This is a genomic window from Aquimarina ulvae (genome assembly GCF_053613295.3).
The window spans coordinates 346,028-403,698 of the sequence record NZ_JBSIBP030000005.1; the positions used below are offsets into that span (position 1 = coordinate 346,028).

Here is a 57,671-nt window from a genome sequence, read left to right on the forward strand (position 1 = left end):
AGATAACGAATGGATTAAGCCTGGTTTTGGTAACTCTTTATATATCCGACCTTTTGTGATCGCTACGCAACCCAGTGTTTCTGCTTCAGAGGCTGATCAGTATCGTTTTATGATCATTTGTTCTCCGGCACAATCTTATTATAGTGGTGATGTAAGTGTATTGGTTGCAGAAAAATTTAGCCGTTCGGCTAGTGGAGGTTTCGGATACGCCAAAGCGGCTGGTAATTATGCCGGTCAATTTTACCCAACCAAGCTTGCCAAAGAACAAGGATATCAGCAGATTATCTGGACAGATGCTAAATCCCACGAATATATAGAAGAAGCTGGAACCATGAACGTTTTCTTTAGAGTAAATAACACCTTATTGACTGCACCTGTTAGTGATCGTATATTAGATGGGATTACTCGTAAGAGTCTTATTGCACTAGCAGAAAGACAAGGATATACAGTAGAAGTAAGACCTATAAAAGTAAGTGAGATTGTAGAAGCTCATAAAAATGGTAGTTTAAAAGAGGTGTTTGGAGCAGGGACAGCAGCTGTAGTAAGTCCTGTAAAAGCTTTTGGATATCAGGGAGAGCATTATGAACTAGAGAAACAAGAGAATTCTTACGCTTCTCATTTCAAGAAAGAACTTATGAATATCCAGTACAACAAAGCGGATGATCCTTTTAGCTGGAGAGTAAAGGTGTAATTGCTAAAATTTAGAATCAGGAATTATAAGCACAAAAAAATCCGGAAAGTATATTCCGGATTTTTTGTTATAACTATCGATCTAAGATTTCCTTTATGTTAGGTTTGAAATAATTTGGGCCTTTTAATACCTTACCATCTTCCCTGTAAATTGGTTTGCCATTTTCTCCTAGCTTACTCATATTACTGCGTTGAATCTCTGTAAATACCTCTTCTATTTTATGTTGCATGCCGTGTTCTATAATCGTACCACACAGAATATATAACATATCTCCAAGCGCATCTGCTACTTCGACCAGGTCATTGTTCTGAGCTGCCTCCAGATACTCTTCATTTTCTTCTTTCATTAAATTAAAACGAAGCGTGTTTTTAGCCGCTCCTAAATCCGCAATTGGCTTGTTTTTGTACCCAATCTCAAAAGCCGTATGAAATTCTTGTACAGCCGCAATTTTATCTTTCATTTATTTAATTAATTAGATGTTCTTCATTATTAAAAAATACAATTTATAAAAACATCACCTTGTCAATCTGAGCTTGTCAAAGATTTTTTTAACCTGATACCTAAATTCCACTTCGACAAGCTCAGTATGACAAAATTATATGTGGTTTTTATAATTAACTTTTATCTTTGCCGTAAAAATAACAAAATATGTTTAGTACAGGTCAGTGGATATTTGCAGGATTTTTTGTAGTAGCTTTTGTCATATTGATGGTATTTAGCTATCGAAAAGATCTTACACTACATCGCAAATATTACAAAGGCAGTATTTTTATTCTCTTCGGTTTTATTATCTTTATTTTGTTGCTTTTTGCATTAAAAATGTATTTAAGACCAGAATAAACAAACTATACCCCTAGTTTTCAATTAAATAGTAATTTCTATTACCTAGGATCATTTGATCGCTGGTAAGGTGTTTTGTTGGTGTTTTTTAGACGCCCTTGAAAAAATACCTTGTACTGGGTATGGAAAATTTTTATTTTTTTGAAGAGATTTGGAGTAACTAAATAATCTAAAATAAAGTAACCATGCACGAAAATCTACGTACCACTTTTAGCTTAAATGAGTTCCTAAATCGAAAAAAAGATACTGAAGAAACTATAATAGAAAAGTGTTCTAAAGAACTTAGTCCTGAAGAATGTTTGAAAAAAATCGTTTATAGTAATAGCAATTGGCAGACACTTGGAGGAGGATATAGATACAATACCTTTTTTACTTTATATGGGAATATTAGAGGATATTTCAAAAAAAATGAAAATGATGAATTGACTTTCTTTCCAGAAAATTGTGATCTCTTTATACAAAATTATAATGGAGATGTTACTCTTGGCTTAGCTGGCCCTCCAACAATTCAACTAGTCTACCACGCCTTAATAGATGATTTTGTTTACAATCTTAATATAAATTTAAAACCACTTTATTCAAATGAATTTCTTCTAAACCAAGAACTTTTTATTTCCCCTAGAGGAGATAATTACTTTTTAAGGCTTTCCGATAAAAATCAAGAAAAGCTAAAAAAAATTGAAGGAATTTCTGATGGTTCTTTAATAAATCTAAATATTACTTTTGATGATTTAAGACAAGTTCAAGTTCAGAATGGTGGAATATCCAGGCAAATTTTTGACAAAGATAATTTAGAAGAATCTGCATTTATAGATGGACATAGATATATAAGAGATGGAGATCAATTATTATTAAAAAAATATAACACTCCAATCAATTGGGATCTTAGTAGAATTAACAAATCTTCTTTTCAACCCCAATATTATCAAGATATTATGGAAGATTTTAATTTTGACGACAAAAATCTACCTCTATTTTGGACATTTAGTCACTTAGATAAAGAAGGCACCTTTCTTGACTTAGGTTGTCATCCAGGAACCATTAGAGTTACATTTTGAGAAGAAGTATTTTTTTGATGATCATCATATCCTTATTTAGTTACATGGACTTGTTTTCTAAGGATGAAGCTATGGCCTATATTGAAGAAATATTATTATCTATAAAATCAATAAAATATGATGAATCGAGTGAATTATTAGAAAAATATAAAGAAAAAATACCTCAAGAATTGCACAAGGAACTTTGCAACTTACATACATTTATTTCACAAGTTGGAATTCTTAAAAAAAATGAAGAGTTCACATCCTATAAGCCCGCTATTATTTCTTCCAATAATTTATTAAACTCCATTAAATACTTAAATCACGGTTTATATAAATACTATTATAAAGAAAATGAAGATTCTGAAGCTATTTCTTATTTCGAAGTAGCTTTAGAGTTTTCCAAAAAGATTGAACTCAAAAGTATTCAAAATGAAATTTATAAAGCTATTCTTGAATACCATACAAGATATTTTAGTATTTATGATACCGTTTATCAAGAAACACTAAACAGTCTAAGAAACAACACTCAGGATAATGTAGATATATTAATCAGTGACTACTATGATTTGTTTTTTATTAGAAGAAATAATAATCAACAGTTCGAAAATGTAACTGATTTAAAACGGTGTATCAAGCTTCTGAATACCGAAATTCCAAACTTCTATAAAGGTAATTTAAGTAAACATATCGCAATACACTATGAGTATGTAAAAGATTTCGAAAAATCGCTATATTATTACAAAAAAGCAAAAGAATATTACGGAGATAATTCATTAGGTAAATTCATAGAAAAGAAAATCGCTCTCGATATCAGTATTGCTATTTTAAAAAATAAAATGGGACTTCATATGGAGTCAAATAATCTTTTAAATATAATTGACAAAACCAATCTGAAAGGAAAACTAATTAAATGGAATTTGACTTATTTAGATTATTGGAAAGCCAAAAATTTTGAAAAACTAAACATTTCTGATAGTGCGTACTACTTCTTAAGTAAAAGTTTTTTTTCTAATATGGAGTTTAATCAAAAAAAACACATTAATAATATAACGCAACTAAATGTAAAATTTAGAACAGCTGAAAAGGAAAAACAGATTCTAATTGAACAACAAAAAAAGAAGAAAAATCAAAATATTGCTGCAACTTTAGGTGGCTCTCTTTTTTTAGGAATCATAATCGCAATCCTTATATACAGAAACACCAAACGTAAACAACACATCGCCGAACAAGAACGAGAAATCGAAATTCAAAAAACCGAGAAATTACTGAAAGAGCAAGAACTCACAGCTATAGACGCTATGATTTCTGGGCAGGAAAAAGAACGCCAACGATTGGCCAATGATCTACATGATAATATAGGGAGCACACTGGCAACGGTAAAACTACATTTTGATCACTTAAAAAACAACCACAATAATCCTAATGTAGAAAATATTGAAGAACTATATATAAAAACAAACAACCTACTCGATGAAGCGTACCAAAAAGTAAGAACCATTGCCCACGAAAAAAACAGCGGAGTCATGGCAAAAAAAGGATTGTTACCTGCTGTCAGAAACCTTGCAAAAAAAGCTTCTAATGGCAATAGATTACAAATCGAAGTGCAGGATTACGGATTAGATGAACGATTAGACAATGCTTTGGAAATTTCTATTTTCAGAATTATTCAGGAATTGATTACCAATACGATCAAACATGCCAATGCATCTGAAATCAATATTTCACTAACCAATCATGATTCTCTACTCAATATTATTGTAGAGGATAACGGAAAAGGATTTAATGCCAAGATACTACCTGAAAAAGACGGAATGGGGTTAAAAAGTATAGAGAAACGTATCGAACACCTAGAGGGAACTTTTGAGATTGACTCTACCATAGGAAAAGGAACTAATATCATCATAAATATACCTATATGATTACAGTAGCTATCGCAGAAGATCATCAGTCATTAATTGACGGTATCGATTTATTACTTAAATATGAAAAAGAAATAAGCATTGTCGGTAAGGCAAATGATGGTGAAGAATTATTAACCATCGTAAGAAGAAAACAACCCAAAGTAGTTTTGATGGATATCCGTATGCCAAAAATAGATGGGATTGCTGCTACAAAAATCATCAAAAAAGAAGCACCCCATATCAAAATCATTGCTTTCTCTATGTTTGATCAGGAAGATGCTGTAAGACAAATGGTGGCTGCCGGAGCTACTGGATATTTACTAAAAAACTCCCCGTTAGAAGAAGTTCTGACCTCAATACGGGAAGTGATGAAAGGAAACACCTATTTTGATGCCACAATCGATCCTTCCTTTTTTTCTGAAGATATAACACAACAATCAAAGAAACAGGTCTTATCCAAAAGTGAGCGAGAAATACTAACACTTATTGGACAAGGAAAAACCTCTTCAGAAATTGCAGCCATCCGTTTCAACTCTGTGTCCACGGTAGAAACGCATCGCAAAAATATCATTCGTAAATTAGGGCTTCACGGAAAAGGAGAATTACTGCGGTATGCTATTGAAAAAAAATACGATTTTTGAAAATTAAATCTTCAGCATTATGCCGATTCTTGTTTAATTCCTGAAGAAAGTGATGTATCAATTGCAATTACTTTTGGAAAGCTTAGCTCAAACTTTGTTCCAATTCTCATTTCAGATGATACCCGAATGGTACCTTTATTCATTTCTACAAATCGATATACCAGGTTAAGACCTATTCCTGTGCCTTTTTCACCTCTTGTTCCGGCAGTCTTATTCTTTTTTAATTTAAAAATATCATTTAATTGTTCTTCTGACATTCCAATTCCCGTATCTGAAACTTCATAGATCAGTTTATCTACTTTTTCAAAAAAATTGATACTAATAGTTCCATTTTCAGTATATTTTAGAGCATTTCCGATAAGGTTTCGAAAAATTATATGAAAAGCTCCTTTATCAAATAAAGTCTCTAATTCTAATTTCCCTTTTATATTAATCGTTATATTTTTTTCTAGGGTATAAGGCATAAAAGCACTTTTTATATCTTCTAATTCACTGGACACTATTATTCTTTCTGCCTTAAATGAATATCCATTCATCTGTTCTAAGGACCAATTTAACAAGTTGTCCAATAGATGCGAAAGGTTTAATGAATTTTCTTGTAGTTTTTGCGATAACTCCTTTACCTTCTCATAATCACCCTTGTCTATATAGTTTTTTAATATTTTACCTCCTCTTTGAAAAGGAATAAGCATATTACGCATATCATGAGATATGATAGAAAATAAGCGGTCTTTTACAGTATTTATGGAGGCCACTTCTTGATGACTTTCTTTGAGTTTCTGGTGAGTGAGGTTGAGTGCTTCCTGTTGTTTTTTTGTTTTCATATACACCCAAAATCCCATTAGTAACAGTAGTATCGCAAACAACGCTATTGCAGAAAAAACATATTGATTGGTTTGAGCTTTTTGAGTTTTAATTTTTTGTTTTTGAGATTGCTCGTTTAGTTTTAATATTTCTATTTCCTTTTTTTGAGTTTCGTATTTTTTCTCTAAATCTGCTACATCAACCCTCACCTCTTTATTTGTTATAGAATCTCTAATATCTTCATATTCTCTATAGTATCGAAGCGCTTGTTTGTAATTATTTACTCCTTCATAATAGGTAGTATAAAAATCAGCTAGATTTAATTTTGCTATAAGTGATTTTGTTTTTTCACTTTCAACTTCGTACTCTTTTATAAAAGCATACATTTTTTCATAATCTTTCTTCTTCTTTTTTGTAATTATCAGACCTGATAAGTTTGTAAGCAATGTAATCTCTTTAGCTCTCTTTGTAACGCTTTCTGTATCTAAAATCTCGTTAGACTTTAAAAATGCATGCTCTGCAAGGTCATAATCTTCAATTATATTAAGAGCTGCGTTTCCTTTGTCTGAATATCCAATTGCCAAAGTAGAGAAGTCTGAAGTTTTTTGGGAAATTGAAATCACAGAATCGATTACTTCCAAAGCTCTTTTATCTTTTAATTTTATCAGGGATATACTCATTCTAGAATACGCTCTAGCTAACGACTTGGTATCGTTTGTATTTCGAGCATTTTCTACTGCAAGTTTTAATGTCTCAATAGCCTTTTCATACTCTTCCAAACGTTCATAGCAAACTCCTTTTGTAAAATAAGCAAAAGATAGTTCTGTTTTGTTTTCTAGGGTGTCCAAAATTGAAATAGCGCTTTGTAATGCTTCAATCCCTTTGTTATACTGAAATAAGGTAATATGAGATACTGCTTTATCCAAGTATCCGTGGTGTAATGAATTTGTTTTATTTACTTTTTTTGCCATTGCAATACCACTATCACCATACGTAAGTGCTTTTTCATACTCTCCATTATTTCTACTAATATTTGCTTTGGTATTATAATATCCTACCCATTCGTGACTGTTAGGATTCGCTTCTAATTTTCTTTTACATAAATTAAGTATTTTTAGAGATTCTTCTATTTTATTCTGATCAACTAAAAAGCTAGCTTTTTTTAATGTCGAGCGTAGATAAAACTCTGAGTTTTCTAACTCATTAGCAACTTCTATCGCATGATCCAAAGAACCGACAATCGAATCAAGAAGAAACTTTTCCTGAAACATTTGCGCTCTCCTTGTCCATAAATTATATTTACATTCTAAATCTGTATTTTGGATATATACCAGAGATTCTCTTAGTCTATCATCTATTGTAGGAAGTTCATTAATATGTTTTTCTATTTCCTCACAATCTTTTTTTTCCTGTGTGTAAGAAGTAGAAAAAAACAGCAAAAAGTAAAAAACCGGCACAAAAAATACTTTAAGCATAATCAGAAAATTCGTTAGAAAACGAAAATAGGTTTAAACTTATCGAATCCGCTTCTTGGTTTGAGGGTTTTTTCTTACTAATATTTATCTTGTATTATTAAAACAAAGATGATTAGGGAATTATTAAACATCACATTTTTCCATAAAAAACCAGGATTCTATTTCTAAGATCCTGGTTATACGATTTCCTAATATTGTTTAATTCATTTCTGGCAAAAACCCATATGTCTTGCTATATTCTAGCATTTGAGTTACAAAATCTTTAGGTTGCGTTACATTGATTTTCGTTATTTCTCCATTTTCGTCCATCTCAGGAACTAAAACGGGATTCACAAATCCACTATAAGGAGCAGATGTAAATTGTTCGTTTCTTTTTAAAACTTCTGCATGAGTTGCCTGATCAACTTTTACTCCATATCCTTCTACCAATGCTTCTGCAGCATTAAAATCACCTTCAGATTTGATACGCTGTGTTTCACGCAATAACCGACCAAAAATCTCTCGTAGCTTTGCATAGTCGTTAATATTGTAATAGGTTTTTCCATCTCTAGTTACCTTTTGGATTACATTATCTTTAGCTCCTTGTTCAAAAGCCCAGGCACTTACCCATTGACGATTACGCATATGCGATTCTTCTACATCATCACCAAGATTAAGACGTATTAATTGTGTCATCAATCCATTTCTGACGTACCCATCATAAGCTGCTTTTCCTACCTTTTCCCAGTCTTCTACCAATCCCAGTTCTTGTAACTTTGGATCCATCAAGTAGTATAATCCTACCAGATCAGCACGTCCTTCTTCCATTGTAGAAGCATAATTCTTTAGTGTTTCTTTTGTCTCTCCTACTCCTGGATTTAATTGACCTGATGCATGACCTACTACTTCGTGTAAGGCAGTATGTAACTTATCTGCTAATTTTCCGTATGTTTCCTCCAATTCATAATCTTCATCGTCATGCACGAATTCTTTTAGTCGACCTGATCCTCCTGCATTATTATACGCATCTATGATATTTCCTAAAGACACTGATTTAGATCCAACCGCAGCTCTAATCCAATTTGCATTTGGTAGATTTACACCTATTGGGGTACTCGGTGAAGCATCACCTGCTTCTCCTGCTACCGTAACCACCTTATAAGTAACTCCTACAACACTATCTTTTTTATGGACGTCCATTAATGGAGAATTATCCTCAAACCACTGGGCGTTTTCTGATAAAACTGCCATCTTCTTGGACATATCAAAATCCTTAATCTGAACAATGGTTTCATAAGAGCCTCTATATCCTAATGGATCATTGTACACTTCGATAAAACTATTAATGTAATCAATATTACCCTCTGTAGCCTTGGTCCAAGCAACATTGTAATCATCCCAAGTTTTTAAATCTCCCGTTTTATAATATTCGATTAATAGTCCAATAGCTTCACCCTGTGCTTTGTTTTCAGCAACCCCTTTTGCTTTTTCTAACCATTTGATGATTTCGTCTATTGCAGCACCGTACAAACCTCCTGATTTATACACTCTTTCTTTTAACACTCCATTTTCCTTAACTAATTGAGAATTCAAACCAAAGGATAACGGTTTTTCCGGATCAGGAGACTTCATATTACTGTAAAACGATTCTACATCTTTATTAGTTACTCCAGGTCCATAAAAATTAACTGCAGATAAGGCCACATTATCCACTCCTTTTGCCTGATTTACCTTTTTAATATCTTGCTCATTAAAAATAACATTGATAGCCTCATCTGCCAATTCAATTTTTGTTTCTGCTAAAAGAGAAGTAAGGTATTCCTTGTCGAATTCAGGTTTGATTTTATCATTACTATAATGATGATGAATCCCATTAGAGAACCATACCCTTTTCAGATACGTCTCAAAAGCTTTCCAATCAGCTGTTTTCTTATCTCCTGTATACTTAGTATATACTTTTTCTAGTGCTTTACGTATTTTTAAGTTATGACGATAGTTTTGATCCCACATAATATCTCTACCGCTTAAACCTGCTTGTGTAAGAAAGTATACAAGCTGCTGTTCCTTTAATGAGAGCTTATCCCATCCAGGAATCTTATATCTAAGCACTTTGATATCTGCAAACTGCTCAACCAAATAGTCAAATTTTTCTTCAACTTTTTCCTGAGCTTTTTCTTGCTGGTTGATCTGATCCTGTATACTGCGATCCTTTTTACACGCTAGTAGAATTACACTAAAAGCCATAAAAAATATTATCCGGTTAAGTTTCATTTGTTTATGTTTATATTGTTCTTGACAAATGTAGCGAAATAAAAAAAAATAATATTTTTAACTTCTTTTCATTAGTATTTAACTTTAATTTTTTAAAAATGAAAAGCATTTAACTCTCTAAAAGTCTATGAACTAAAAGCATCTTAAAAATTGATTATATTAGCTACAGAAAAAATCTAAACTAACTAACATGAAAATCATAAAATATCTATTCTTTCTTTTATTATTAGTTGTCATTGGAGGTGGCGTGTATATAGCTATGACAAATGGTAATTTCCAGATAGAAGAAAGTAAGGTAATCGATGCTCCAGATGAATTACTCTTTAATACTATCAATGAATATAAAACATGGGAAGAATGGGGTCCTTGGATGGATGATTCTGATGACATGATCGTGGAATATGCAAACCAAACGAGTGGTAATGGTGCCTCTTATAGCTGGAAAAGTGAAACTCAGGGCGATGGAAGCATGAAAACTATAAAAGTAGCTCCGTTTACCAGTATTAATCAAAAGATCACTTTTATTACTCCTATGGGAGAAAGCAATAGTGATGTTTACTGGAAATTTGAAAAATTAGAAGATAAAAAAACAAAGGTGACGTGGGGTATGAAAGGTGAGCAATCTTTTATGGAAAAAGCATTTTGGATGACACAAGATAGCACACTATCTCAAAGTTTAAGACCAATGTATCAAGAAGGGTTAGAGAATTTACAAGCATTCGTAAATAAAAAAATGAAAGAATACTCAGTACACGTTGATGGAGTGACAGAGCACAGAGGTGGTTACTATATGTACATTGCTACTGCTTCTCCAATTGCAGATGTTTCTGAGAAAATGGCTCAAATGCTTCCTGCAGTAATGTCATATATAAGACAAAACAATCTGCCTCAGACTGGAATGCCTTTTACTATATATAACGAATTTAATGAAGAACAAGGAACTGCTATCTATTCTACAGGAATCCCTGTTAGGGAGGAAGTAGTGACTCCAGCCGATAGTAATATTTTATGCGGTTCGCTACCGCAACAAAAAGTCGTTAAGACCACATTAAAAGGTGATTACACAAACTTAAAAGAAGCTTGGGACGCAGGATATAAGTATATTGAAGATAATGGTTTAGAACCCAATGCAGAATCACCTGCTTTTGAAGTTTATAGAACAGATCCTAGTATACAACCCAATCCCGCAGAATGGATTACAGAAATATACATCCCAATAAAATAAACTGTTATAATAGTCGTATGAAACAGTGTTCAAATATCTAAAAGCCTAACGATAAGGTGTAATTACAAAGTTCGTTAAGTATGACATCAAAATACGATATTTTTAGGCACCGTTCTAAATAACAGAAATACTTTTTTTAATATTTTCTTATCATATAAATCAATGAAACAAATCCTACTTGTTTTTATAGGTGGTGGAACAGGCAGTGTAGCCAGGTTTCTTATTAGTAAATACTTAAACAGCGATACTAATGGAATTCCATATGGAACATTTACCGTTAATATTCTAGGAAGTTTTCTGATAGGAATTATTCTGGGGCTAGCGCTAAAAAATAATGTTCTATCCCAAAACACAGTATTACTTCTTGCTACTGGTTTTTGCGGTGGATTTACCACTTTCTCTACCTTTGCATATGAAAACCATATACTCTTACGATCAGGTGACTTTATGAGCTTTACTATTTATACAGTTAGTTCTTTTGTTATAGGATTTCTTTTAGTATTTTTAGGAATGTGGATAATAAAATAAAGAGCTATCATCCTTGTATTTCATTACTAAATAATCCACATTGGGATCTTAAAGCCAACACCATAAGATGAAAAAGATTGAAGCTGTTATACGTAAGTCAAGATTTAAAGAAGTTAAAGATGCTTTACACGAAATTGAAGTAAACTTCTTTACGCATTGGGATGTAACTGGTGTTGGTAATGAAAAAAAAGGACACGTTTATAGAGGAATTAGCTATAGCACGTCTGATATACAACGTAGATATCTTTCTGTAGTGGTATCTGATGAATTAGAAGAAAAAACCGTACAGACAATCATTGAGGCTGCTAAAACGGGCGAAGTTGGGGATGGTAAAATATTCGTCTCAGAGATACAGAACACGTATAGAATACGAACCGGTGAACAAGGTAAACAGGCATTAAGTTAATTTTGATTTGTACACTACCACAACCTTTAGTTTAAATGTAAAAAGTCTCTCTACGTTAAACCAGCGTTACCCAGTCTGTTCTTTATAAAGTAAGAAGCATAAAATCTTTCTTAAAAATTCATCTGCTACGTAACAAAAAGGTTTTAAAACAGATATATGTCATCTTAGTAAGATATTTTTTACTAGCCATTTACTTCTCCAAAACTCAGATCAAGTTTTTACAATTCGATTTAAAAAAGAGGTTTATTCATTCTCAGATATAGATCTTTCATAGTTGCAACCCTTGATTTTTTTTAATGCATATCACAAAAATTACATCCAAAATCATAAAATTTAAAATAGTCACTTTCAAATTCTTAAAAAACATTTAAATAAACATTAATGTCTAATTTTTTAGGGGTATAAAATTAAAAATGCTTAAAAATAAGTCTACTTACCCCTTTTTTTATTGGGGTAAAATAGTTTTAAACTAGTTTTACAGCTCCAATTAAAAACAAATTAACACCAATTAATGTTTATTATGAAAACAAAAAACGTAACAAAACTTTTTAAAAAAGTGTGCCTTTTTTCTTTAGCACTCATTAGCTTTACGTCAATCGCACAAGAAGAAGAAGAAAAAAAGTGGTTCGATAATTTTTCTGTTAATGGATCTGTAGATGGATATTTCAGATATAATTTTGGAGCTCAAAATGATAACTCTACAGCTCCCGCTACTTCATTTGCAAATCAATCCGGTTTTGCCTTAGGTATGGCGAATGTAATTCTTGGCTACGAAGGAGAAAAAGTAGGATTCGTAGCGGATCTTGTTTTTGGGCCAAGAGGAGAAGATGCCGTGTTCTTATCTGATGGTTCTTCGCAAATCGTCAACCAATTGTATGCGTACTGGAATGTAACAGAAACGTTCAAGCTTACTTTTGGTAATTTCAATACATTTTTGGGGTATGAAGTAATTTCTCCTACAGGAAATTTTAACTACTCTACTTCTTATATGTTCTCTTATGGTCCGTTCTCTCACACGGGGCTAAAAGCTGATTTTGCAATTAATGACAATTGGTCTGCTATGGTAGCCATAATGAATCCAACAGATTATACAGAAAACAACCCTTTTGACACTTATATTTTTGGTGCTCAGGTAGGGTATGCTGCTGATAATGGCAGTGCTTACCTTAATTTTAGATATGGAAATGAAGGAGAACCTGGAGCTGTCGGACCTACATTTCAAGTTGATTTAACCACAGGATGGGATCTTTCTGAAAAATTCTATTTAGGAGTTAATACTACATATTTAACCACAGAAGATCAAGGAGATGCTGATGCATCTGGATTTTATGGTGTGGCGTTGTATCCACAATTTAAAACTACAGAAAAGTTCACTTTAGGAATAAGAGGAGAATACTTCTCTGTATTTAATGGGGGATTAGTAGATGTAGTTGGTCTTGATGGCGAAGGAGATGGTAGTGTAATTGCCGCGACGCTTACAGGAAGTTATGATATCGGTAATCTTACTTTGAAACCAGAATTAAGATTAGATTCGACGTCTGAGGATTTCTTCGCGGATAATGATGGTGACCTAACAAAAAGCCTTTCGTCTTTTGTATTTGGTGCCATCTATAAGTTTTAATATATTATAGTTTAATATATTGTTTGTTTATGCTAAAAGCGCTCTGAAATTATCAGAGCGCTTTTTTTATCTATTTGCTTCGTGTTTACTGTATTTTTTTACACCAACCAGTATCTCCAACTCTAAATGATTTTCGTCCGGAGGAATTGGACAGGAATACCTGGCACTATAGGCGCAATATGGATTGTATGCTGTATTAAAATCGATTAAAATCATATCGTCTTCAGGAATTTTCAGATCTATAAAACGTCCTCCACCATAACTGGTTTCTCCATTAGTAAGGTCTGTAAAAGGAAGAAAAAGATAATCTTCATATTCAGGTTGGGTTTTTAGTCCCTGACTCTGATATATATTTAATATCCATTCTTTTTCCTGAAGTACAAAATGAGCTTCACCATATTTTACATATACCGGTTCTCTATCCGTTGTTGTTTTCATTATAAAAGGAGTTTCATATGGTGTTCGAACAAATTTTGCTGAAACACTATATGTAGTATCAATATCAAAAAAATCCAATTCTTTAAAGGTTTTAAAATCCTTTGGTGTTAACGGTGATTTTTCTTCAGAGGCAAATTCTTTATTGAGTTGTTCCTGAAATACCAATATTTTTTTAATGGTTGTAGAATCCTGAGCCACTATATGGCTAAAGAATAGCATTAGTAAAAAAGATAATCTGTACACTGTCCCCTTATTTTTTTGCAAAAGTACAAAGCATTAGTAATAAACCAGTTAATATTCTCTAAAATTGTATCTGTTTTTTCGATAAAAAGTTAATTTTATCGATTCTAAACGAGCTAATCATCAACAATGTGAAAAAACTCTTCCTAAATTATATTGATACTTTTTCGGGTTTATCAAAAGAAGTTTGGTGGTTAGCACTTATCACATTGATTAACAGAATGGGAGCGATGGTGATTCCTTTTTTATCTTTGTATTTATCAGATGATTTATGCTTTTCATTTGGCCAAATTGGTTGGGTAATGACCAGTTATGGATTAGGTTCTTTATTGGGAGCTTGGATAGGTGGAAAGTTAAGCGATCATATTGGTTATTACAAAGTAATTTTAGGATCTCTTTTATTAACCGGTATTTCATTTTTTATCGTACAATACTTCACTAGTTTTTGGAGTATTTGCATCAGTTTTTTTGTTCTTATTACTGTGGCAGATGCTGCCCGTCCAGCATTTTTTGTTGCATTAAGTGCATACAGCAAACCAGAAAATAAAACCAGATCCTTAACGTTTATCAGACTAGCGATCAACTTAGGATTCTCTATGGGGCCTGCTTTAGGGGGATTGATCATAGCAACTATTGGCTACTACGGATTGTTTTGGATAGATGGGATTACTTGTGTTATTGCGGGTTTGATTATGATTAAAACATTACATCCTAAAAAGGCCAGAATCATTGATAAAGAAGTTGTGATAGATAGCCCCACTCCTGCCCATATGGATAAAATTTATATTTTATTCTTAATTGCATTGGCCTTATTTGGGTTTGTTTTTGTTCAGTACTTCTCTACTATACCTCTGTATTATAAAGAGGTCCATTTTTTATCAGAACAGCATATAGGACTGATATTGGCATTGAATGGAGCGTTAATTTTTGTCTTTGAAATGCCCCTCATTGCATATTTAGAATCTTCATCATTGTCTAAAATTGGAAATGTAATCAGTGGATTTATTTTAACCGGAATTAGTTTTATACTGCTGGTGTTAACGCCGTGGGCAGGAATCGTAGTTATCGGCATGGTAATTGCAACGGTTGGAGAAATGATTTCCTTTCCTTTCGGGAATGCTTTTGCACTGGGTCGATCAAAAAAAGGTAGACAAGGCAATTATATGGGTTTATATAGCATGTCTTTTTCTGCAGCACACATCTTAGGACATAATTCGGGTATGCAATTTATAGATCAATATGGCTATAATAACGCATGGCTATTGATGGCTGTAATTTCTGTAATAGGAATTTTTTTGTTGCTCATTGTTAAACAAAAAGTCCGTAAAGAAAAAAGATTTCCTACATTAAAACCTGTTTAAAAATTACCATGAAATACTTATTATTTATCTTGTTAACTACAGTAATTATTAGTTGTTCTGAAGAAAAGAGAGAAAAACTATTAACGAATCACGGAGAACGTACCGTAATACCCAAAAGAGAAAAAACATTTCCTACATTAGTGTCTAACCGTTTTAATGTAGCGTTCTTACTTATGAATGGTACATACAATACAGAATTTACGGCACCTTTTGATATTTTTCAACATACTCAATATCGTAAAAATATTAAACAAATGAATGTTTTTACCGTAGCCAATACTGATGATCCTATCACTACTTTTGAAGGAGTGAAAATAATTCCTGACTATAATTATACGAAAGATTTATTACCAAAAATTGATATTTTGGTAGTACCAAGTGCAGAACATCATCTCGATACCGACCTGGAAGACACAGCGATGATCAATTTTATTAAAAAAGTGGATCAAACTGCCTCATATATCACCTCTCATTGTGATGGTGCTTTTGTGCTAGCCAAAGCTGGGTTGCTAAACAATGTGGTTTCGACTACTTTTCCTAGTGATATTGATACGATGCGTATAATGTTTCCTGATTTAGATATAAGAAAAGAGGTATTATTCGTACATGACGGAAAATACATTACCTCTGCCGGTGGAGCCAAAAGTTTTGAAGCCTCATTATATCTATGTGAGCACCTATATGGGGAAGAAATTGCACGGTCCTTAGCGAAAGGACTTGTCATTGACTGGAAATTGGAAAATATACCTCATCTAGTCATATCAAAATAGCAGAAAGTTATACAATATAAAAGCGCTCCTTTTACAGAACGCTTTCATCAATTTTAGGGCAAATTACGTACTCTCTTTAGCTTCCGGATTTGGGGTCTTTCAGACTAATGTCCTCACACCTAATGAGCCCTGACGTATTCCAAACTAAAATTTTAAATCCATATCGTCATACAGTTTAAAATCTTAATTCTGGTTATACACCAGTATTTTTAAGTTGAAGTAAATATATTGTAAAAAAATCGTTAATACAAACTTTTAAACGACAAAAAACAAAAATAATCGATGAAATACACATAAATAATCTTTTACACTCCATTTTAAGATACTAAAGAAATTCAAAAATTTCACTTTAGTCTATTAATTCCCAATGAAATCGAAAGTAAACTTCAAAAAAAAACATAAAAAAAGCGATCTTTAATACGACCGCTTTTTTTATTGGGCAAACTATGTACTCTCTTTAGTTATTAGATCTGGGTTCTTTAGACTAATGTCCTCACACTTAACTTATCCCAATGTGTATTCCAAATTAAAATTTCAAATCTATATCGTCATATTTCTTGATATGCTAACTTGTGTAATACACATCTTAGATTTTTCGTGTTATAAAGATAAATTAAATCTAATACTAAAACCATGCCTATTTAAAAAGTTATCAATAGAATAATGCTTAAAAGAATTGAAATACCGATGAAATACACAATTACATGCTTTTCATATCAGTCTAACGAGAAGTATTTTGATGTTCCTAAGTACTTTTTGATAATATTGTTATATTCCTTGGAAATCCTTAATGGCAATGTGCCTTCGATTGTATAAAGCGCTTCTAATTCTCTAAATCCGTTTTGAAGCATTTTCTCCAGATAAAAAAGTGCCGTTCCGCTATCCTGATCCATAACGCTAAGTGAAATAATATTTTTGTATGATTCAAAATCATTCTTATCCACTATAGTTCCTAAAATATTCAAAAATATTTTGCTATCTATATTGTCTTTTTCTTTGGCTATTGCTTTTTTATACATCGTAATCATATTCTTTAGATAACCTTTAATTCTAATCACCATGTCGCTTGCATACTTTTCATTAGTTTTACGTAGTATATCAAGTTCACTCATTCTATACTGCCACCATCCCAGGTTATCATATTGACTCAGTTCAACGTCTTCATCGAGAGACAGTATAAAGGTCTGTCTTAAGAATATTTCTTGATTATGATACTTTGACCTAAGCCGTTTCTCTTTTTTATATCCTTTAATCTTTCTTATCGTCTTTTGTTCTTCTTTGAGTTCATCTACATCTAAAAAAAATGAATACTTATCGCGCATTCTAACCAATTGGTCATAAGCCTCAAGATATTTACTTTTTGCTGTGAGCAATTGAACATCTTTAAGATCTTTTTTATAGATATGGCTAATCCATACAGAATCTTTTGGTATGTTATCTTTTGCTATTGCCTCTAATGTAAAATATGAGAAAGCCTTGTCTATAATTCGTTCTGATGGCCATTCTTCATTCCCTCTATGTGTATAGACTTCTGATGAGATTCCTTTCTTTCGTAAATATGTACGTGTGTCTAAAAAGTCTACGTATCTAAAATTTTGATCTCCTACTATTCCAATATAAGAAAAATCTCTATTTCTATTTAACTTCAATGAATAGTCGTAACCATCCCCTATTGCGATTACTCCGTTAAACTGTTTATAGAGTATTGGTAGTGAAGAATTAAGAGGTGCGTCTTTTCCAATACCAAAAACGTACATTCTTTTATTTTGAATTGGAAACAGAGAAACAATGTGTTTCATAAAAAGTGCCACGTAATTTGATTTATCATTTACACTTAAGTTTTCTCCGTAATTAGAAACTACAACAATATACCCGTGTCTCTCTGCGGATTTACTAAAAAGATGCGTTAAAGAACTCATACTTTTGGTGCTATCAAAACCAAAAAAGATAGGCCATGCTTTCTGTAAATCAAAAGATTTAGGCAAGTAGACACTAAACACTCCTTCACTCGAAGGCACTGTAAGAGAATCGACTACTACTCCTTTTTTTAGTGTTAATGTGCTTTGACTATAGCTGTATGAAATTGAGCACATAAGCGTACAAATCATAATAAATTTCATAAAATTCGATTTCATACTAAAATTGGTTAGAATACAGAGAAAGCTGCAAAAAAAATGCCAGTTAGTCTATTCAATATAAAAAAATGTTCTAAATCTTAGGCTCCAATACTTCCCAGTTCCACTCCTTCAGAATATGCAACTTTAATATGATGCTCACTAAATGCTCTTTTAATTTCTTGATGCGCTATAAAGATTACATCCCAGAAATCATCTGGTTCCACATAAGGCCTTACTGCTATTGACACACTATGCGAATCAAAGTTTTCAATTCCAATTTCTGGAACCGGTGTGCCTAATATTTTATCTATAGGAGCTAACGCTTCTTCTATAATCTTTTTTACTTTAGGAAAATCTTCACTATAGGGCATTGTTACCGTTATTTCCAGTCTAATTACGCCTTCTTTAGAATAATTAGTAACAACACCATCTGTTATTTTCGAATTAGGAATAATTAAAATTTTGTTGCCTGGTGTTTTTACTGTCGTATTAAAAATACCAATTTCCAGCACGTTCCCAAACTTATCATCCACCTCTATCCAATCCTTTACCTGATAAGGTTTTAGAAACATAATCAGTATGCCTGATGCAAAGTTACCCAAACTACCTTGAAGCGAAAGACCAATTGCAAAACTGATGGCTGCCAAAATAGCTACAAAACCTGAAAGATCCGCTCCTAAAATAGAGATGACAATAAAGAGAATAGCGATCTTTAGTAATACTGAAATAATTGAGGTTAGAAATGGGCGCATGGTAACAGAGATATTCATGCGCTTTAAGGCAGCTTCTATCAGAATTAGTATTTTTTTGATGATTTTGAACCCTATCCAAAGTACCAATGCAGCACCAATAATTCTTGGTGCAAAAAACACAATTTTGTCAATAGCAATCTCCAAATACTCTTGTATTCTATCCATATTCAGATATTTATTTACCTAAAAATAAAAAAAGAAATGTATTCTTGATGACAATTCATAAAAAAACGCTCAGTGTTTTCTCTGAGCGTTTTTTCTATCCTTTCCTGTACTATCTTCAGCTCTTTGAACCAATGTCCTCACACAAGATTTTGATAAATTCTATATACTTAAAAAGATGCAAATCTTATGCCAAAATCTTCAAAAAGGAACATTTAAAACAATTTAATCACCCGATATAGCATGTTTGTACCGCTTCAGTTCTTTTGCTACTCTAGGTGTTAGAATAAATAATCCTATCATATTCGGAACAAGCATAGAAAAAATCATAGCATCTGAAAAATCGGTGACCGCGGTTAAACTGGCTGCCGAACCAATAATTACACAGATGCAAAATATTGTTTTATAGATATACTCCACATATTTTTTTCTTCCAAATAAATAAGACCATGCCTGATATCCATAATATGACCAAGAAATCATGGATGAAAAAGCAAAAAGAATTACCGCTAAACTTAAGATATATGGGAACCAAGAAATACCACTTTTTAGTGCGTTGGCAGTAAGCAATACACCTTGTTCATCAGAGATTTGAGTACCTACCTGAATCTGTCCTGTTATGATCAAAACAATGGCGGTCATTGTGCAAATCACTACGGTATCGATAAAAGGCTCTAGTAATGCTACCAACCCCTCACTGGCAGCATATTTTGTTTTAACAGCTGAATGAGCAATGGAAGCCGATCCAATTCCTGCCTCATTAGAAAAAGCCGCTCGTCTAAATCCCTGAATCATAACTCCTACCACTCCTCCGGTTATTCCTTCTGCACTAAAAGCGCCAGTAATAATAGCATTTATTGCTTCGGGAATCAGCTTATAATTTATAGATATTACAGTGATTACCGCCAATACATACACTACCACCATAGAAGGCACGACTTTATCCGTAACCTTGGCTATTTTTTTTATACCTCCTACGATTACAATAGCCACAAAAATTGCCATCACTAAACCAAATATCCATCCTTTTCCGTAAATAAAACTATTTTCTGCACCCGTTACGTGTTCAAAAAGCTTAAACGCCTGATTAGCCTGAAACATATTTCCTCCTCCAAAAGACCCTCCTACACACATGATTGCAAAAATTACGGCTAGGACTTTTCCCAAATTGGTTAAACCTCTCTCTCTTAGCCCTTTACTTAAATAATACATCGGTCCACCGTAAACAGTACCATTTTCATCAATCTCTCTGTAAGCAACTCCAAGTGTACACTCCACAAACTTAGACGCCATCCCTAAAAAGCCAACCAGAATCATCCAAAATGTTGCTCCAGCACCTCCAATGGATAATGCAATCGCAACACCTGCGACATTTCCCAATCCCACCGTCGCCGATAACGCAGCAGTTAATGCCTGAAAATGACTTACTTCTCCATCTTTGCCTTCTACTCTAGCAGTATCCGGCTGATCTCCTTCTATCGTATGAACAGCTGTCGAAACCTCTAAAATATCTGACATTTCAAGATCGTCATATTTCCCCCTAACAATATTTATTGAGGTCCAAAAATTTCTAAAATTAATTCCTTTAAAATACACTGTAAAATAGGAAGCTCCTAACAACAGAACAAGCAAGACCCAAGGGACTCCGATTTGAGAAGTTATTGGAATTTCAGCAAAAATTGCATCTACAAACCAATCCGTTGCATTTTTAAACCCATTATTAATTTTTTGGTCAATAGACCCCGAATCTATTTCTTGAGCCGTAGTAGATATATACGCAAAAAACGAAACACATATCGCTATAATTTTCTTCATCTGACTTGCTATTAAAATTTTAGACGAAGATTACGTAAAGCAGCTAAAGACAAAAGGTTACGTACTAATGAATTTAAAAATAATAATGGTTAAGCATATGCTTAATCAGAGTCCGTATTCTGAATGCTCGCATGTTTTAAGAGTTGGTTTGCTCTAGCAAAAGTTATAAGCTGTTCTTTTCCATCCGGTCCACTAATTTTAAGTACTTTTTTTATCTGATAAATGTGTGTTTGAAGACCATCTAAACTAATATTCATTTCCTCAGCAATTTTCGTATAGGATTTACTGGTTCCACAAACACCCAAATTACCCAGGACTTCTTTTTGACGATCAGACAATTCAATTTTTGTAGACTCCAACAATGAGCTAATCTTTAAATCACTTTCTTTCAGACGCTTTTGTAAAGAAGAAATAGTATCCAAATGACTCTCATTAGTCAATGAGAGTTTTTCCTGATTCCTTAATAACTGTTCTTTTTCTTTGGTAAGAACCTCCAATTCTGTTTGTTTCAATTCTTTTTCAGAAAGGAACTTCCAACTATATAACAAAATAGAGAATAACAGAATAAATAAAAATTTAAATGACAATCCTGTAATTACACCAAACAAACTCCAAAAATCCTGGTCAATGAATTCTATAGCTTTGTCCTGAGGTATAATTCTATAGGTGACTGCAATGACTATTAATACAAATAACATGAAGCAGGGAAACACCATAAACTTCATATTCCGATTGGCAAAAGCTTTATTGAGTTCGTTTAATAGTGCAAATGCAACGATTAACGAAATTGGAATATCTATCAACCAAATAAAATTATTGCTGATTCTGGAATTATCATAAGAAGTAACGATAAACACAAACGCAATCATTAAAAGAACTCCACTAAAAAGAGTTGTGAATTCTTTCTCAGAAAACCGTTGTACCAAACTCACTACTATATTACGTTCTTTCTGATGCTCAATGGATGGTAAAGAAAGTAGTATACTTAGTGAATTTGATAAAGACACGAAGACTCCCAAATAAATCACCACTTTATGAGTTGATTTAATTTCAAATAATTCCAAGAGGAAGATGTTGATCATGGCTCCTAAACCCCATAAAAAAATCGCCAAACCGAACCATTTAATTCCATTAATGGATGCTGAAGGTTGATTTTTGACCCGTTCTTTATAGTAAATTCTCTGAATCACAAATGCCGTAATCAAACACACTATGGCAGTAACGTAATGTTCTAAAGTGACGTACATAACAGTTTTAAAGATACTATATATTGGATTAATTAATCTTTTCTGTTCAGTATGGGGTTATTTTCTATCACATTAGATAAAATAATGTGGGTTTTAGCTTCTCCGTAAGTTATTAACCTATCTATAAATCCTTGAAGATGAACCTGATCCTTTAGCACTACTTCCATAATTATATTTTCATTACCTGTTATCCTATAACAGTTAAGCACTTCGTTAAACTCCGCTATTTTTGACAAAAAAGGTTGTAAACGTCCCATAAAAGCACGCAAAGTAATAATCGCTTTTAATTGGTAACCAGTCTTAGCATAAGAAACTTTTGTGGTATATCCTTCTATGATACCAAAATCCTCCATTTTTTTTATTCTCTCAGCAACCGCAGGAGAGCTCAGCCCCACTTTTCTACCGATTTCTGTATTGGACAGTCTTGCATTTTCCTGTAATAGTTGTAGAATTTTCCAGTTTGTTGGATCCATTATAATTTTAAGCCATAGATGTATAATACATCGTTTTCTAAAGCAAATTAACAATAATACTTTAAAATCAAAAGCAATATCCCCCTTAATACTGTTAATTTTGACTTGACCATGGAATCAAGCCCTAAAAATATAAGACTTTATAAAAAAGCTTTGGAAATACTGATATTGTCTAAAAGTGTTTCCAAATATCTTTTGCATGATTTAGCAGCACTAGAAAAAAATGGAACTGAAAATCCATTTATCTATTTTACTGGCGATATTATTAAGGATTCTGACTCCTTAGTTCCTGAAATTATTAAAGCAGAAAATCAACCTTTTCAAAATGAGCGTTTGCAACACGCTATTTCTTTGGAGAGTCTTACAAATAAACTTTATAAAAACTGTCAAAGGTTAGAGCGTTCAGAAAGTAATGGTCGGGATTTTGTGAGATTATTACGCAAAGAAATTAAAAAATTTAAACGATTACAACGTCACTGGATAATGACTTTATAATTTACATCAATCAGCGATGTTCTGTTTTAAGTAATTTTCTAAGGATATTGGTAAGCTCCTTTTGTTTTTTGTTAGCTTTGGTTACACTATTTTTATTTGCAGTATAAGAGGTAACAAAAATATGAAATCGAAGTCTCTCCAACATTTTTTTTGTTTCTGAATCCTCTTTCTTATCTAACTTTTTCAACTTAGTCAATTCTTTTTTCCACCAGAAAATATCAATTTTATCTGGTTGCTTATAAGCTTCAAAAACACGTGTTGTGAGCTTTTTAGTTAACTCTTTTTCTTTTTTAAATACCTGGGCTACTTTTTTAAGTAATTTTTTATATGATTTGCTTTCAATAATATTATTGAGTCTGCTTGCAACACTATCTACATCATAAAAAGGGTCATATGTAATCAAGGCGCGTTCATAATTTTCTACTGCTATGAGTAAGTTATTTTCTTTTTGTGCTTTTAATGCATTATGATATACCTCTTCATAACTTTTGTATATCTCATAAGCTTCTTTTTCTTTAATCCCTTTTAAGTGTGCCTGAATTTCCAACCAATCAAATGCCTTTAAAATTTGATCATCTGACGGCCAAGTATGATTCCCATCATAAGTTATTAAGGTATTGGTGAATTTCAATTTTTGAAGATATCCTTTTGCACGTATCATCTCCTGATAATTCATATCCCTGTTTCCACATACACCTACATACGAAAATTTCTGAAAAGTTGGAATATGCGACTGCTCCTGAGAAAACCCGGCACCACATGCTATAACGCCTGCAACACGTCCAGTTAATACTGCGATAGCAGAAGCCAATCTGGATCCGCCCGAGAAGCCAGATACGTACATTTCATTTTGTTTAATCCTAAAATTGGCAAAAACAAATTCGAACAAACGATTGGTGATCTCAAAATTACGGTCATAAGGGCCGTTTTTTGTATGATTTGAACAGACTAACATATATCCATAAGCTTCAGAAGTTTTGATGAATGGAGCTATCCCTCTTTTGCCTTGTCCACCAGGATCAAAAATAAAAACAATAGGCAATGCTGCACTTTTATCAACTGAATTGGGAAGATACATTGCAAATGTTTCTTTTGTCTTGTCTGAAATCAGAACTGAATCTATCATCACACCAGTGTTATAGGTTTGAGCAAAAGTGGTAGCACAAATACAGTATATTACTATTTGTCTTAAAATCATTTATATCTCTTACCGTGTTTAATTACCAAATCCACATCTTGTAGTAAATTAATATGTCTCAAAACATCACCTTTTACCGCAATAATATCTGCATATTTACCTTCTGTAATAGTACCAACTTGATCAGAAACGCCCATCCAAACAGAAGGCCAATATGTAGCAGCCTTAATCGCGTACATCGAGTCTATACCAAATTCATTTACCCAGACATCTAATTCATTCCAGGTTGATTGACTGTGAAACTTCATAGGGATTCCACTATCTGTACCGATCAAGAGTACTACTCCGGCATCCATTAATTGTTTAATTTTAGTCTCTAATGTCGGCTTGCGCAGAGGAGTTAATTGAAAATAAGGTAACCTATCTTTATGTTTAAAACTATTTTTAATATCTACTATGATCGTATCATGAAGACCTCGGTGCCAAGAATCATTATCTAAGTGTTCTCCGTTATCTCTTACGTACTCATAATTATATAACCCTTCTACAGTTGGACACCAAAATAGCGGTCCAAGATTCATCTGGGCTGTTCGTTCTTTTATGGCTTTTATCACATCATCGGGATATCTGGGAGCTGATGATAAACCTGTATGTTCAAAACAGTCTACCCTTGCCTGAAGTCCTGTTCTTATCTCTTCTGGACGATGTCCGTGCGCAACGACCTTCAGATTATATTTATGAGCTGTGTCCACTACGGCTTGTAGCTCTGCAGTAGTCATTTGATCTTGATCAATCAATTTTATACAGTCTACACCAGCATCAGCTAATTTCTTAATTTTCTTTTGAGCATCGTCCACCCCATTGATACCCCAGCGAAAAGCTTCGGTTCCCGGGTAGGGTTTCTTTTGGATAAACGGTCCAGAAACATATAATGTCGCTCCCGGAATTTCTCCTTTATTAATTCGATCTCTTACAGAAATACTTTCTTTAAGTGGTCCTCCAAGATCTCTGGCACTGGTTACTCCTGCCATTAGTAATTGTTCTGCTGATGAAGGCATGATAACATCCTCGAATAAAGGCGGATAGGTTTTATCCCAGTAGGTGTAATCCGCATGACCGTTAATCATGGTATGTACGTGCATATCCCAAAGTCCGGGTAATACAGACATTCCTTCTGTAGAAATCACTTCTGCTGTTGCCGGTACTATTAAGGTTTCAATCGTACCAACGGATTTAATTTTATCATTCTCAATAATGATTACACTATTTTGTATAGGAGCAGCGCCAAAACCGTCTATCAATGTCCCTCCAACTAATGCTTTTAAAGAGTTTTGTTGTGCAAAAGAACTGCCAAAAATAAAAAAGACAATAAGCATTCTTTTCATGATGAGTTGTGTTTCTTTAAAGATAGAAAAACTAAAAGAAAAGAAAAATCCCGTTCTAAGACGGGATTTTTTGTTTTTGATATAAATATAGATTCCAATACAAAATCGGGATAAGCTCTTCGACTGCGTTTAGGGCAAGCTTCTCTAATATATGTTCTACTTTAAATTTGTACTTTACATATTTCTGCGATACTGCCCTCCTACTTCAAATAACGAAGAAGTAATCTGACCAAGAGAGCATTTTTTACAAACTTCCATTAATGCTTCAAAAATGTTTTGATTATTCACCGCTTTCTGCTGCAAGTCTTTTAACAATTCAGAAGTTTCATCTTCATTGCCTTTATGCAACTCATTAAGCATCGCGATTTGATACTGTTTTTCTTCTTCTGTAGCTCGAATTACTTCTCCTGGGGTTACTGTTGGTGATCCTTTAGAACTTAAGAATGTGTTTACACCAATGATTGGAAACTCTCCGGTATGTTTTAGTGTCTCATAATATAGGCTTTCTTCTTGTATTTTGCTACGCTGATACATCGTTTCCATCGCTCCTAATACGCCACCGCGTTCTGTAATTCTATCAAACTCAGTCAAGACAGCCTCTTCTACTAAGTCGGTTAACTCTTCAATAATAAAAGATCCCTGGATTGGATTTTCGTTTTTAGCCAGTCCCAATTCTTTATTGATAATCAACTGTATTGCCATGGCTCTACGCACGGATTCTTCTGTAGGTGTTGTAATAGCTTCGTCGTAAGCATTGGTATGCAATGAATTACAGTTATCGTAAATAGCGTACAATGCCTGTAATGTTGTACGGATATCATTAAAGTCAATCTCCTGAGCGTGTAATGACCTACCCGATGTTTGTATATGGTATTTAAGCATTTGGGCTCTGGCATTAGCGTCATACTTATATTTTAAAGCTTTGGCCCAGATTTTACGTGCTACTCTTCCAATTACAGCATATTCAGGATCGATACCGTTAGAAAAAAAGAAAGACAAGTTCGGACCAAATTTATTAATATCCATTCCTCTGCTCAAGTAATATTCTACATACGTAAACCCATTAGCAAGTGTCAATGCCAATTGTGTAATTGGGTTCGCACCAGCTTCTGCAATATGATATCCAGAAATAGAAACTGAATAAAAGTTACGGACTTGTTTTTCTATAAAATATTCTTGTACATCCCCCATTAATCGCAATGCGAACTCTGTAGAGAAAATACAGGTATTTTGCGCTTGATCTTCTTTTAGTATATCTGCTTGTACGGTTCCACGAACGGTATTCAGCGTAGTCGCTTTGATTTCAGAATACACGTCTGCTGGTAATACCTGATCACCGGTTACCCCTAATAACATGAGTCCTAATCCATCGTTGCCCTCCGGAAGCTTTCCTTGATATGCGGGACGTTCGACTCCTCTTTTATTGTATATTTTCTTGATTTTAGCTTCTACTTCAGCTTCAAGGCTATTTTCTTTTATGTATTTTTCACAATTCTGATCAATTGCTGCATTCATAAAGAACCCTAATAACATCGGAGCAGGACCGTTAATTGTCATACTTACAGAAGTCATTGCGTGCGTAAGATCAAAGCCTGAATATAACTTTTTAGCATCGTCTAAGCAACAAATAGAAACTCCAGCATTACCTATTTTTCCATAAATATCAGGTCTGTGATCTGGATCATTTCCATAGAGTGTTACCGAATCAAAAGCGGTTGATAAGCGTTTTGCCGGCATTCCTAGGCTTACATAATGAAAACGTCTGTTGGTTCGTTCTGGTCCACCTTCTCCGGCAAACATACGAGTTGGATCTTCACCTGTTCGCTTAAAAGGATATAAACCAGAAGCAAAAGGAAATTCTCCGGGAACATTTTCTTGTAAACACCATTTTAAAATATCGCCCCATGCTTGATACTTTGGTAGTGCTACTTTAGGAATCTGACTATGCGAAAGCGATTCTGTATGTGTTTCGATTTTGATTTCTTTATCTCTTACTTTAAAAGAGTAAACGGGATCTTTGTATTTCTGAACTTTTACTCCCCAACTGGTTATTGTCTCCCAATGATGAGGATCGAGGTTTAATTTTACACGATCAAATTCTGCCAATAATAATTTCAGAAAATCATCATTTTCATCGTTCTTAGCTTTTCTAAGCGTTTCTTCTTCAATACCATTTTTAGATAAGCCTAAGAAATCCAAATTTGCTACGCTACAAATGGTTGTGTAGATTCCATATAATTTTTGAGCTACTTCTACTTGTGTATTAGCAGTTCTATCATACGCTCTGTTATTTTCGGAAATCTCCGATAAATATCTTGTTCTACTTGGAGGTATTACAAATATCTTCTCAGACATTTCTTTGGAAATATAAAAATCTGACTTTAAATCTGCTCCTGTTTTCGTTACTACAGCATCCATAATGGCTTTATAAAGTGTATTCATACCTGGGTCATTAAACTGAGACGCAATGGTGCCGTACACTGGTAAATCATCCTGAGGAGTATCCCACAACTGATGATTACGCATATATTGCTTTTTCACATCCCTTAACGCATCCAGAGATCCTCTTTTATCGAATTTATTAATAGCTACTAAATCTGCAAAATCAAGCATGTCAATTTTTTCTAATTGAGTCGCTGCTCCAAACTCTGGGGTCATTACATATAAAGAGGTGTCACTATGCTCCAGAATTTCGGTATCCGATTGCCCAATCCCCGAAGTTTCTAGAATAATCAGGTCAAACTCTGCAGCTTTTAAGACTTCAATAGCTTCTGCGACATATCTAGACAATGCCAGATTAGATTGCCTGGTAGCTAATGAACGCATGTATACTCTAGGTGAGTTTATCGCATTCATACGAATACGATCTCCTAGTAATGCGCCACCAGTTTTACGTTTTGATGGATCTACAGAAATCAGTCCAATGGTTTTGTTTGGAAAATCTATTAAAAAACGACGTACTAACTCATCGACTAACGATGATTTTCCTGCTCCACCAGTTCCGGTAATACCCAAAACCGGGGTTTTTGACGTTTTATTTTTTTCGTGTATTTGGTCGAGTGTATCTTTAGCTATCTCCGGGAAATTTTCTGCTGCAGAAATTACACGTGCAATTGATCCGATTTCTTTATCTGCTAAATGATCTGCTTCTCCATTTAGTTGGTCCCCAACAGGAAAATCAGCTTGTTTTACCAAGTCATTGATCATTCCCTGCAATCCTAGTTCTCGTCCGTCATCCGGAGAATAGATACGGGTAATTCCATAATCCATCAGCTCCTTAATCTCGTCGGGCAGGATGACACCGCCTCCTCCTCCAAATATTTTGATATGTGATGCTCCTTTTTCTTTAAGCAAATCATACATATATTTAAAGTACTCATTATGACCTCCTTGATAAGATGTCATTGCGATGGCATTTGCATCTTCCTGAATAGCACAATTTACCACTTCTTCTACACTTCTATCGTGCCCCAGATGTATTACCTCTACTCCTGTAGATTGAATAATACGGCGCATTATATTAATAGCTGCATCGTGCCCATCAAATAATGATGCTGCAGTTACAATTCTAACTTTATTTTTTGGCTTATAAGGTGCAATTTGTTCCATTGACAATAAAAAGTGTTTTTATAGGTGCTAATTTACGAAATACGCATCAAAAACGATTATTTTTTTAGAATTATATAATTTAGCTGCCTTCATTAGATATTTCATTATCTATAGTTCAAATTTACGCTTATTCTTTACTAATTCTCATAACTAAAGGAAATTACTCAAAAACAAATTAGTATTCATATAATGTTAACACAATTGTTAAAGACTTTTAACGAAATATATAAAAATGATATCTTACGCTCTAATTGAAAACAAATACATTAAAACCCTTCTTTCTGTAATCATTTCTCCAATGATAACAGTTTTAAGGTGGTGGCATTTTTCTTAGTAATACAATTTGCTGCTAAAAACATAGCAATGGTCAATTCGTGTGGAGTGCCATGCACATTCTCCATCAGGTTTTTCTTATTCAATTTAAGAAGTTCTAGTGGCGCATACTTACTTCTAAAATAATAAACAGTAATAGGATTGTATTTGCTAAGCCCTCTTTTCATTTCTTTGTAGATATGAATCCAGTGATTCGACCCTTCCAACTCACAGAAATTTCCATTAGGTAAGATGGTAAAACCAAATGGGTCCACATCACCATCCTGATCAATATCTGATGTAATAATCTGTTTAAGATGATCAACTCTTAAAGGACTTTTAGCATAAAACAATAATACTTCGATTCTATGCAAAATATCAAAGACTTCTATTTTTTGCATCCCTTCAAAATTGCGCATCACTTTATATAGTAATTGTTGTTCTTGTTTCATTATTTCCCATTATTAAGAATGGTACTTTTAGTACATAATATACTTCCATAGATAATTGCAATAGCCTACCTAATATCAATCTATTTTAGCATCTTTCTTTGATTAATAATAACTCGTATTATTGTCTATTTCTCAACTATTGAATTTCATTCTAATCACTAACTCTTTTTATAAAAAAGTGTAGGTTCCCTTTCTGATCTTAAAAGTAAAAACCGGATAGGTATGAATTGGATGATAATATCTACAATAGCTTACATCCGAAGGTCAAATAAAATCTAATAAATACGAGAAGAGACTTTTCTAATTTCCTCTTAAACCTGCAAGAAATTCGCTTAGGTTTTCGTGACTATGAGTAAGTTTGCCATCTACCAAGATTACTGGGGTAGTATATCTCCCAAAGATTCCATTTTCCTGCATCTTTTTTGATAACAATAATCGATTTTCTTTTAGCTCTTCTGGTGCTTTGTTTTCTTTTGTTTGTGTGTTCGTAGGAATCTGGACTCGTATGAAATCTATATTGTTATCCAATAAATAACTGGTAGTACGATCACACCTTGGACAATCGGATTTGTCAAAAACTACAATTCCCTTATTTATATTATCTCCTTTTTTGTAGGTATTTTTTTTCAACGCCTTTTCTTTAACAGCCATTTCTTTTTTAGTTGGATTTGGAACAAAACTATATGCCGTCTGAAATTTCATTTTTCCACCAGAAGGTTCTAAGGTTATAAATAATAAAGAGTCTTTAGGGCTTACCGATTTTGTAATTACTTCTGGATGTTTTTTTAATCCGCTAGAAGTAATGTACAAATCCACTTTTTGTGTTACGTTAGACAGATTTTTTGCGTATAGATCATAATTCTTATCATTTTTATATTTTATGATTGTTACTTCTTTGTTCTGAGCTTGTGTTATTTGTGTGCAAATTGCTATTAAAGTGAATATTAATGCTTTCATTTGTTCATACTGGTATTTAAACCAAACCCTGATTAATAGGGCTTGGTTGTTTATCTAAATATTAAATCTTGGAAATTTAATTTATTCCTAAGAATTTTAAACTTTCTTTTCCATACACTTTAAAATTCTTTTTTCAGGGCATAGATTTTTTTCTTAAAAAACTAGGTATGTTAGTGTATATTAATCTACAATCCTAACACTATTACAAAAATTTAAACCTAAAGTAAAAGGGTACTATTTTTTATCAAGAGCTTTAAAATTTCACCTGAACTAGAGATGTCGTCTTGAAAAATCCAATCACAAACCGTTCCTGAAGGCTTGGCGTATCTTTTTTCCAAAGCTTCTCCATTTGCTGATATTATCGAATCATCATTAACATTAGATAAAATTTCATTAATTAAATCCAAAGCTTTATCATCATCTATAGCTTCCCAATCAGATATAGATTCTGCAACTAAAGTCTTGACGAAACCCTCTAGATTATCTGAACGCCAATAATTAGTCAATTCATATTCGGTCAAATTTTTAGTAATAAGTTTATTTATAGTTTGCAAAATTACTTCTGGTGGTTTGTCATCGTTTTCAAAACTTAGTATCAAGCTTTTTACATTTTCTAACTTATCTATATTCATTAATTAATACCCATATCCATAGTGATATTGTGGCAACAAAATATCACTATAATATCTAGGTGTAACAATTTTTAAATTTCAAAATAAACTTCATAAGTATAAATCATCTATAATATAATTTTAAAAAACTTCTCTGAATTCATTAACATTATATCCGTTTTTTACTTACATTGATTCTTCCAATAATGTAAATAAAAAACTACCAAAATTGTCAAACTTTTCTTCTACTTGATTTCCAATATCCCATATATAAACTTGATTTTCATTATTTTTTCCTTCAGAAGTATCTAAGACATAATATGGACCATAACCTGTCTCTGCAATTACTAAATACCTTAATAGTAAATTACTTTCATTTCTCAAACTTTGGGTAAGCCAAATACCGTTAGGGATCATGTGCGCATCCGTTTTAGGGTCTTTTATTATTCCATAAAACTCCAATCCAAAAATATCTCCTGATCCATATTGTTCTATAAATCTTTTATAAGACAAAGGGAATTTTATATTCAGAATATTTTCTGCCGAGGTAATTTTTTCCTTTGCAATAGGTCCGAAAAAATTAGATTCATCTATATTCTTTTCAATTATTTCAAATGCTTTTTCTAAGTTCATAATTATTTGATTTAAAAATCATTGGCTCTCTCTTTCCAGTAGTTCCTTTTCCAAGTATTAAATGCATTTCTATCTATTCCTGAAGGAATTGTATTTGGATTTATGTGTATAGTAGCATGATTAGTTTGATGAAAAGTCTGTGTCATCTCGGCGATTCCAGCTGAATCACTTTGCAGCATATGGTGCAAATTCACAGATTTTCCATCTGGACCAATCGGAGCTAAACCTGCTTGCATTCTTTGTTTATTTGTTCTTCCAGATAAATCAACCAAATTACCATTAATTATATCATCGCGCTTATAAACCTTGATATTTCTAAAGATTGTTTCGCTTGTCCAAAATTGTCGCCCTGGACCAGCCGCTATTTTAGAAGCAGCTTCCTCAACTTCATCTCCTCGCTCTAGAACCTCATCATTCTTTTTAAGAACCGTGATACCGTTTTCAACATCAAATTTAAAACCTTTTCTGATGACATCCGCAACTTTATCTAAGGATCTGCCTATTGCCCTTATAATTTTAAAAGATTTATAGGCTGCTTTACCAAACTTGGCGACTACTTTTACAATAGTTCCACCAAAGGCATCTACAGTAAGTCCAGCCAGACCTAAGGTTACTGCGATGTAATCGTTGTCTGCAATACCCCTTACCACCTCTACAATGTCAGAGCCCGGAATCGCTGCCAAACCAATTTCTAGTAAAAAGGGCATCATTATCTCCCCAAGTGCTTTCCACTCCTCTGGAGATTGAGGCCAAAATGATGGGTCTTGGGTTAGTGATTTTACCTGTGGTAACAGGACAATTGCCGCAGTACTTCTGCTAATTTCTCGAAATCTACTGTCATCACCATCCCAATTCTCTACATTATGCTTTAGCGCGATCGCATTTTGTGCCATAAAACGCCAATCGCTTAATGATAACGTAGAAAGATCTGCGTGAGATAATGCACCGTTAAGATCTATATTAGACTCCATCGGTCCAATCTCCGGATGACGATAAAGAATTGTTCTGTTTTTAATACCATCACTAATAACTCCCATAAAAGCTTTATACTCTTCTATATCGGCAAATAAATTTACAGATCCGGTACCTGCTAAAACTTTAATCATACTCAGGGCAGTATCCTTGGCACTTTCTGATAGATCATTGTCTTCTATATAATCGAGTATTTTACCTGTCATAGCACTATTAGCAAAAGTAAGCACCCAGTCCTTTTCAAACCCGGTAAGTCTATCCCCTATCAGTTCTAATAATGTAAATTGATGTTCTGGTTCCGTAACTTCATTGAGTAAAATAGGGCCTGGTCCTGCGTCAGGACATCCTGCACCTTTTGATAAACTTTTATTGTCATGACCACCATAACACTCTACATAGGTAATGTAATAAGAACCGTTACCACAGCCACAGATTGATCCGGAATGAGGTGTTGTACTATTAGGTCCGCAACATTGCACCATTATGGTATAAGAAGAGCAAAGAGACCCACTGCTACTAGGATTGCCGCTAGGGCCACCAGTAGAACCACCGCCTCCACCTCCGCCGGAACTACCATTATCACTTTCTGACCCATCAGGTCCGGGATTGATATCATTAGGTGGACAATCACTTCCTTTTGATAGGGTCGAGGTTATCAAAGAAGCATCAAAATCATATATATACATTTGACCTTCGAATTGTTTTGGTTCTAAAACTGATGTGTCGGTATCATCAGAAGAACTGCGTACATACTTCGCGATAAAGGCGTTTCGCTCGCCATTTGATTGTTCAGGTCCTACCACTAAATTATACATCACTCCTTTTTCGAAAGTTTTAGGGAAAATTTTAAAAGATAAGTTCCCATCACTGGTACCATCGGTAATCCTTAAAGCTTCATCAAGAAATACAGTACCATACGTCGTTTCTAAATAAGTACTCCCAGTCCTTTTAGTGATTATCTGGTTCTTAGCTTTGCCTTCCAAAAAAATTCTTGTATTTAGTAGATCCAAAGAAGTAGCTTCTGAGACTTCAATGTTGGATTTATCTGTTGAAATTTCTGTAACTTCTATTCTCTCCTCTATTTCTTTTTCGCAAGAAGAAAAGCATAGCACGACAAGTAAGATACTTATCACATAATTGAATTGCCTGAAATAATTTTTCATAATTGATTTGTTTGTTGATTTTAGTTCTTGTTAATATTTCTATTTTTATAAAATTTTAATCTACTGAAGTCCTATTGGTTCGGCTTTCTTTAGACCTGGAATATTGAGCATTATCTATTCTGCTCATGTTTAAAAATATCCCTTCGATATAAGTAAGTGTCGTAACCAAATGATGTGTTACCTTAAATTTTGATTTTTTTAAAATATTAGTTATTTTTTTTTAAGTATATCGGACTTCGAGAGCCTCTGTACTTATAGATTGTCTATGTTTTTTCCCAACCATAATCCCTACCTCACGGCAGGGCGGGCTCTTCAAAAAAGGAGCGAGGACTCCTACTAACACTAATACACCTGCCCGTCTCAGGAGAAAACTCAACTTTATTTCATTTTTTCATTTCCCTCTACTAAACTCTGGACTCCAATCTTCAGGCTTCGAGAGCCTATGTCCTCACAAACTAACCTCTTATGGCAAAGCGTTTTTACAAACTCACTGACTCTCAACTACCCAACCATCGCTAACTCTCGATACAAAAGATCATTCTTCATCATCCTTAGCAAGTGTTCCTTTACCTGAAATTTTTTCTTGCGTGCATATCCTTCAGTATATCCAGTAATGTTGGCAATCTCTTTCATGCTTTTTTTCTCAAAAAAAAGTTGGAGTATATTTTTGTGATGATCTTTTAAATTTGATAGATGCTTGTGATATAATTGTTCTTTATCCTTTTGTATCAAAGCATTGATAATTGATCCCGTATAATCTTGCACTTGGTCGATCAGCAAATCATCATAGTATATTCTAGATTGCTTGCGTAACTGATTACGCCATTTGTTTTTACATATCTCGATAAAATAATTATGAATAGATGAATTGATTTCTAGTGATCCACTTCGTAGTTTATGATATAATACTACCAACGCCTCCTGAAATATATCTTCTACATCCTCTGTAGTGCCTCGATATTGTAAGATTAACTTTTTTACGACAGGTAAATTCTTTTTATAAAATGATTTTAGAATCACCCTATCCCCAGTGATGATTCCGTCTATGATTTGTTGATTTTTTATTGAATTCATTGGTCAATTTTGTTTCCCTTGTTTTTATTTGATTATTGGCAACCCGATATTTTTAGGGTTGCTAAAAGCATATACGTGTGTTATTCCTTTATCCAAACCCTCTCCTGATGGAGAGGGCACTACAATTAACACGAACTCAACTTTATTTTTGTTTTCTAATTCCGCATTGTAGAACTATTTGCAAAACTGTCTCTTACCGACTCAAACTTCATATACGCCTACCCCGATCCGCATAGCCTACACCCCTTAGCGAACTACCCAGCGGTATCATTTTACTGGCTCGCGCTCTTGTTTTTAGGGTTGCTAGGCCTTTTTTGATAGGGGTACCCCCTTAATTAAGGGCCTGATGCCCCTTATAAGGATGGGGTATCCCGTTCCATTTTGGGTATTGAATCCTTTGGCAATGCCCTCCAGGTCTTGTCGAACTACCTAGAGGTACTTCTGTAAGACCCAGAGGCCATCCAATTAAGGCTTGGGGGTTATGCTGATTCTTTGTTCTCTGTGGTTGTAGTTGCTATTGGAGTATTCTTAAACAGTACCCGCATATCCTCATACACAGATTTGGCTCCCGGTTCATTTTCTCCTGCCAGAAAACGCATCATACGGTAAAAACTGAGTGCGTTGGTATAATTATCGTGGTCCAGTAATGTTTTAGTATCCAGTAATTGTTGGGTAAGGTTTTCTAATAGTTGTGCCCGCCCTTCTACCTGATCTCGTGCTGCATAATCACTATCAAACTCTTGTTTATCCAGAAAACGTGGAATCCAATCAGGATGCTGTTCCATATAGTTTTTGGCTTTGTCTACAATCAGTTTGTTTTGGTTGGCGATACGCCCGTATTGTCGGCGCTGATCTGGGGTTAGGTTTACGGTCTTACCATTTAGAATTTGCCGTATGCCTAATAAGTGCGCATCTAGTTGCGCTAGTTCTTCTTCTGTAAAGCTTACGCTTATCAAATTTTCTAATGCCATCGTTATCATTTTATGATTATTAACTAATTTGACCCAGATTTTGATAAGTGCACTTGTTGCTTTGGATCGAAGCAAATATATGGGGGAGAATTGCGTTATTGCAAGGGGAGTATTTAAGGATTTATAAATTTTATATGTAATATTTATAAATCTTACAAAAGAGTATGTTTTGTATATTTGCTCATTAAACACCGTAACCTTGACCCGAAACTACCTGCTAATATGATCGTTACACGCTTTTTAGTCGTTTTCATTTTTATGGTTGTCCCTTGTACACTAAAAAGTCAAACAGAGAAAAAAGAAAACGATAGTTTACTAGGCAAAAGCTATGAGGGTTTACAGGAGCTTTATTTAGAAAACCGAAAAAATCTTACTGTAGCAACCTTATATGCTAACACTTTTCTAGACAAAGCAAAAAAAGAAGACGATCCAATTAAAATAGCTGATGGATACCACTTTTTATTTATGATCAGTACTCCGGATATCGCTATGAAATATGTAGATAGTATCATTGAAATCACTAAAGATCTTAATCACTTTAATTATCCATCCAGAGGATATCTCAACAAAGGTGTATTGCTTCAAAATTACAAAAAGTATAATGAAGCTTTTGAATATAGCTTAAAAGCAAAAGAATTTGCAGAAAAGAACAACAATGATATTCATCAGGTGGCAGCAGCTATCAATATGGCAAACTTAAAACGGAATCTAGGTAAAGAAAATGAGACCCTAGACATCTTAAAATCTAATTACGCGTTTTTGCAAACAAAAGACATTAAGAAAAGATTTTATCGTCACTATGTGAGTACAGTTTTGAGTATGGCGGTTATTTATAATAGAAAAAAGAAATTAGATTCTGCAAGGATATACATAGAAGAAGGGCTTCAGATAGTTTCAAAGGGAAAAGAAAATTACGGATACTCAGGATTACTGCTAGCCAGCGGCATAAACGACTATCATCGACAAAACTATCTGAAAGCCATTGATAGTCTACAAAAACTGTTGACTTTACCCTTACAATTGGAATACCAGGTTTACGACATAGAGACCAATTTATTTCTTGCCAAAGCTTATGATAAAATTGACCAACCTGAAAAAAGCTTGACCTATTTATTAGAAGCGGATAAACTTATTGATACTGCCAATTACAATACGAGTAGTAAAAAAGCTATTGACATGTTATTATCGGTCTACAAAAGAAAAAAGAACACCAAAGAACAATTAGTAGTATTAGAAAGAATGTTGCTGTTAGACAGTGTTTTTAATGAGAAAAATAAAAAGTTACATATAGAAGTATATCAAAAATACGATCGGGAGAATCTTATCAGAGAAAAAAATACATTATTGCAAAAACAAGAACAGAAGAGCTTATATATTTATTTGATTTTAAGCTTTATCATTGTCAGCTTTGCGTTACTGTTCTTCAGAAACCGTAAAAAACGTATTTTCTACAAGAAAAAGTTTGATTTGCTAATGCAACAGCAAAAACCTGAAAAAGTAATTAATAATGTTCTTAAAGAAACCAAAACACTTGACTTACCCCAAGAACTCGTAGATCAAATTTTACGTAAACTAGAAATTTTTGAAAAAGAGAATAAGTTTACAGATGGCACTATCACCTCTGCAAAATTGGCTAAAAAAATAGGAACAAATTCTACCTATCTCTCCAAGGTGATTAATTATTATAAAGGTAAGAATTTTGCAAATTATGTCAATGATCTTAGGGTAGATTATGCGGTAGATCAAATCAAAAATAATCCTAATTACAGGAAATATACACTTAAATCAATCGGAGAAGAAATAGGTTTTAACAATATCCAATCGTTTACCAAAGCGTTTTATAAAAAAACAGGTATCAAACCATCCTATTTTATAAAACAAATTGAAAATCAGTAAACTAAACTCAATTCTTATTGAAAGAAGAATGTAATATTACAAATATCTAATAATTTATGTAACTCAAACACCTTTCATTATCTATAGTTCAAATTTACGCTTATTCTTTACTAATTCTCATAACTAAAGGAAATTACTCAAAAACAAATTAGTATTAATATTATGTTAACACAATTGTTAAAGACTTTTAACGAAATATATAAAAATGATATCTTCCGCGCTAATTGAAAACAAATACATTTTAAAATGAAAATTACATCATCAAAAAACAAGTTATTTCTCTTGTTGCTTGTATTCGTTTTTGGGTTAGGGATCCAAAACGCAGAAGCACAACGTAAGAAAAAGAAAAAATCAAAAAAAGGAAAAACCGAGCAGGTAGATACTGCTAAAAAAGATTCCAAAGAAAAATCAATTGAAGACCTTACTAAAAAGAGTGAAGAAATCGAAGGACTATTCACTATGTATAGGGATACTATTGATGGCACCACGCAAATGCTCATTAAAAAAGATCAAATTGGAGAAGAGTTTATTTATTTCAGTCAGATTACTGATGGCGTCTTGGATGCAGGCGCTTTTAGAGGTGCTTATATGAATAATAAAGTTTTTAAAATCGAAAAACATTATAATAAAATTGAATTTGTTACTCAGAATGCTTCCTTCTATTTTGATAAAAACAATGCGCTATCGAAAGCTTCCAATGCTAACATAAGCGAAGGAATTATGGCAAGTTTAAAAATTGAAGCGCAAGATGAAGAGAAAGGGTTATATCTCATAAAATCTGATGATCTCTTTCTAAAAGAAACTTTTGAGCAAATAAAAGCTCCTAACTTTCCAGGACAATCACCATTTGCATTTAAAATAGGTTCTCTTAGCAAAGAAAAAACCAAAATTAAAACCATTAAAAATTATCCAGAAAACCTGAATGTAAATAGTCACTATGTATACTCGAAATCCAATATTCTGAATGGTGGTTCTAGTGCGGTAACTGATGGAAGAAATGTTACTATAAAAGTAGAGCATAGTTTAATTGCAATGCCAGAGAATGATTATCAACCACGATTTGATGATCCTAGAATCGGTTATTTTTTGACACAAGTAACGGACATGACTTCTACAAGTCCGACACCGTATAGAGACCTGGTACATCGCTGGAATCTAGTAAAAAAGAATCCTGATGAAGTAATTTCTGAACCAGTACAACCAATCGTTTGGTGGATTGAAAATACGACACCCGTAGAATTTAGAGAAACTATTAAAGATGCAGTGTTAGAATGGAATAATGCCTTTGAAAAAGCAGGTTTCAAAAATGCAATGGTCGTAAAAATACAACCAGATGATGCAACATGGGATGCCGGAGATATTAGATACAATGTTTTGAGATGGACCTCTTCTCCCAGACCTCCTTTTGGCGGATATGGACCTAGTTTTGTAAACCCAAGAACAGGTGAGATACTAGGCGCAGATATCATGCTGGAATATGTTTATCATACCAATCGTGTAAAGTACGACCGGTTGTTTAATCTTACCGTAATTGATCAGACACAAGAAGATGATGTTACTCTAATGATTAAAGACAAACATCTATATTGTTCTTATGGTCACTTAATGCAGGAAAATTCATTATTCGGACAAGCAGTACTAACAGCATATGGAGCTAATGATAATGAAATGAAAGGAATGAAAATGGAAGCGATGAAAGAGCTTATTATGCACGAAGTTGGTCATACCTTGGGATTAAACCACAATATGAAGGCTAGTCAGTTATTCTCTCCCGAAGAACTAAATAATCCCGAATTGATTAAAGATAAGTGTCTTACTGGATCTGTAATGGATTATACAGCAATCAACGTTGCTAATGATAAAACTAATCAAGGACAATACTTTTCTACGACTGTTGGACCTTATGATGAGTGGGCAATTCAATATGGATATACACCTGTGAGCTCAGAAAGTGAATTAGAAAAAATCGCTAGTCAATCTAATAAGCCAGAGTTAATTTTTGGTAATGACGCAGATGATATGAGATCTCCCGGAAAGGCGATCGATCCTAGAGTCATGATTGGGGACATGTCTAATGATCAAATTACGTATTCTATTAATAGAATGGAATTGGTAAACGACATGATGAATACGATTAAACTAAAATTTAGTAAAAAAGGAGCATCTTATCAAGAATTAAGACAAGCTTACTCTATATTAAGAGGTCAGTATGCACAAGCTGGAAATGTGATTTCCAGATTTATTGGAGGTGTATACGTGGATAGAAGTATGGTAGGACAAGACCCCAATGCTAAACCATATACACCAGTTAGTTACCAAGATCAGAAAAGAGCAATGAATGCATTAAAAACATATGTGTTTGCACCTGATGCATATAAAGCGCCCAATGATCTTTATAATTATATAGCAATGCAGCGAAGAGGGTATAATTTCTTTAAAGATCCAGAAGATCCCAAAATTCACAATCTTGTATTGGCATATCAAAAAAGAGTACTGGATCATATCATGCACCCAAATACGTTACAACGTATTACCGATTCTGAATTATATGGAAATGAGTACAAATTATCAGAATTTATGACAGACCTAAACAATGCTGTTTTTCAGGCAGATGCCTCTGGTTCTGTAAATACATTTAGACAAAACCTTCAGTTAGAGTATACTAAAAGACTGATTGATATGATTTCTAAATCAAATAGTAAGGGACCAAAATTTACATACCCGTCTAAATCGATGGCCTTATATAATTTAAAAAGAATTAGGTCAATGGTTTCTAACGGTTCTGGAGATAAACTATCTAAAGCACATAAAGATCACTTAAAAACATTAATCAATAATGTGATTGAGGATTTTAAATAACACTTATCGTATTATAAATTATGAAGGGCTGATTATTAATAAAATCAGCCTTTTTTATTATAAATAATTTAGAAAAACCAAGCTTACATTACAAATTACTTAAAAAATATTTGCATTGTCCACCTTTGTAAGAAATTATTATAACCTTTATCATTCTAAATAGTAAGTTTATACTCCGAAAATAGAATCGACAACCCAATCTTTTTATGAAAAAAACAACGCTTCTGATTAATTGTTTAGATACAAAAGGTATAATAGCGACCGTAACCAATTTCATTTTAGCTAAAAAAGGAAATACTGTTTATATCGAACAACATGTGGATAGAGAATTAGGTGAGTTTTTTATGAGACTAGAATGCGAGTTTGATCAAGATGAAGAAAAACTAGCGTTGTTTAAAGAGTTATTTAATAAAGGAGTAGCTGATAACTACAATATGCATTGGGAGCTATATGATGCAGAAAAAAAACCAAAAATGGCACTCTTCGTATCTAAATATGATCACTGCCTATATGATATTCTGGGACGACATGCATCTGGCGAACTAAAAGCAAAAATCCCTATCATCATTAGTAATCACCTGGATCTAAAGCCTATTGCTGATAGTTTTAAAATTCCTTTTAAACATATTCCTGTAAACAAAGCCAATAAAACAGAAGCAGAAGCAGAGCAATTAGCGCTGCTAAAAGAACATAACGTTGATTTCATTGTACTGGCAAGATATATGCAAATCCTTTCCGAAAAATTTGTGGAGCAATTTCCTAATAAAATCATTAACATTCATCATTCATTTTTACCAGCTTTTCCCGGTGCAAAACCGTATCACTCTGCATACGAGCGTGGTGTAAAAATAATTGGAGCTACAAGTCATTATGTAACTTCTGATCTTGATGAAGGTCCAATTATTGAACAAGAAGTAGTACGGGTATCACATATTCATAATGTACAGGATTTTATTCTGAAAGGACGTGACCTAGAAAAAATCGTATTATCCCGAGCTATCAAACACCACGTAGAACGAAAAGTATTAGTATACAATAACAAAACTGTTATTTTTTCATAGTTCAAATATATCTTTAGTCTTTGCAAACCTGTATCCCTCTTTTTCCAATTCGATTCGTTGTTCGTTATTTTCGTGAATTAAAGGGTTGGAGTGATTAAAATGGATGAATACAATCTTGGATTTTATTTCTTTTGATTCATTTTTGAAAAAATTCACCGTTTCTTGAATAAAAGGATGTGGAACTTCAGACATCGGTCTTGGAATTTCTCCGTCCTTAAAGAACGTAGCATCAATAAATGCATAATCCACTTTTTTTACTTCGTTAAGAATATCCTTTTCCCATAATGACCATTTATTAATATCAGGAATAAATAATGCTGATTTCGTTTTACCCTCGATTCTATATCCAACAGTCTCAGAAAATTCATCCCGATGTGGAACCAAAAATGGAGTCACTTTCAAAGTACTGGTTATCTCTACAGAAACTTCATTCTCTAATAAATTAATTCTAATATTTTGCAAATCTACTAATTGAGACCAAGGAGCATTATTTTCTATGAAAGACTTCATTTTTGGCATTGCATGTACATTAATATCCTTGGATCCCATGGCTTCCCTTCCAAAATACATAAGTCCTGTATAATGACCGATATGTGCATGCGTTAAAAATATTCCATCAATAATTGGATCTTTCTTTACATGATCAGCATCCAGCATCGCCAGTTGTTCTGGCAAATCCGGAGTTGCTTCAATTAAAAATTTCTTTTTTTCCTGTCGATCTATAATTCCTAAACAAACGACTGGTTCATTAATACGTCTGCCATCATTAATCGCTTGAAACTCATCCGTATTATTAATATGTGGATAGCCTCCGTCCTGAGCAATTCCTAAAATAGTTATATATTGATCATAATTATAAGAGACCTTTGGCGCTGTTTTTAGTTGATCTTCTCTATTTTTACAGGAAATGATTAAAATAGATAGTACGAAAAAAAGTAACTTTGAATTCATATGAAATTAGTATCATCTCAAATCTAGTAAGAAATCATGAAAAGAATTTTTTTAGCATTCGTTATATTTCAATTATCGAGTTGTGCAGAATTGCAACAGGTTATAGAAAGTTTACCTCAAGAAGGAGGGGCTATTGGCTTAAGTAATGTGGATATCGCAAATGGTTTACGACAAGCATTGGATAAAGGGATTGATAAACAAGTAACCAAGCTTACCCAGAAAGATGGTTTTTTTAGAAACGAGCTCGTAAAAATTGTATTACCAGACGAACTACAAAAAGTAGATAAAGCATTAAGGGATATTGGTCTAGATAATTTGGCGGATGAAGGACTAAAAGTTCTCAATAGAGCAGCAGAAGATGCTGTAAAGGAAGCTACACCTATTTTTGTAAATGCGGTAAAACAAATAACCTTTAATGATGCGAAACAAATCCTGCTAGGTAGTAGTGACTCAGCAACAAAATACCTGGAAGGAACTACTAAGAATACTCTCTATGGGAAATTTAATCCAGTAATTAAAAACTCTTTGTCAAAAGTAGGTGCCGATCGTGTCTGGTCGAATATTATCAATAAGTATAATGCTATTCCTTTTACAAGCAATGTAAATCCTGACCTTACTGATTATGTTACTAGTGAAGCGCTAGATGGCGTATATACTATGATCGCTGTAGAAGAAGAAGAAATTAGAACCAAGCTTAGTTCTAGAACTACAGATTTGTTAAGAAAAGTATTTGCACTTCAGGATCGTTCATAATGGATACATACTCAAAAATAGCTGTCTTAGGTCCAATTCCGCGGGATACCATTAGTACATACAAAAATGAAATTATCAAAAAATACGGTTGCGTAACGCATCCTACAATTGCTCTTTCTAAAATACTGGGATCAAATGGTGAAGTAATTCCAATTAGCAACATTCATAAAATCGATCACCAACCGCTAGTATCACTTTTTTCTGGTTATAAAAATATTGATCAAAGGGGATTAAAAAGTGATGATGACAGAGGGACGATCATACATCTTGATTTTATAGATCAAAATAATAGAATCGAAAAACAAATGGCCTGTATGAAACCTATAAAAGATGAAGATCTATTCTCTTTTAAGGATGCAGATGCCTTTGTTTTTGTTCCCATAACCGATTTTGAAATATCGTTGAGCGCTTTAAAATATGCTAAAGATCAAACAAAAGCAATTACTATCTATGATGCTCATGGCTCTACAACAGCCATGAATATTCAAGGAGATCGCCATAGAAAATACTGGGTAGATATAGAAGAATGGTTACCTTATATAGATGTTCTAAAAATGAATCTTGAAGAATCTCAATGTTGCTGGTTCGAAAATGAATTTAACCTAGACAGTATTGCTAACTATGATGAAAACAAAACAGATCATTTGGACAATCTGGCAGAATTTGTATTGGCAAAAGGCACTTCTTATCTATATGTTACTTTAGATTCGAGAGGATGTGTGGTATACTCTAAAAAAGAAGGCACAATTCAAAAAGATTTTATTAAAAGTGTTCCTGTAGAAACAGTAATCGATACCACAGGTTGTGGTGACAGCTTTGCCGGAGGATTAGCTTATGGTTTCGTAAAAGATGCTAATGACCATATCAAAGCTGCTCAATATGCTAATATCCTTGGGGCTCTAAGAACGCAAGGAACTACATTCGACGTATTTGATATAACAAAAAATGATATGGATGATATGGTTCAGAAATATTACTAATGAAATGATCTATGGAACACAAAACACAACGTTCTATCGCCACGTATTCCATAATTTTACATGATTTTAAATATCAACTAAGAATCTTTTTATAAACAGCTACGCTTTTGTAGAGAAAATTCGATCTCATAAGAAAACAAATGCTTCAAAACTGCTCTTTATCGAATCAAATATCAATTTTAACGAATTTTTAATTTTTGACAAAAACACAAGATTTTATTCTTTTCTTAACGATTATAGTAAATAATAGTTGTTTTGGTTGAAAATAATAAAATCCCCCTCTTACTGATGATTCGGTATCTTCATAATTAAACACCTGTTTTTAAATAGTTATTAAGACGTAGGAATATTTTTCTTACGGGATTAGCGTAATTTTGCCCACGATTTAAAAACGCCCTCAATGAAAAACTTAATCAAACTTAGCGTAGCTATAGCTATGCTTCTATGCGCCGGATTTACCTATGCACAAGAGAAAACAGTTACAGGAACTGTCCTTGATGCGTCTGGCATCCCGCTTCCGGGAACAAACATTCTTGTAAAAAACACCAATAACGGAGTTCAAACAGATTTTGATGGAAAATATTCGATTGAAACAAAATCAGGTGATATACTCATATTTTCGTATGTTGGTTTTGAAACACAAGAAGTAGTTGTTACAGGATCAACAGTGATCAATGTTACCTTAAAAGATAATGTTGAAGGTTTAGATCAGGTAGTGCTTATAGGATATGGTAGCTCTTCTAAAAAGCAGATCACCTCTAGTATATCCAGTATCCGTGCTAATGATCTTGTTGATATTAATACACCCAGTATTCAATCATTAATGACTAGTAAAGTTACCGGGGTTCAAATCACTCAACTTTCTGGAAGAGTAGAATCAGGAATTAAGGTTAGAGTAAGAGGTATCGCTACCGTTGGAGCATCCCAAGAGCCATTATATGTATTAGATGGTGTACCGCTAATAAACGATGACGAATCTATAAACAATTCACCTATCAACCCATTAATCGGGTTGAATCCTAACGATATCGATTCTATAGATTTTCTAAAAGATGCTTCGGCAGCTGCCATTTATGGAGCTCGAGGAACTAATGGAGTTATTATCATTACTACCAAAACAGGAAAAACAGGAAAAACCAAAGTTACTTTAAATACTGCATCGGGATGGAATTTTGCTACGAATAAACGCAGTTTTTTAAATACCGAGCAATACGTAGAGTTCTATAGAGAAGCTGCACAAAACAGTGGCATCTCTCTAAGCGAGATTGAAACAAAATTCGACCAATTATCTTTAGGTCGGGATTGGAGAACGAACGAAGTTGATACAGATTGGCAAGATCTCGCATTGGTGGATGGAATCACACAAGATATCGATTTATCTGCTTCTGGCGGAAATGAAAAAATTAAATACTTCGTTTCTACCTCATATAACAAAACAGAAGGTATCATCTTAGGAAATGAATTAGATCGCTATACACTAAGAGGTAAAGTGGATGCCGACATTACAGAAAAGTCCACCATAGGAGTAAACATTAATTTATCTAAGGTGACAATCGATCGATTATCAAACGATAATGCTTTTATTTCTCCGCTTCAGTCTATCGCCCAATCACCATTAACACCTGCTTTATTAGAAGACGGAACTGCAAATGTCGATGGTAATTCCACATTATTCCAAAACTTTTTAGGACAAGAACAAACCGGAAGATTTGTTACTGACATCTGGAGAACGACTGCAAACATTTATGGTGATTTTTACATCAATGATTACCTACAGTATAAATCCGAAATTGGATATGATGCTAATAATCAGAATGCCGAAAGGTTCTCTGGAAGTTTGACCGAATTTGCATCTGCAGGTGGCGTTGGCACAGCTAGCAATGCTATTACAGAAAGATATATTTTAACGAATTACCTGAGCTATAAACGAACATTTGGAGATTTCGTAGATTTCTCTGCAACCTTAGGAGGAAGTTTTGAAGAAACCAATCGAAAAAGTCAATTTACTATCGGACAAGGATTTCCATCAGATGATCTTCAAACATTAGACAATGCTGTATTAATTACTAATGGAGGGTCTAACAAAACAAAATACAACTTCTTATCCTATTTTGCCAGATCACGTTTTTCTATAGCAGAAAAATACCTTTTTAACCTTAGTATTCGTCGTGACGGTTCTTCAAGATTTGGAGAAGATTCACAATTTGGTTGGTTCCCAGCAGCCTCTGCAGCTTGGGTCGTTAGTAACGAACGATTTTTAAGTAGTTCTGATTTTTTGAATAGATTAAAACTAAGAGCAAGTTGGGGTATTACAGGAAATGCAGAGATTGGAGACTTTGCGAGTAAAGATCTCTATGGTGTTACTACCTATGACGAAAGGCTTGGGGTATCGCCCATCCAGTTAGGAGACAATGAATTACGCTGGGAGAAAACTACTCAATACGACCTAGGCGTTGATTTTGGATTATTCAATAATATCATTTCTGTAGAATTTGATTATTATAATAAAACTACTAATGATTTATTATTCAACCAACCACTACCTGGTACATCTGGTTTCACTTCGGTTGTTAGAAACATAGGCGAAATAGTAAATAAAGGATTTGAGGTGAATCTTAATGCGCGAATTATTTCTAAACCCTCATTAACCTGGAATATTGGTGCATTATTTACGAAGAACAGAAATGAAGTTACCGACTTGCCTAGTGGTGATATCATAGATGATGTAAATATTATAAGAAAAGGTGAAGCGATCTCTTCATTTTATTTATATGAATATGCTGGTGTTGATGCAGCTAATGGAGATGCCTTATTTTATACCAATGCAACAAACCCAGACGGTTCATTGGACAAAACACTAACTAACAGTGTTGCTAAGGCAAATAAAATTATTACAGGAGATCCGTTTCCTGATTATCAAATTGGATTGACAAATACTATAAAGGCAAAAGACTTTGATTTTCAATTTATTTTTCAGGGAGAATTTGGAGCCTCAATTTTTGATCAAGCTGGTAAGTTTTCTTCCGGAAATGGTAAATTCTTTGACAATCAAACAACGGATCAATTAGATAGATGGCAAAACCCGGGGGACATTACCGATGTACCTCAAGCGAGATTAAATCAGGAGAATGGACAAGCCGATTCTACCCGTTATCTGGAAGAAGCTGATTTTATAAGACTAAGAAACATTACACTAGGATATACTATTAATCCGACATATTCTAAAAAGTTTTATATGGAAAAAGTAAGGTTTTATTTTAGTGGCCTTAATTTATTTACAATCACCGATTATGAAGGATATGACCCTGAATCTACTGCAGATTTTAACGGGAATTCTGGTGTAAGAAGGGGTACTTCTTTTTATTCAGCTCCGCCGGCAAAAACATATACACTAGGAATTAATATTGAATTCTAAAAAATCAGATTTTTGAAATTTAATGCTTTAACCTAAAAGTAAAAAACAATGAAAACATATATAAAAACAGTAATTATATTCACACTATCAATACTCTCTGTTAGTTGTGAAAACAAATTAGACATTGACCCCAATCAATCCTTAACCACTGAGGATGCTTACGACACTCCAGAAAAAGTAGCTAACATCCTTATCGGAACCTACGCACAAGCAGTGCAGGCACCTAGTTACGGTGGTCAAATTTATACGATTGCGGAATTATTGGTAAACGACCAAGAGTTACAATGGAATGGAACATTTTCTGACCCAGGCGAGTTTAACAATAAGGTAATTAACACCAATAATACTTTTGTCGCTAACTTATGGTTAAATGGGTATGACATCAGTAATCAAGCTAATATTGTACTTGACAACCTAGATGTTTTTGACAATCTTGACCGTAAAAACTCTGTTGAAGGACAGGCCAAGTTTTTAAGAGCTGTAACATATTTTGATTTGGTACGGTTTTTCTCTAAACACAATAACAATAGGATACATGATGGAGAGCTAGGTGTTCCAATTATTAGAACTCCGGTGATTTCATTTGAGGATGTAACCTATCCATCCAGAAACACAATTGGTGAAGTATACGATTTTATCATCAATGATCTTGAAGACGCAATTGTTCTTTTACCAGAAACTAATGGTGTTTTTGCTTCTGCAAATGCGGCTAAAGCTTTATTAGCAAGAATACAATTGCAGATTGGTAATTATGAAGCAGCAAGAGATTTGTCTAACGAAGTGATACAGTCAGGTAGTTACTTAATCACAGAAATTCTTGACGATGCCTACAATAATGACGATAACTCTACAGAAGATATTTTTGCCTGGCAGGTAACCGATTCAGACGGAGCAAATAGTATGAATACGTTTTGGGCTACTGACAGATTTGGCGGAAGACCTGGAAATCCAGATATATCAATAGAAAATCCTTTTTTCGGGATATTTGATGATTTTAATGACTTGAGAGCAAATTTCTTTTACATCGACTCTGAAACCGGATCAGGTATTGCATCCTATAAATGGATTTTCGGAAATGCAAACATACCTTTTATCAGGTTACCTGAAATGCATCTTATACGTGCTGAGTCTAACTTTGTTTTAGGTACAGCAATTGGTACAGATCCAATTAATGATGTCAACACAATACGATTTAGATCCAATGCTGTTACGTTAACTACCTTGACCTATGTAGATATTATTCTGGAAAGACTGCGTGAATTATCTTTTGAAGGACACAAACTACACGATTTCAAAAGATTAGAAATCCCTATCGGTCCACTCTCCTTTGATGATAGTCGATTGGTTTTACCAATTCCACAAAGAGAAAGAAATGTAAATCCTAACCTTGAACAAAACGACGGTTACTAAAAGAAAATACATTATATAATTTAATTAGCCTATAAAAAAGGATAGTATGAACTAGTCATATTATCCTTTTTTAGTATACTATTAGCTAACCTTAACTACTTCTTAGGAACTTAAGTAAAACTCATCTAATACTTTTGTAAAAAAAAGAAAGGAAATGTTTTATTGGTATAAAGAAAAAACTGATCTAGAAAAATTACAAAAACGATACTCGAGGTTAATGAAAAGTGCTTATAACCTTGCCATCAAAGACAAAGTAAGAAGCGATCTTTTGCACGAAGAAGCTAGTAAAATCTTACTAGAAATCAAAAAAATACAACATCATCAATAATACCTTTACACAGAAAATCGATATAAAAATGCCAGTGACTCTTCGTTAAAAATCTCCGGTTGTTCTACGTTTACTACATGACCAGAATTCTTTACTACAAAAAGGTTAGAGAATTCGTGAATGGAAACTACTTTTTTAATCGATGGTAAAAACAGGTAGTCTTCTTCACCCATTACATAAAGTGTAGGTATCTTAATATCCTTATCCCGAAAAAACCGTAACAAAGGATTAATCTCAGATGTTAACCTAAACCACCGTACAAATTCTTTTTGATACAATTTTTTGGCTTCATTTGCAAAAAGTAACCTGGATTGCTTGTGATTCTTTTTAGGCATAATAATAAAGGCAAAAAACTTATATAAAAACATATAAGGAATCACAGATTTAAAAACAATTCCTAGTTTCATTAGCACCTGAGACCTAAGGTTTAATTTCATAATAGCACCACCCATAATCATACTATCTACACGATTGGGATACTTTTCTGCCAAGTTCCTGATTAATATCGTACCCAAAGAGATTCCTACAAAATGTGAAGACTTTATTTTTTCTTTATCAATAACTTCTACAATATCCTCTGTAATTGAATCAAACGTATATTTAGAACTAAAAGCATCCTTGATAGCAGGTTTAGAGTTTCCGTGACCTCTTAGATCTAACAGTAGTACGTTGTAATGTTTTCTAAATTCTCTTACCTGCTTAAACCAAATAGAAGAACTCCCTCCTGCCCCGTGTACAAAAGTAACCCAATGGGTATTATCAGGATGGTTGTATATAGAATAGTTTAGCATAAACGGTTTAAGATGACAAAGATAATCACTATTTACTCACTATTTATAGGATTAACAGTATTTAATGTATTGTTGAACGCTTGCTAATGAAGCGTCTTGAAATAAGAAAATGCTTTATGTAATCTTGATCCATACCAGGAAAAATACTCACCATCTACCAAAATCACTTTTGTATTTGGTACAAGTTCCTTCATTTCGGTTATATGATCTTCAGAAAACGGAAAAGGCTCTGAAGATAACAGGATGAGATCCAAATCTGGTAACTTTGTCAACTCATCATTAGAAATTTTGGGATAACGATCCTGATTTCCAACTACATTTACAAACCCGTTCATCTCTAATAGATGATGTATAAATGTTCCTTTACCTGCTACCATCCACGGTTTCCGCCAAATAAAATAAGCTACTTTCTTTTTGGGTTTATCTGTTATGAATTTTAAAAAGCTATTCCATTCTGATCTAATTTCAGAAATAAGTGTTGTGGCCGGCTTTAATGAATCAAATATCTTTCCATACTGATGGATTAATTCCAAAGATTCATCTATAGTACTTATATCTGAAACGTGCACTGGATACTCTTCTTGTAATACTTCTACAATTTCTTTGGTATTCTCTTCTTTGTTACATAAAACAATATCAGGTTGTAACTCTTTAATTTTATCCAGATGAATATGCTTAGTACCGCCTACGATTTGTTTTTCTTTTCGTATTGTATTTGGATGCACACAAAACTTAGTCACCCCTACAATAGCATGGGATAACCCTAAAGCAACCAGAAGCTCTGTTTGTGATGGCACTAAAGACACAATCCTTCTAGGAGGTTCTGTAAACCTAATCGCTCTACCTAACTGATCTATATATAACATATCTCTTATATAAATAACAATAAAATAATCCTGTCAATAAAAACCATAACTACTTAATAATTAATGTATTAAAATTAGTAATTCCTGCAAAAATTAGTTATCTTGTAAAAACTTTTAATTTAAAATCTTGGGGCTATGAATTCAGTATTACTTAACATTATTTTTTACGGTTTTTTAGCATTTTTTGTGATTTTTATCACTTATGGACTTGTTGGATATGCAAAACAAGTGTTTAAGGCTAACAGACGGTAATTTTTTTAATTCATCAAAGAGAGCTAATTTGCTCAAAATTTTTGATTAAAAAATAGAAGAGGAAATTGAATCCAGATTTAATTTCCTCTTCTATTTTTTGCTTTCTAATATTTCTTGCATTTGCTGCTGAAGCTCTTTAGCTTTTTCTCTGGCAACTGTATCAAAATCAAACCCATCTGAAGCATATATAATTCCTCTTGACGAATTGATCAATAATCCTATTTGATCATTCATTCCGTATTTGCATACATCTTGTAGATTGCCACCTTGAGCACCAACTCCTGGTACTAACAAAAAACTATTCGGAATAATTTTTCTAATGTCCGTTAGAAATTCTGCTTTGGTAGCTCCCACTACATACATTAAGTTTTCTGAATGTTGCCAACTCTTAGAGGTGTTTAATACTTGTTTATATAACTCCGTTCCTTCTACACTTTTAGTCTGAAAGTCAAAAGCACCCTTATTAGAAGTCAGCGCCAGCATAATCGTATGTTTTCCTGAAAATGCGAGAAAAGGTTCTACAGAATCCTTTCCCATATAAGGAGCTACCGTAACCGAATCAAACTCCAGGTCTTCAAAAAATGCTTTGGCATACATAGCACTGGTATTACCAATATCACCTCGTTTTGCATCCGCAATCGTAAAAATTTCTGGATGGTTCGTATTGATATATCGAATGGTTTTTTCTAAAGATTTCCAGCCCTTCAATCCATACGCTTCGTAAAAAGCTGTATTTGGTTTGTATGCTACAGCCAGATGATGTGTAGCATCGATTATTTTTTTATTAAACTCAAAAATTGGATCTTCAGATTCCAACAAATGTTTTGGAATTTTAGAGAGGTCTACATCCAGGCCTACACATAAAAAGGATTTCTTTTTCCATATTTGATCAACAAGTTCCTGAGTAGTCATTTTTTATATGATTTATAGTGTATAAAACTATTCTTTTCCTTCTACATAATCCTGTAAATAGGCATACCTAGAAGTTAATTTACCGTGTTGTGTCATTCTTGCACGTTCTAAAACTCCATCTGCATCATTATTAAAAAATGCAGGTATTACGTGTTGCAAAAACATATCTCCAAAACCTTCACTCGCATCTTTGGGTAACTCACAAGGTAAATTATCTACAGCCATTACTACCACCGCTTCAGGATCTTTATAATCAACCTCTTCTTCCTTTAAAGGATGATATCCATAAATAGGATCCGCTATAGTAGAAGGTCGGATAGTAGTTGCAACTGGACCATCAATATCGCAAGAAATATCTGCTACCACGCTGATTTTAAAATCAGCAGATTTTGCATCTTCTCTTGTATATATATAAGGAGCTCCATCACCAAAAAAGTGACCGGCAATATACATATCACTGACTTTGGCAAATTTCATAAAGTCACTCACATACTCTTCGGGATTATTATAAAAATCTTTCTTGTTAATTACCTTAGCATCCTTCCGCTCATTGTAATCCAATACATCAATCTGTGTATATACTGGCTCGTCATACGTATTCGCCACATATTCATCAACAGAAACTTCTTTGATCTTCATTGCATCCAGAATTTCTTTGGCTCCACTTCCTACTTTACCTTTACCAGTAAGAACAATCTTCATGTTTGGTAAACTAATCTTTAGTAATTCGGATTCTAGTGCCTGTTGATCAGACAATGTTTCTGCTTTAGGAAGCAAAAAACTTTCATTTTTTAAGCCAAACGCCCTAAAACCATTATATGCTCCTACAATGCCAGCATATCGACCAAAACCAATAAGTCTGAATTCTTTTTTGTTTACAATAACTTCGTGGTCATACAATTCGATATTTTTATCAAGGATTGCTTTTAACAGTTTTCTGTTGTAGGGTTGTTTTTTGATCGTATGCGAAAAAAAGAAATATTTTTTATTAGGTATCAATGCTTCTATCGGAACTTCTTTTACACCTAGTAAAACATCACAATCAGAAAGATCATCGGTAACGTCAAAACCAGCAGTTTTATAGTCAGCATCACTAAATACTCTAATATCAGAGCTTTCTACTTTAAAAGATGCTTCAGGAAACTGAGACACTGTGTCACTTAACCCCTTTGGAGAAAAGACTACCCGTCGATCTGGCGGGTTTTTACGTTCTTTGATAATTCCGAATGTAGTCATATAATTTTTGGTATGTATTTTGTTTCTATAAAAGCGCGGCAAAGATATGACAAATATGATTATCTTTGCCATCCATTTTGGATGAGGAGTTTATATTTTTATGATATTCTAAAAATTAGAATTCGTAATTCTTCATTCAGAATTACTATTGGGGTCGACTGGTTTTGACAGCGAGATTAATAGAGTGGTAAGCACGCCGAGCGCTGGGATATAGCTCGTAAATATCATGTTTCATCTTTTTTAAACGGCGAGAATAACTACGCCCTAGCTGCATAATCCGAATTATAGTAGGATAATGCCTCGGTCCGCAAGGCGGACAAGCAGGAAGTCTCTCGAAAGCCTTGGTTTGCGGCGATCGGTTTTGAGGCTTCGTAAAAGTAAACCTAGCCGAAATAGTACTTTGATGTTTTGGCGAAACTTAAGTAAAGTTAAGCTGTGCGTTGGTAGTTTTTGACCGGCAATCAGACGAAAATCTAAACAGAAACTAAGCGTGTAGAAAGCTATTGTATTACTTGTTTGGACGAGGGTTCGAATCCCTCCGACTCCACTGCAACCCTGCCTTTTGGCAGGGTTTTGTGTATCCGGGGATTCGGCCTGTGCGCCAGCTGGCTCCTACGTTAAATTGATCCACCGGATCAATTCTCAACACTACGGTCCTCTCCGACTCCACAAAAATCCTGCCTAATGGTAGGATTTTGTTTTTTTCGGGGGATTCGGCAGCCGCATCAACTAGCTCTTACGCTATAAAGGTCTTCAAGACATTTTCGATACGCTCTGCCCTCTACGAGTCCACTTTCTTCATTCAAAGCCTCGTGTGCGTAAAACCTTTTTTTATAAAATAAGCTTACTTTGTCTTGTACATGTCCTAAAATGTAATGATTGTCCATTTTAATTATTGTTTAGACAAAAATTAAAACAAATAAAAGATACTTCTACTAAGTTACTCATACCATAGATATAATATATCTAACTGAAAAATCGTATTACAACAGGATTTAAGAAATAAGCAGTTGGAGTAATAAAAAAACTTATTATCGATTTTTATTTTTTAAAGTATTTGGATTAAAAAACCATCTAGTTGTTGGTGCAATATAGGAAGTAATGCAGATTAAAAGTATTCAACATTACACTTTTTTGAATTAAACACACACCTCAACAGGCTGCGAAAGCAGAAATTAAACCCAACGCGATTTCATTTATCTTCTTCTTCCTGAATAGGTCATCGCTTCACCTTTACCAAACCCATAACTTAGTCCAAAAGTAAAAAAGCGTCCACGTTGCCCAAAATCATACGTTTCGAAGGTAGGTTGGTTCACAAACCGTTCTTGAATTCGAGAAGCAAAAACATCTCGGATACCAATATTTGCAACGACCTTGCCTTTTAGAATTTTTTTACGTAAGCCCATATCCATAAAAGCAAAACCACTTTGCTCGCCTTGTACTGTATTAAAACCAGAACGATAATTACCGGTCAGCTCTAAATCAATATCAGCGGGTAAGCCAATTTTTGAACCCAATCGAGTAGACCATTGATTTCCGGTAAAATCAAAAACCTGATCTTCAAAAATTCCTTTTCGATCAAAATAACTGTAATTGAAATCGCCTGTAAATGTCAACCATTTCGAAGGACTGTATTTTCCGTTGGTCTCAAAACCAACAGAAGAATTTGTTCCGATATTTTGAGGCGTGGTAAAGGTAACGTTGTCTTCAAAAGTTGATACACGTTCTACTACATCGGTTGTGTAGCGGTGGTATAGGCTAGAGCTCAAACTAGCTTTTGCTATTTTGTAAATACTTGTTAACTCGTATGAATGCGTAAACTCCGGTTGCAAATTTGGGTTTCCAACTCGGATATTAAAATTGTTCCTAATGTTAAAAAAGGGATTCAAATCCCATAAGCGAGGTCTAAAAATACGTTTTGAATAGCCTGCCTGAAGTGAAAACTTGTCATTAACTTTATATGATGTATGTAAACTTGGGAATAGGTTGGTAAAATTTCGTGAGTTGGCTTCGTTGGTATTCGTCAATAATGTTTCCAGATCGGTATTTTCGATTCTCATACCTGCTTTTATACCCCAGGTATCATTTTCATAAGCTCCGGTTGCATATATTCCCAGTACTTTTTGATTCCACTCGAAGTTGTTGGTCAGGTTTTCATTGATTACAAACTCACCGTCAATCAGGTCGCGTACTTCAAAATCATTCCCTACATCGTTTATAACGTATTGCACTCCTGTTTCAATTGTATATGCTTCGGTTAACGGATTGGTATAATCTCCTTTAAAAGTAAAATCAGCCTGCTGGAAGTTCGTAGCCGTCTGTTGATTGTTATCAACATTTGTTCCTTCCAAGGTAGTATCGGTAAAAGACGAAGATTGGTCTTTTCCGAAGAAACTACCCAGCGCACTAAGCTGAAAGGTATGATCTTCGTTGTTTTTAAACTGCTTTTTCCAATTAAACTCATATTGCCATTTGGGATTGGTAGCATCCGTAGTTTCATCTCGTACCCATCGAGACACTAAAGTATTGCTGGCATCAAAGAATCGAAACTGGGTCTCTGACGGCTGATCTTCAATCTCATAGGCAAAATTACCTGAAAGGGTGAAGACGTTGTATTTGTTTAAATGGTAGTCTGTACCTACTGTAATATTAAAAAAGGTCTCATTTCTGAAGTTTTCTCCTTCGCTAAAAACTACTTCACCATTCACCAAATTTCGGTTAATCGCTTCATTATCTCTGGGTAATGAGCGGTAGCCGGCTCCCATTTGAGTAAACAGATTAAATTTTTCGGTTCTGCGGTTAAGGCTAAGCCCAATACTGTGATTGTCTGGCACACCAGTATTGGCAGATACCGAACCGTTCCAGCCTTTTTTCTCTTCTTTTTTTAAGATAATATTCAAAATTCCCGAGGTTCCCGAAGCTTCATATTTGGCTGATGGATTGGTAATTACCTCAATACTTTCGATCATATCTGCAGTAATTGTTCCCAAAGCATTGCTGGACTCGTCTGCTAACACAGAAGGTTTACCATTAATTAAGATTTGAACTCCCGCACTTCCTCGCAAACTTATTGCTCCTTCAATATCAACATTGACTGAGGGTACATTATTGAGCACTTCTAATGCACTGGCTCCGGTACTGCTTAGGTCTTTACCTACGTTAAAAACACGCTTGTCTAGTTTAAATTCTGTTTTAGAAACCTCACCTCTTACTATTACTTCATCCAGAGTTTGGCTATCTTGAGATAATTTGACTGTTCCTAATTCGACTTTCCCTTCTATTACTTGAAAATTCCGTATCTGAATTGTTTCAAACCCCATAAAACTAATTTCCACATAGAAATTACTTTCTGAAGTTTTTATCGCAAATATTCCGTTGTCATCAGTAGT

At 33.8% G+C, this 57,671-nt stretch carries 45 protein-coding genes and 1 other RNA gene (2 of these 46 running past the window's edge); 20 read left to right on the forward strand and 26 right to left on the reverse strand.

Going from position 1 to position 57,671, the window contains the following annotated elements:
* On the forward strand, positions 1-691 hold the 3' portion of the coding sequence (locus tag ACWGOQ_RS13555; protein ID WP_452058688.1) for a branched-chain amino acid aminotransferase. Its footprint begins 377 nt before the window's first position; 691 of the gene's 1,068 nt are visible here — the last part of the coding sequence; its start codon lies beyond the left edge, outside the window; its stop codon occupies positions 689-691.
* Positions 692-764: 73 nt separating this feature from the next.
* On the opposite strand, the gene ACWGOQ_RS13560 is transcribed toward ACWGOQ_RS13555, so the two are convergent.
* On the reverse strand, positions 765-1,151 hold the full coding sequence (locus tag ACWGOQ_RS13560) for a pyrophosphohydrolase domain-containing protein (RefSeq protein ID WP_452058689.1): 387 nt from the start codon (positions 1,149-1,151) through the stop codon (positions 765-767).
* Between the two features lie 565 nt (positions 1,152-1,716).
* On the opposite strand from ACWGOQ_RS13560, the gene ACWGOQ_RS13565 reads away from it, so the two are divergent.
* The 3 genes from ACWGOQ_RS13565 to ACWGOQ_RS13575 are packed head-to-tail and all read left to right on the forward strand — an operon-like array spanning position 1,717 to position 5,116.
* Complete coding sequence (locus ACWGOQ_RS13565) at positions 1,717-2,589, forward strand: hypothetical protein (protein ID WP_452058690.1); 873 nt, start codon at positions 1,717-1,719, stop codon at positions 2,587-2,589.
* The gene (locus ACWGOQ_RS13570) at positions 2,586-4,493 is read left to right on the forward strand and encodes a sensor histidine kinase (protein WP_452058691.1); all 1,908 of its coding nucleotides are present in this window, start codon (positions 2,586-2,588) and stop codon (positions 4,491-4,493) included. Before ACWGOQ_RS13565 ends, ACWGOQ_RS13570 begins: the two co-directional genes overlap by 4 nt.
* On the forward strand, positions 4,490-5,116 hold the full coding sequence (locus tag ACWGOQ_RS13575; RefSeq protein ID WP_452058692.1) for a response regulator: 627 nt from the start codon (positions 4,490-4,492) through the stop codon (positions 5,114-5,116). The genes ACWGOQ_RS13570 and ACWGOQ_RS13575 overlap by 4 nt, the downstream gene beginning before the upstream one ends.
* Positions 5,117-5,133: 17 nt before the next feature.
* Here the strand turns inward: ACWGOQ_RS13575 and ACWGOQ_RS13580 are convergent, their stop codons facing one another.
* The gene (locus tag ACWGOQ_RS13580) at positions 5,134-7,395 is read right to left on the reverse strand and encodes a tetratricopeptide repeat-containing sensor histidine kinase (RefSeq protein ID WP_452058693.1); all 2,262 of its coding nucleotides are present in this window, start codon (positions 7,393-7,395) and stop codon (positions 5,134-5,136) included.
* Between the two features lie 198 nt (positions 7,396-7,593).
* Entirely contained in the window at positions 7,594-9,645 is a 2,052-nt protein-coding gene (locus ACWGOQ_RS13585) for a dipeptidyl-peptidase 3 family protein (RefSeq protein ID WP_452058694.1), read from the reverse strand.
* A gap of 190 nt (positions 9,646-9,835) precedes the next feature.
* On the opposite strand from ACWGOQ_RS13585, the gene ACWGOQ_RS13590 reads away from it, so the two are divergent.
* From ACWGOQ_RS13590 to ACWGOQ_RS13605, 4 genes are all read left to right on the forward strand, one after another.
* Positions 9,836-10,870 carry an SRPBCC family protein gene (locus ACWGOQ_RS13590; RefSeq protein ID WP_452058695.1) on the forward strand — a complete coding sequence of 345 codons (1,035 nt, stop codon included), beginning with the start codon at positions 9,836-9,838 and terminating at the stop codon, positions 10,868-10,870.
* Between the two features lie 162 nt (positions 10,871-11,032).
* Positions 11,033-11,398: a fluoride efflux transporter CrcB gene (crcB, locus tag ACWGOQ_RS13595; protein WP_452058696.1), complete on the forward strand. Its 366-nt coding sequence runs from the start codon at positions 11,033-11,035 to the stop codon at positions 11,396-11,398.
* Between the two features lie 67 nt (positions 11,399-11,465).
* Positions 11,466-11,804, forward strand: a complete 339-nt coding sequence (locus tag ACWGOQ_RS13600; RefSeq protein WP_452058697.1) for a P-II family nitrogen regulator — start codon at positions 11,466-11,468, stop codon at positions 11,802-11,804.
* 520 nt (positions 11,805-12,324) lie between these two features.
* The gene (locus ACWGOQ_RS13605) at positions 12,325-13,425 is read left to right on the forward strand and encodes a porin (protein ID WP_452058698.1); all 1,101 of its coding nucleotides are present in this window, start codon (positions 12,325-12,327) and stop codon (positions 13,423-13,425) included.
* A 66-nt stretch (positions 13,426-13,491) separates the two neighbouring features.
* Here ACWGOQ_RS13605 and ACWGOQ_RS13610 read toward each other — a convergent pair whose 3' ends face one another.
* Positions 13,492-14,082 (reverse strand): DUF1684 domain-containing protein, encoded by a 591-nt coding sequence (locus ACWGOQ_RS13610; RefSeq protein WP_452058699.1) that lies wholly within the window; start codon positions 14,080-14,082, stop codon positions 13,492-13,494.
* Between the two features lie 152 nt (positions 14,083-14,234).
* On the opposite strand from ACWGOQ_RS13610, the gene ACWGOQ_RS13615 reads away from it, so the two are divergent.
* Both ACWGOQ_RS13615 and ACWGOQ_RS13620 read left to right on the forward strand, forming a co-directional pair.
* Positions 14,235-15,464, forward strand: a complete 1,230-nt coding sequence (locus ACWGOQ_RS13615; RefSeq protein ID WP_452058700.1) for an MDR family MFS transporter — start codon at positions 14,235-14,237, stop codon at positions 15,462-15,464.
* A gap of 8 nt (positions 15,465-15,472) precedes the next feature.
* Entirely contained in the window at positions 15,473-16,234 is a 762-nt protein-coding gene (locus ACWGOQ_RS13620) for a DJ-1/PfpI family protein (RefSeq protein ID WP_452058701.1), read from the forward strand.
* Between the two features lie 716 nt (positions 16,235-16,950).
* Here the strand turns inward: ACWGOQ_RS13620 and ACWGOQ_RS13625 are convergent.
* The 5 genes from ACWGOQ_RS13625 to ACWGOQ_RS13645 all read right to left on the reverse strand — a co-directional run bounded on the left by ACWGOQ_RS13625 (position 16,951) and on the right by ACWGOQ_RS13645 (position 22,800).
* Positions 16,951-18,369 carry an alpha/beta hydrolase family protein gene (locus ACWGOQ_RS13625; RefSeq protein ID WP_452058702.1) on the reverse strand — a complete coding sequence of 473 codons (1,419 nt, stop codon included), beginning with the start codon at positions 18,367-18,369 and terminating at the stop codon, positions 16,951-16,953.
* Between the two features lie 80 nt (positions 18,370-18,449).
* Positions 18,450-19,268 carry a mechanosensitive ion channel family protein gene (locus tag ACWGOQ_RS13630; RefSeq protein ID WP_452058703.1) on the reverse strand — a complete coding sequence of 273 codons (819 nt, stop codon included), beginning with the start codon at positions 19,266-19,268 and terminating at the stop codon, positions 18,450-18,452.
* Between the two features lie 222 nt (positions 19,269-19,490).
* The gene (locus ACWGOQ_RS13635; RefSeq protein ID WP_452058704.1) at positions 19,491-21,080 is read right to left on the reverse strand and encodes an alanine/glycine:cation symporter family protein; all 1,590 of its coding nucleotides are present in this window, start codon (positions 21,078-21,080) and stop codon (positions 19,491-19,493) included.
* A gap of 101 nt (positions 21,081-21,181) precedes the next feature.
* Positions 21,182-22,327: a helix-turn-helix domain-containing protein gene (locus ACWGOQ_RS13640; RefSeq protein ID WP_452058705.1), complete on the reverse strand. Its 1,146-nt coding sequence runs from the start codon at positions 22,325-22,327 to the stop codon at positions 21,182-21,184.
* A gap of 32 nt (positions 22,328-22,359) precedes the next feature.
* Complete coding sequence (locus tag ACWGOQ_RS13645; protein WP_452058706.1) at positions 22,360-22,800, reverse strand: Lrp/AsnC family transcriptional regulator; 441 nt, start codon at positions 22,798-22,800, stop codon at positions 22,360-22,362.
* Between the two features lie 111 nt (positions 22,801-22,911).
* Between ACWGOQ_RS13645 and ACWGOQ_RS13650 the strand changes: the two genes are divergently transcribed.
* A complete protein-coding gene (locus ACWGOQ_RS13650; protein ID WP_452058707.1) occupies positions 22,912-23,295 on the forward strand; it encodes a thioredoxin domain-containing protein in 384 nt (127 codons plus the stop codon).
* 10 nt (positions 23,296-23,305) lie between these two features.
* Here ACWGOQ_RS13650 and ACWGOQ_RS13655 read toward each other — a convergent pair whose 3' ends face one another.
* From ACWGOQ_RS13655 to ACWGOQ_RS13700, 10 genes are all read right to left on the reverse strand, one after another.
* Complete coding sequence (locus ACWGOQ_RS13655; protein WP_452058708.1) at positions 23,306-24,421, reverse strand: alpha/beta hydrolase; 1,116 nt, start codon at positions 24,419-24,421, stop codon at positions 23,306-23,308.
* 68 nt (positions 24,422-24,489) lie between these two features.
* On the reverse strand, positions 24,490-25,818 hold the full coding sequence (locus ACWGOQ_RS13660; protein WP_452058709.1) for an amidohydrolase family protein: 1,329 nt from the start codon (positions 25,816-25,818) through the stop codon (positions 24,490-24,492).
* A 174-nt stretch (positions 25,819-25,992) separates the two neighbouring features.
* Positions 25,993-29,427 carry a methylmalonyl-CoA mutase family protein gene (locus ACWGOQ_RS13665; protein ID WP_452058710.1) on the reverse strand — a complete coding sequence of 1,145 codons (3,435 nt, stop codon included), beginning with the start codon at positions 29,425-29,427 and terminating at the stop codon, positions 25,993-25,995.
* A 287-nt stretch (positions 29,428-29,714) separates the two neighbouring features.
* On the reverse strand, positions 29,715-30,191 hold the full coding sequence (locus ACWGOQ_RS13670) for a hypothetical protein (RefSeq protein ID WP_452058711.1): 477 nt from the start codon (positions 30,189-30,191) through the stop codon (positions 29,715-29,717).
* Positions 30,192-30,491: 300 nt separating this feature from the next.
* Positions 30,492-31,148 carry a glutaredoxin family protein gene (locus ACWGOQ_RS13675; RefSeq protein ID WP_452058712.1) on the reverse strand — a complete coding sequence of 219 codons (657 nt, stop codon included), beginning with the start codon at positions 31,146-31,148 and terminating at the stop codon, positions 30,492-30,494.
* Between the two features lie 218 nt (positions 31,149-31,366).
* Positions 31,367-31,780 (reverse strand): hypothetical protein, encoded by a 414-nt coding sequence (locus ACWGOQ_RS13680; protein WP_452058713.1) that lies wholly within the window; start codon positions 31,778-31,780, stop codon positions 31,367-31,369.
* 165 nt (positions 31,781-31,945) lie between these two features.
* Entirely contained in the window at positions 31,946-32,392 is a 447-nt protein-coding gene (locus ACWGOQ_RS13685) for an SMI1/KNR4 family protein (protein WP_452058714.1), read from the reverse strand.
* 11 nt (positions 32,393-32,403) lie between these two features.
* The gene (locus tag ACWGOQ_RS13690) at positions 32,404-34,527 is read right to left on the reverse strand and encodes an HNH/ENDO VII family nuclease (protein ID WP_452058715.1); all 2,124 of its coding nucleotides are present in this window, start codon (positions 34,525-34,527) and stop codon (positions 32,404-32,406) included.
* Positions 34,528-35,028: 501 nt separating this feature from the next.
* Positions 35,029-35,601, reverse strand: coding sequence for an RNA polymerase sigma factor (locus ACWGOQ_RS13695; RefSeq protein ID WP_452058716.1), 573 nt, complete (start codon positions 35,599-35,601; stop codon positions 35,029-35,031).
* A gap of 479 nt (positions 35,602-36,080) precedes the next feature.
* Positions 36,081-36,572 (reverse strand): hypothetical protein, encoded by a 492-nt coding sequence (locus tag ACWGOQ_RS13700; protein ID WP_452058717.1) that lies wholly within the window; start codon positions 36,570-36,572, stop codon positions 36,081-36,083.
* A gap of 222 nt (positions 36,573-36,794) precedes the next feature.
* Here ACWGOQ_RS13700 and ACWGOQ_RS13705 point away from each other — a divergent pair, with 222 nt between their 5' ends.
* The 3 genes from ACWGOQ_RS13705 (at position 36,795) to purU (ending at position 42,388) form a co-directional block, all read left to right on the forward strand.
* Positions 36,795-38,468, forward strand: coding sequence for a helix-turn-helix domain-containing protein (locus tag ACWGOQ_RS13705; protein ID WP_452058718.1), 1,674 nt, complete (start codon positions 36,795-36,797; stop codon positions 38,466-38,468).
* 246 nt (positions 38,469-38,714) lie between these two features.
* Positions 38,715-41,327, forward strand: coding sequence for a zinc-dependent metalloprotease (locus tag ACWGOQ_RS13710; protein ID WP_452058719.1), 2,613 nt, complete (start codon positions 38,715-38,717; stop codon positions 41,325-41,327).
* Between the two features lie 206 nt (positions 41,328-41,533).
* Positions 41,534-42,388: a formyltetrahydrofolate deformylase gene (purU, locus tag ACWGOQ_RS13715; protein WP_452058720.1), complete on the forward strand. Its 855-nt coding sequence runs from the start codon at positions 41,534-41,536 to the stop codon at positions 42,386-42,388.
* Here purU and ACWGOQ_RS13720 read toward each other — a convergent pair.
* Positions 42,383-43,339 carry an MBL fold metallo-hydrolase gene (locus tag ACWGOQ_RS13720; RefSeq protein WP_452058721.1) on the reverse strand — a complete coding sequence of 319 codons (957 nt, stop codon included), beginning with the start codon at positions 43,337-43,339 and terminating at the stop codon, positions 42,383-42,385. The genes purU and ACWGOQ_RS13720 overlap by 6 nt on opposite strands.
* Positions 43,340-43,375: 36 nt before the next feature.
* Between ACWGOQ_RS13720 and ACWGOQ_RS13725 the strand changes: the two genes are divergently transcribed.
* The 5 genes from ACWGOQ_RS13725 (at position 43,376) to ACWGOQ_RS13745 (ending at position 50,225) form a co-directional block, all read left to right on the forward strand.
* Positions 43,376-44,092, forward strand: a complete 717-nt coding sequence (locus ACWGOQ_RS13725) for a DUF4197 domain-containing protein (protein ID WP_452058722.1) — start codon at positions 43,376-43,378, stop codon at positions 44,090-44,092.
* Entirely contained in the window at positions 44,092-45,072 is a 981-nt protein-coding gene (locus ACWGOQ_RS13730; RefSeq protein ID WP_452058723.1) for a carbohydrate kinase family protein, read from the forward strand. The genes ACWGOQ_RS13725 and ACWGOQ_RS13730 overlap by 1 nt, the downstream gene beginning before the upstream one ends.
* 400 nt (positions 45,073-45,472) lie before the next feature.
* Positions 45,473-48,487 carry a SusC/RagA family TonB-linked outer membrane protein gene (locus tag ACWGOQ_RS13735; RefSeq protein WP_452058724.1) on the forward strand — a complete coding sequence of 1,005 codons (3,015 nt, stop codon included), beginning with the start codon at positions 45,473-45,475 and terminating at the stop codon, positions 48,485-48,487.
* 48 nt (positions 48,488-48,535) lie between these two features.
* Complete coding sequence (locus tag ACWGOQ_RS13740) at positions 48,536-49,897, forward strand: RagB/SusD family nutrient uptake outer membrane protein (RefSeq protein ID WP_452058725.1); 1,362 nt, start codon at positions 48,536-48,538, stop codon at positions 49,895-49,897.
* 154 nt (positions 49,898-50,051) lie between these two features.
* Complete coding sequence (locus ACWGOQ_RS13745) at positions 50,052-50,225, forward strand: Lacal_2735 family protein (protein WP_452058726.1); 174 nt, start codon at positions 50,052-50,054, stop codon at positions 50,223-50,225.
* A gap of 5 nt (positions 50,226-50,230) precedes the next feature.
* Here ACWGOQ_RS13745 and ACWGOQ_RS13750 read toward each other — a convergent pair whose 3' ends face one another.
* From ACWGOQ_RS13750 to ACWGOQ_RS13765, 4 genes are all read right to left on the reverse strand, one after another.
* Complete coding sequence (locus ACWGOQ_RS13750; protein WP_452058727.1) at positions 50,231-51,016, reverse strand: alpha/beta fold hydrolase; 786 nt, start codon at positions 51,014-51,016, stop codon at positions 50,231-50,233.
* Positions 51,017-51,099: 83 nt separating this feature from the next.
* Entirely contained in the window at positions 51,100-51,882 is a 783-nt protein-coding gene (locus ACWGOQ_RS13755) for an ABC transporter substrate-binding protein (RefSeq protein WP_452058728.1), read from the reverse strand.
* A 342-nt stretch (positions 51,883-52,224) separates the two neighbouring features.
* Positions 52,225-53,046, reverse strand: a complete 822-nt coding sequence (gene pyrF, locus ACWGOQ_RS13760) for an orotidine-5'-phosphate decarboxylase (RefSeq protein ID WP_452058729.1) — start codon at positions 53,044-53,046, stop codon at positions 52,225-52,227.
* A gap of 27 nt (positions 53,047-53,073) precedes the next feature.
* Complete coding sequence (locus ACWGOQ_RS13765; protein WP_452058730.1) at positions 53,074-54,282, reverse strand: NAD(P)-dependent oxidoreductase; 1,209 nt, start codon at positions 54,280-54,282, stop codon at positions 53,074-53,076.
* Between the two features lie 150 nt (positions 54,283-54,432).
* On the opposite strand from ACWGOQ_RS13765, the gene ssrA reads away from it, so the two are divergent.
* Positions 54,433-54,832, forward strand: a transfer-messenger RNA (tmRNA) gene (gene ssrA, locus ACWGOQ_RS13770).
* A gap of 175 nt (positions 54,833-55,007) precedes the next feature.
* Here ssrA and ACWGOQ_RS13775 read toward each other — a convergent pair.
* Both ACWGOQ_RS13775 and ACWGOQ_RS13780 read right to left on the reverse strand, forming a co-directional pair.
* On the reverse strand, positions 55,008-55,169 hold the full coding sequence (locus tag ACWGOQ_RS13775) for a hypothetical protein (RefSeq protein WP_452058731.1): 162 nt from the start codon (positions 55,167-55,169) through the stop codon (positions 55,008-55,010).
* Positions 55,170-55,478: 309 nt separating this feature from the next.
* Positions 55,479-57,671, reverse strand: the 3' portion of a protein-coding gene (locus ACWGOQ_RS13780; RefSeq protein ID WP_458202821.1) for a TonB-dependent receptor. 171 nt of this gene lie beyond the right edge of the window; 2,193 of the gene's 2,364 nt are visible here — the last part of the coding sequence; its start codon lies off the right edge, out of view; it ends in the stop codon at positions 55,479-55,481.

What these genes read in the sequence shown, in the direction of transcription:
- ACWGOQ_RS13605 (WP_452058698.1), top strand. Translation starts at nt 12,325, where the DNA reads ATGAAAACAAAAAACGTAACAAAACTTTTTAAAAAAGTGTGCCTTTTT.
- ACWGOQ_RS13740 (WP_452058725.1), top strand. Translation starts at nt 48,536, where the DNA reads ATGAAAACATATATAAAAACAGTAATTATATTCACACTATCAATACTC.
- ACWGOQ_RS13725 (WP_452058722.1), top strand. Translation starts at nt 43,376, where the DNA reads ATGAAAAGAATTTTTTTAGCATTCGTTATATTTCAATTATCGAGTTGT.
- ACWGOQ_RS13575 (WP_452058692.1), top strand. Translation starts at nt 4,490, where the DNA reads ATGATTACAGTAGCTATCGCAGAAGATCATCAGTCATTAATTGACGGT.
- ACWGOQ_RS13650 (WP_452058707.1), top strand. Translation starts at nt 22,912, where the DNA reads ATGGAATCAAGCCCTAAAAATATAAGACTTTATAAAAAAGCTTTGGAA.
- ACWGOQ_RS13635 (WP_452058704.1), bottom strand. Translation starts at nt 21,080, where the DNA reads ATGAAGAAAATTATAGCGATATGTGTTTCGTTTTTTGCGTATATATCT.
- ACWGOQ_RS13645 (WP_452058706.1), bottom strand. Translation starts at nt 22,800, where the DNA reads ATGGATCCAACAAACTGGAAAATTCTACAACTATTACAGGAAAATGCA.
- ACWGOQ_RS13710 (WP_452058719.1), top strand. Translation starts at nt 38,715, where the DNA reads ATGAAAATTACATCATCAAAAAACAAGTTATTTCTCTTGTTGCTTGTA.
- ACWGOQ_RS13580 (WP_452058693.1), bottom strand. Translation starts at nt 7,395, where the DNA reads ATGCTTAAAGTATTTTTTGTGCCGGTTTTTTACTTTTTGCTGTTTTTT.
- ACWGOQ_RS13560 (WP_452058689.1), bottom strand. Translation starts at nt 1,151, where the DNA reads ATGAAAGATAAAATTGCGGCTGTACAAGAATTTCATACGGCTTTTGAG.
- ACWGOQ_RS13640 (WP_452058705.1), bottom strand. Translation starts at nt 22,327, where the DNA reads ATGTACGTCACTTTAGAACATTACGTTACTGCCATAGTGTGTTTGATT.
- crcB (WP_452058696.1), top strand. Translation starts at nt 11,033, where the DNA reads ATGAAACAAATCCTACTTGTTTTTATAGGTGGTGGAACAGGCAGTGTA.
- ACWGOQ_RS13620 (WP_452058701.1), top strand. Translation starts at nt 15,473, where the DNA reads ATGAAATACTTATTATTTATCTTGTTAACTACAGTAATTATTAGTTGT.
- purU (WP_452058720.1), top strand. Translation starts at nt 41,534, where the DNA reads ATGAAAAAAACAACGCTTCTGATTAATTGTTTAGATACAAAAGGTATA.
- ACWGOQ_RS13630 (WP_452058703.1), bottom strand. Translation starts at nt 19,268, where the DNA reads ATGGATAGAATACAAGAGTATTTGGAGATTGCTATTGACAAAATTGTG.
- ACWGOQ_RS13755 (WP_452058728.1), bottom strand. Translation starts at nt 51,882, where the DNA reads ATGTTATATATAGATCAGTTAGGTAGAGCGATTAGGTTTACAGAACCT.
- ACWGOQ_RS13775 (WP_452058731.1), bottom strand. Translation starts at nt 55,169, where the DNA reads ATGGACAATCATTACATTTTAGGACATGTACAAGACAAAGTAAGCTTA.
- ACWGOQ_RS13690 (WP_452058715.1), bottom strand. Translation starts at nt 34,527, where the DNA reads ATGAAAAATTATTTCAGGCAATTCAATTATGTGATAAGTATCTTACTT.
- ACWGOQ_RS13750 (WP_452058727.1), bottom strand. Translation starts at nt 51,016, where the DNA reads ATGCTAAACTATTCTATATACAACCATCCTGATAATACCCATTGGGTT.
- ACWGOQ_RS13660 (WP_452058709.1), bottom strand. Translation starts at nt 25,818, where the DNA reads ATGAAAAGAATGCTTATTGTCTTTTTTATTTTTGGCAGTTCTTTTGCA.
- ACWGOQ_RS13665 (WP_452058710.1), bottom strand. Translation starts at nt 29,427, where the DNA reads ATGGAACAAATTGCACCTTATAAGCCAAAAAATAAAGTTAGAATTGTA.
- ACWGOQ_RS13625 (WP_452058702.1), bottom strand. Translation starts at nt 18,369, where the DNA reads ATGAAATCGAATTTTATGAAATTTATTATGATTTGTACGCTTATGTGC.
- ACWGOQ_RS13680 (WP_452058713.1), bottom strand. Translation starts at nt 31,780, where the DNA reads ATGAATATAGATAAGTTAGAAAATGTAAAAAGCTTGATACTAAGTTTT.
- ACWGOQ_RS13685 (WP_452058714.1), bottom strand. Translation starts at nt 32,392, where the DNA reads ATGAACTTAGAAAAAGCATTTGAAATAATTGAAAAGAATATAGATGAA.
- ACWGOQ_RS13600 (WP_452058697.1), top strand. Translation starts at nt 11,466, where the DNA reads ATGAAAAAGATTGAAGCTGTTATACGTAAGTCAAGATTTAAAGAAGTT.
- pyrF (WP_452058729.1), bottom strand. Translation starts at nt 53,046, where the DNA reads ATGACTACTCAGGAACTTGTTGATCAAATATGGAAAAAGAAATCCTTT.
- ACWGOQ_RS13705 (WP_452058718.1), top strand. Translation starts at nt 36,795, where the DNA reads ATGATCGTTACACGCTTTTTAGTCGTTTTCATTTTTATGGTTGTCCCT.
- ACWGOQ_RS13655 (WP_452058708.1), bottom strand. Translation starts at nt 24,421, where the DNA reads ATGATAGATTCAGTTCTGATTTCAGACAAGACAAAAGAAACATTTGCA.
- ACWGOQ_RS13730 (WP_452058723.1), top strand. Translation starts at nt 44,092, where the DNA reads ATGGATACATACTCAAAAATAGCTGTCTTAGGTCCAATTCCGCGGGAT.
- ACWGOQ_RS13565 (WP_452058690.1), top strand. Translation starts at nt 1,717, where the DNA reads ATGCACGAAAATCTACGTACCACTTTTAGCTTAAATGAGTTCCTAAAT.
- ACWGOQ_RS13675 (WP_452058712.1), bottom strand. Translation starts at nt 31,148, where the DNA reads ATGAAAGCATTAATATTCACTTTAATAGCAATTTGCACACAAATAACA.
- ACWGOQ_RS13695 (WP_452058716.1), bottom strand. Translation starts at nt 35,601, where the DNA reads ATGAATTCAATAAAAAATCAACAAATCATAGACGGAATCATCACTGGG.
- ACWGOQ_RS13610 (WP_452058699.1), bottom strand. Translation starts at nt 14,082, where the DNA reads ATGCTATTCTTTAGCCATATAGTGGCTCAGGATTCTACAACCATTAAA.
- ACWGOQ_RS13745 (WP_452058726.1), top strand. Translation starts at nt 50,052, where the DNA reads ATGTTTTATTGGTATAAAGAAAAAACTGATCTAGAAAAATTACAAAAA.
- ACWGOQ_RS13765 (WP_452058730.1), bottom strand. Translation starts at nt 54,282, where the DNA reads ATGACTACATTCGGAATTATCAAAGAACGTAAAAACCCGCCAGATCGA.
- ACWGOQ_RS13700 (WP_452058717.1), bottom strand. Translation starts at nt 36,572, where the DNA reads ATGGCATTAGAAAATTTGATAAGCGTAAGCTTTACAGAAGAAGAACTA.
- ACWGOQ_RS13585 (WP_452058694.1), bottom strand. Translation starts at nt 9,645, where the DNA reads ATGAAACTTAACCGGATAATATTTTTTATGGCTTTTAGTGTAATTCTA.
- ACWGOQ_RS13590 (WP_452058695.1), top strand. Translation starts at nt 9,836, where the DNA reads ATGAAAATCATAAAATATCTATTCTTTCTTTTATTATTAGTTGTCATT.
- ACWGOQ_RS13670 (WP_452058711.1), bottom strand. Translation starts at nt 30,191, where the DNA reads ATGAAACAAGAACAACAATTACTATATAAAGTGATGCGCAATTTTGAA.
- ACWGOQ_RS13720 (WP_452058721.1), bottom strand. Translation starts at nt 43,339, where the DNA reads ATGAATTCAAAGTTACTTTTTTTCGTACTATCTATTTTAATCATTTCC.
- ACWGOQ_RS13735 (WP_452058724.1), top strand. Translation starts at nt 45,473, where the DNA reads ATGAAAAACTTAATCAAACTTAGCGTAGCTATAGCTATGCTTCTATGC.